Origin of the sequence: Kitasatospora sp. NPDC059648, from assembly GCF_042734825.1 — a bacterium.
GTDB lineage: Bacteria > Actinomycetota > Actinomycetes > Streptomycetales > Streptomycetaceae > Kitasatospora.
The window spans coordinates 1-55,960 of the sequence record NZ_JBHWDU010000054.1; the positions used below are offsets into that span (position 1 = coordinate 1).

Genomic DNA, 55,960 nt, shown 5'->3' on the forward strand with positions numbered 1-55,960 from the left:
GACGCGTCCCCACCGACGACAACGACTGACAGCGAGACCACGACTGGCCCTCAACTGAACCGTTGGAACCGGCCCGTTTTCAGCCGTCGCCGACAACGTGCACACGAGATGTGCCGCCGTTCCGCTTGCGGCACCCGCCAGGTCGGAGCCGCGCGATCGCTCAACACGCATTCCGGTCTCACAGAGCACAGCCATGTGGTCTCAGCTCTGGTCTCATTCACCCCCGTCCAACCAGGTTCAGCAGCTGCCCAGAGACCCGCACCGCCGCAGGTCAGAACCGGTGTGAACCCCGGCGGACAGTGTTCGAGAGAATTGGAAAGCATGTTTGGGCAACCCCTCACAATTCGCCTTCTCGAACGCCTCGCTTGTGGTCTCCGTTGCACTGAACTCGTACGCCTGGACGGGCGCTTGGGACTATGGTCGATCCACTCGACCACTGGAGGGCCAGCATGGCGCAAAACGAGGAGCGAACCTGTGGGCGGCCGACGCGCGCTGGCAAGCCGTGCCGCGTTCGCATATCCGGTTCGGATGTCGCCTGTGGTACGCACGCGACGGACGAAGATCGCGCAGTAGCGAAGGCTCATCGACGGGGCTGGAGCGAGGGGTACAAGGTCGGCTGCGAGTCTGGAGCCAGTTCATCAAAGCTGAAGATCGAGTGGCTGGAGCGGCGGGTTAAGGAACTCGAGCGACGGATCGACGAGGCCACTCGCATCTATGAAGTCGGCGGCGATCAGGTCGTAGATGTCGGTGGGTACGCATACCGGTGGCGAGGTGGCGATCACCTCAAAGTGGGCGACCGAGTACTGCTCCCGGAGAACTACGTGAGCCGCATGAAGAGCGGCCCAGGACCAGTGGTCGGTGTGGTCACGGCGTTGGGCACGACGTATCGGGGCACGCTCTCCTCCATCATCGGGCGGGCGCCGACGGCGGAGACAGAGGCTTAGAACGAACCGGCAGGCCGGAATCGATCTCCTGAAACATGCGCCCCGACCAGCCTCGGTCGGGGCGCACATCACGTTTTGCGCCCTACTCGTCCAGTTCCTGCAGCGGCATCGGCGCGTCGAAGACGTCAACGACGAACTCCGAAGTCCCGCTGCCTTCGAAGCCTTCGTCGCGGTCACTGTGGAGCAGGGTGTGAATCCTGACCCAGTGCCCCTCCGCGCTTGCACCCGCCGCAGCCTTGAGCGCGCTACGAACGGGCCCGAGGCCGGCAAGCGGCTGCTTGCTGGTCCAGGTATTCAGAAGCTTCACCTCTGTGGGAAGCGCCCACGTACGCGGCTCGGCGCTGGCAGGCACGGAGACCTCGTCGCTGAGCAACTGAATCACCCAACCGACGTCGCCGTCCGTACCGCGCTCGTTCGACATGCGGATGCCGAGCCCGATCATGTAGGCGCCCTCAAGGTAGTCCTCGAGTTCTTCGTCGATCCTGCTGAAGTAGACGGCATGGCGGACGATGTCGATCGGCCCGTATGCGGTGAATGTTCCTGCCTCAGGTGCGCACTTGTCCTTGAGGAATTGCTGCACGGCCATACGCACCGGGCTCGGGGCACGGTCCAGCACGGTCTGGAGGGCCGCGTTGTCCCGGTCGGACAGGAAGTCGTTGAGCGCACTGATGAGCTCGTCGCTCAGATGGAGATCGCCGGCCCCCAGCGTGGTGACCACCTCCAACCGGTCATCAGGGTCCTTGACGAGGGCGAATACCCTGCATCGCCCCGGGCTCGTGTGCGCGATGAACGAATGGACCATTTTTGGCTCACTTCACGTCTCAGAGACGGCAGCACAACGCACGTGTGCGTCAGCACCACCGTCGCGGGCAATAGAGGATCCCGCGTACCGACGTGTCGCCCGAGCTACGTGCTCGTTCGCATGGTCGACCAAGCGGGTCGCCGTCACACCCGGCACTTGAGCCCGAGCCTGCATAGCCGTGCGAAGTTACCAAGGTGCGGTCAGAACAGCAACGGGGTTGCCCGTCCCCGTCACGGACTGCGGCCCGTCGTGGTTGCAGTTCTGGTTGCATTCACCCCCGTCCGGGGGCGTTCAGCGCCCGACCGGCGAGTCATTCCGCCGCAGGTCAGGACGCCTGCGACCGCTCCTGGACAGTCGGACGAACATTTGGAAAGCGTGTTGGGGGCAACCCCTCACGAGTTCGAATCTCGTATCCTCCGCCTTCGCCCGCCAGGGCAAACGAAAGGCCCCGACCGGAATCCGGTCGGGGCCTTCGTCGTGTCCCGTCCCGGTCGACCTCCTCGGGCCCTGCGAGTCGTCCCCGTCGGCGTCCTTGACCACCTGCCGGACGAAGCCACTGCGGGGCAGCATCCAGCCGGCCGGGCGGGACCGCTCGCCCACCGGCCAGCTGTCTGGTCTGTTCGGGTGCCATCTGTGGGCCATACCGGTCACCCGGGGCGATGGCCTCTGAGGCGAAGGCCGCAGGCCCGTACAACCTCGTGTGGGGCGCTGGCTTCCCGCCGCTTCCGGGCAGGACGGCCAAGGCCGTGCGGCCACCGCTCCGATTCCGCACGGGTGAGCAGCAGAAGGAGGAGGGGCGTGCCTGCAGCTATGGGCGCCTGGCACCGCTGGATGGCGGCCGCGACGGTGATGGTGACGGCCGGGGCACTCGGCTCGCTCGGGGCAGGCACGTCCGCAGCGTCCGACCTGATGGGATGGGACCGTGCCCAGTGCGCGACCCAGCCCGCCCCGCCGGCGACGAACGTACCGCCACCGATCACCTCCGGCAGCGATGTGTGGAGCTTCGTGTCCGCGCCGAAGCTGCATCCCATGCGGGTCACCGTGACCACGCGACAGCCGGGCACGGCCCCGGGGGACATCTTCGTCGCCCCGTACAACCTCACCCAGCCGGTCGGCCAGACCGGGGCGCTGATGCTCGAAGACTCCGGCGATCCGGTGTGGTTCCGCCCGCTTCCCGTCGCGAACCTCGAGAACGGCGACTTCCGGGTGCAGACGTACCACGATCCCCGGACCGGCACCGCTCAGCCTGTGCTGACCTTCTGGCAGGGAACCATCGCGATTCCCCCGTACTACACCAACCTGCCCGGCGGCGCCCCCGAGCCTGGAGGCTGCTACTACATCTACGACGACCACTACCGCCCGATCAGGACGGTCTTCGCCCGGCACGGCTTCTACCCGGACTTCCACGAGTTCCTCCTGACACGCCGGGGGACCGCGCTGTTCATCGCGTCCAAGCCGGTCCCGATGGACCTCACCCCGTACGGGGGGCCGAAGAACGGAGCCATCGAGGACAGCGAGGTCCAGGAGGTCGATCTCGCGACCGGGAAACTCGTCTTCTCGTGGGACATCCTGGACCACGTGAACCCGGCGGACTCCGAGGTGTCGGCCTCCTCGGCGTCCTCGTCCGGCGGGGTGTGGGACGCCTATCACGTGAACTCGATCGACGAGGGCCCCGACGGCCAGCTGCTGATCTCGGCCCGGAACCTCTGGGCGGTCTACGACGTCGCGCGGCGCACAGGCGACATCCGCTGGCAACTCGGCGGCAAGAGAAGTGACTTCAGCTTCGGCCCGAACGCGGACTTCTACTGGCAGCACCACGCCCGGTTCCGGCCGGGAAACCGAATCAGCATGTTCGACGACGGCTGCTGCAACCAGCCGGACGGCACGCCCGAACAGCAGTCACACGGCCTGATCCTCAACCTCGACCTCCCCAACCACCGCGCGACCGTGGCGCGGACCTACTACCACGCACCGGGTTTGTACGCGGCGTCCCAGGGAGACACCCAGGCGCTCACCAACGGCAACGAGTTCGTCGGGTGGGGGCAGGAGTCGTACTACTCGGAGTACAGGGGCGCCGGGAACACCGAGGGCGACGGCTCGAAGAACCTGCTCTACGACGCCATGATGCCGGGCTCCGACGTCTCGTACCGGGCGTTCCGCCACCGGTGGGTCGGCAAGCCGTGGTATCCGCCCAGTGCGGCGGCGCGCGACGGTGGCGGCGGGCGGAGCATCGTCTACGCCTCCTGGAACGGTTCGACGGAGACCGGAGCGTGGCAGGTGCTCGCCGGACCGGACGCCCGTTCCCTGTCGGTGGTCGTCGGCCACGCCGACCGGACCGGCTTCGAGACGGCCGTCACGACGGACAACCCGGGACCGTACTTCCAGGTGAGGGCGCTGAACGCAAGGGGGAAGGTCATCGGGACGTCCCGCGTCGTGACCCGCTCCGGTTGAGGTGGGGATGTGATCGATACCGGGTCGGACTCTGCGGGAAGGACCGCTCCCCGGTCCGTCATCGGTGGCGGCCTCGCCCGCAACCGTCGAACAGCAGCGCCGGCCTGGTCTCGGTCCCGGTCTCGTTCACCGCCGTCCGAATGGGTTCAGCCGCCACCCCGGCAGCAAGGAGCCTCAGTTCAGAACGCTTGCGAACGGCGCCGGACAGCGCTGAGGAGAATTGGAAAGCGTGTTGGGGGCAACCCCTCACGAGTTCGAATCTCGTATCCTCCGCCTTCGCCGTCTCGCGCCAACCATCGAGGGATAGCCGGTCGCCGGGCAGCCTTGCGCGCCCCTGCCCTGCCGTCTCGAGTACCGGAGCAGGCCGACGGGCCCGGTGCCGTCGATGGACGTCAGCCGGAGTGGCTCCACGTCGCCATCTGTTCCCGGAAGGTCGGGCAGCTGACGATGTCCGTCTCGCCGCACTGGAGGGCATGGGTCAGGAGCTGGTGGGCGTGGTCGAGATCGACCATGTGCTGCTCGATCTCGGCGATCTTGGCGCGGATCATCGCCTGCCTCCGCGGCTGGTCCTGCTGGAACTCCCTGACCTCGGCCAGACTCAGCCCGGCTTGCTGGAACTTGCGAAGCAGCACGATCCGCTCTGCGGCCTGCGGCGGATAGCGTCGCTGCCCACTCTGGCGTTCGGGCGCAGGCAGCAGACCGTGGCGTTCCCAGAACCGGATGGCCGACGCGGGAACGTTGGTGATCTCGGCAAGCTGACCGATCGTCATACGCATGCTCCGTCGATCCTCTTTCTCTCGTCGTCTCGTCCTGCCGGCCTGACGCTTGACTTGAACCTTAGTTCAAGTCGCAGAGTGGCTGGCACGTGCAGCGGCGGCGAACCGGCCACCGCCGACAGGGAATTGGGAGATGAAGAGATGACAGACGCACCAGAAGTGAAGAACCGGGCCCACCAGCTCGTCGAGGCTGCCCGGCAGCTCTTCGCAGCCGGGGTGATGTCACACTCCGGGCACGCCAACCTGAGCGTCCGGCTCGACGCCGACCGCTTCCTGCTGACCCCGGGGTTCGTCCGCGACCTGGAGCCCCACCACCTGGCGACCGTCAGTCTCGACGGGCAGGTCCTCGAAGGAGAACTGCGCTCCGTCAGCGCCGAGATCATCACCATGCACAGCGTCGTCTACCGCGCCCGCCCACACGTGGGCGCGATCATCCACACCCACTCACCCGCCGCGACCGCCTTCGCGGTGGCCCACCGGCCGCTTCCGTGCCGCACCGAACCGATGCTCCGCTTCGGGCAGCCCGAGGACGTACCGGTGGTGCCCTGGGGCCCGCGCGGGTCGGACGTGTCAGTCCGGGGCATCGCCGACGTCCTGGAAGGACGCCCGACGACGTCCGCGGCCCTCCTGGCCAACCACGGGCTGCTGGTCTTCGGCCCGGACGCGGCGGCCGCCGCCCACCTCGTCGTGGCGATCGAGGAAAGCGCCGAGGCCGAGATCGCCGCTGCGGCGATCGGCGGGGCCGTGGACTTCCCCGAGGGCGCCCTGGAGGCTGTCCGGGCCTCGATCGCACGGGTCTCGTCATGACCGACCACACCTTCGCCGAGCGTTCCGAAGTCCTGCGGGCTCGCTACCGCACGACGCTCGGAGCCGTCCCTCGCGCAGTGGAGGACCGTCTGCGGGTGGCCCAGGCCTTCGGCCGGCTCCCCACGGAGGAGGCGTTCACGGCCCTGCGCCACATAGTTCTGGCCGACAGCCCACTCGGCGGTCGAGTGCAACAGTTGGTCCACTTCGGGCAGTTGCTGGCTCTCGGCCGGGCAGAACCGGCCCGGATCCACGCCCGGGGATCACTCCACGCGGGCGCCGGCATCGCCGACCTCATCGGAGTCGCCGAGACCGCGCTCATCACCTCGGGCACGCCGGCCTACGCGCTCGGCATCGAGATCATCGTCGAACTCCTGCAGGACGACGACGGCCAGATCGGCTGACCGCCGAAACACGGCTGACGCAGGACTAGCGAAGTCGCCGTCCTCTGCCCGGGGGCGATCAAGTGACCGGCCGAAGGGTCCGTCGACCAGCCCGTCGAAGCGGCGCTCGACGCCCTCAGGAACGAGATCGCCGCCCTTCGCGGGCAGGTGGGCGAGCTCACCCGGCGAGTCGCCGGATCCGGGCACGACCCGCCGCGGGGAGATCGTTCCAGCGACGATCCGCCGCACTGACCGGAGCGTCCCCCCGGGGGGCACCACCGGACAGTCCTGGCACGGGCGCCGATCACGGACTCCCCGCGTGCCCCGAGCGGTCGCGGCAGCGCCGCCGGTCAGGCCGCCCGCTCGGCCGCCGGACGGACCAGCCGGCTGCGGACCGCCCAGGCCAGCGCCCCGAGTGCGAAGCCGTAGACGGCGACCAGTCCGTGGCCGTTGTCCTGGGCGAGCCACATCGCCAGGCCGAGCACCGGGACGCCGGCCGCCAGGGCGATCTCCTTGGGGAGGCGGGTGCGGGTGAGGAAGGCGAGGGCCAGGGTGGCGCCGAGGAAGTAGGTGGCGCCGGAGCTGCCGGCGAAGTTGCGGGGGTCGGTGCCGGGGCCGTCGCCGAAACCGAGCAGGGCGTCGGTCCGGCCGGGCAGCACGATGCCGGCGAGGAAGAAGACGAGGGTCAGCGTGCCGCCCCAGTACCACTGGGCGAGCGCGGCGACGGCGGCGAGGGTGACGAGGTTCCACAGGCCGCCGAAGAGCCCGCCGTTCTGCATGAACACCGAGGTGAACTCGCGCCACCAGCCGGACCTGGCCGGGTCAGCGTCCAGCGCGTCCATGGCGCCGGACCACACCAGCTGGAGCACCACTCCGCCGACGGCGACGGCGGTCAGGGCGATCGCCGCCCACGGCAGCGGCCGCGAGCGCAGCGTGTCGCGACCGACGACGCCGAGCCCGCAGTTGACCATCATGACCATCAGCGCGGCCGTGGTCACGTTGAAAAGGATCGCCCCCATGGTCCTGCCCCTCCCCGGCTCCGGCGTTTTCCAACGCCGTTCGAAAACTTCTGGAGCAAAGCTAGCACGATTTTCGAACGGTGTTGGAAAACGCTGTACGGTGAACCGCATGAAGCTCACCAAGGACCGCATCGTCGACGCGGGCATGGCCGTCTTCGCCGAGGTCGGCTACCAGAACCTGTCCATGCGCCAAGTCGCCGACCGGCTCGACGCCCACGCGGGCAGCCTCTACTACCACGTGCGCGGCAAGGACGAGCTGCTCGCCCTGATGGCCGACCGGGTCTGCCGCCAGGCGTACGACGCAGGCACCCAAGCCCTGGCCGCCCTCGCCGTCGGCGCCCCCTGGCAGGACCGCGTCGAGGCCCAGGCCACCGCCCTGCGCCGGAGCATCAAGCAGCACCCCGGCGGCGCCCAACTCCTGGCCGAGAGCCCCGGCGTGCTCAGCACCGGCGCCCTCTCCCTCATGGAGCGCCTGCTGGGCACCCTCCTCGACGCCGGGCTGCCCGCCGAGCACTGCGGCATCGCCGCCGACACCCTGCTCAGTCACATCACCGGCTTCGTGCTCCAGGAGCAGAACCAGCCGACCGCCCCACCGACCGTCACTGCCGAGCTCCACGCCGACCTGTGCGGGCGATTCCCGCTGGTCATGGGCGACTTGATCCCCCGGATCAGCCAGGACGAGAAGTTCACACGAAGCCTGCGCCTGCTCTGCACCGGCTTCGCGGCGCTCTGCCAGTAGATCCCGTTCCGCCGCCCGGTGACCCCCTCGGACTCCGCTCGGCCCCTCGGACGGCGGGGACCTCCGTGTCCCAGCCCCGGGGACGCCCCTCACGAGTGATCGCAGGCCCGGACCGGCGCGAAGCGGGCCGAGCCTCCGTCGTTCCGCGGCGGTGGGTTCGGCGGCTCCGCGGCTTCCCCCGGCCGCGATCGTCCGAAGGACAGCGGAGTGCGGAGCGTTCGAGTGGTGTCGGACCGCCGATGGGGCGGGATCGCGGTGTGCCTGGCAACCATCCGGGCTCGCGTGACGCATGAGTGGAGAAGGCGTACCAACGCCTGGCCCCCGTCCCCGATGTGCGGAGTGTCCATGTCGCCGCTGTCCGTGATCCGTCGTCTGCTCGTCGTTCTGCTGCTTCCCCTGCTGGCTCTCGCCACCGTCCTCGGCGGTGCCAAGGAGTCGTCCGCGGTCGTGGTGCCCACCGGGGTCCGCGCCGGGGGGACCGACTGGGACGCCTTGGCCCGCTGCGAGAGCGGAGGGCGCTGGCAGGCCGACACCGGCAACGGCTACTACGGCGGTTTGCAGTTCGACACTGCGACCTGGCGCGCCAACGGCGGCCTCGCCTACGCTCCCCGCCCGGACCGGGCGACCCGCGAACAGCAGATCGCGGTGGCCGAGCACCTCGCCTCGAACCGCGGGCTCGCTCCCTGGCCGTCCTGCGGAGCCCGCGCCGGCCACGGCGGCGACCGCTCCAACAGCTACGCCGGCACCCACGCTCGGGGCCACGGCTCCGCGCAATCACGGCCGCACGCCGCCGCCCCGCCCGCCCCGCGCACCGAGCACACCGCCCCGGTGGACACTCCCGCAGTCACCGACGGGGCCACGGACGCGGACGGAGCCGACATGGACAGCTGGACCGTACGTCCCGGCGACACCCTCGGGAACATCGCCCAGGAAGTCGGCTCCCCCGACGGATGGTCGACCCTCTACGCTCTCAACCGCCAAATCATCGGCGACGACCCGGACCTGATCCTGCCCGGCCAGGTCCTCGCCCTGCGCTGACCCAGGCGAACGTCCGGCCATGTGACCGCGGTCGTCACAACCACGGTCCCCGGTGGGTCCGACGAGTGCGGCGGGACCGGAGGGCGTTCAGGTCGGCCGCGCCCCTGGAGGCCTCGCCGACGTCCAGGCCTGCGGCACAGAACCGGTCAGGATTCGAGAAGCCCCGGCGAGCGGGGGACCTCTAGCGTGAAGGCCATGGCACCGCACGGTTCTGATCCAGTGCCCACCACGAGAGGAAGATCCGTCATGCAGCGCACCGAGTCGCCCGCCGAGGAGTACACCGGGTTCACCGCCGAGGAGCGGGCCGCCATGAAGGAGCACGCCCAGGAGCAGAAGCGGGCGGTGGCAGGGCGGGGGTCGCGGGCGGAGAAGGAGGCGGCGGCGGAGCGGGAGGTGCTGGCGAAGATCGCCGAGATGCCGGAGGCGGACCGGGTGCTCGCCGAGGGGATCCACGCCCTCGTCAAGGCGGTGGCTCCGGACCTCACGGCCAAGCTCTGGTACGGGATGCCGGCCTACGCCAGGGACGGCAGGATCATCTGCCACTTCCAGAGCGCGCAGAAGTTCAAGTCGCGGTACGCCACGCTCGGTTTCAGCGACCAGGCGGCGCTGGACGACGGCGACGTGTGGCCGGTGGCCTACGCCGTGAAGCATCTGACCCCGGCCGAGGAGGAGCACATCGGTGCGCTCGTCCGCAGGGCCGTGGGCTGAGGGCGGTGGAGGGCCCGGGCCACCGGGAAGCGGCCCGGACCCTCGGTGTCCGCGCGTGCGGTGTCTCCGTGCGGTGGGTCAGGAGACGGGGAGGGCGGCCTCGGCGCGGTCGGTGGCTGCGGTGCCGGCCGCGGTGGCGCCCAGGGCGAGGAGGGCGGTGCGGGTGGTGGTGACGGCGGCGCAGTTGTTGGCGGCGTAGGAGAGGGCCATGCGGTGCCGGTCGAGGGAGAAGTCGGCGACGGCGTCGGCGACGAGGAAGGGCTGGACGTCGTGGGAGAAGGCGTCCACGGCGGTCATCAGGACGCCGACGTGGGCGTAGACGCCGCACAGGATGAGCTGGTCGCGGCCGCTGTCGTGGAGCAGTTCCAGCAGGCCGGAGCGGTGCAGGGCGCTGTAGCGCCACTTGGTGAGGACGTGGTCGCGAGGCTGCGGGGTGAGGGCGGAGACGATCCGGCGGTCGCCCGGTTCGGCGCGCATGCCGGGGCCCCAGAAGTCCTTGAGCAGGCCGCGCTGTTCGTCGTCCATGTCGCCGGGCTGGGCGGTGTAGACGACGGGGACGCCGAGGTCGGCGCAACGGGCCCGGAGCAGGCGGCAGTTGTGCAGGAGCTCGGAGGCGGGCGAGCGGTCGGCGGTGAAGGGGCGCAGGAAGTACTCCTGCATGTCGTGGACGAGCAGGACGGCGCGGTCCGGGTCCGGGGCCCAGGGCACCCGGCTCTCCGGCAGGTCGCGTTCGGTGGGCATGGGGTACGGCGGGATGGGGCTGATGCTCAAGGCGGGACCTCGTCAGGGTGTGGTGGCGGGGGCGGTCAGGAGCGGCGGCGGTCAGGGGCGCCAGGCCGCCGCGACGGTGAGGGACTGCTCCGGATTGAGCCGCGGGTCGCAGAGCGTGGTGTACGGGCCGAGTCGGCCGGCGTCGGCGAGGGCCGCGGTGTCGGTGACGCACTCGGCGACCGGGTCGGGCGTCGCCTCCAGGTGGAGGCCGGCGGCGACGCCGCCGCCACGGCGGACGGCCGCCAGGAACTCGCCGACCTCCTGGACCACGGCGGACAGCACCCTGGTCTTGCGGCCGTCGGGTGCGCTGACGGTGTTGCCGTGCATCGGGTCGCACAGCCAGCTCACCGGGTGGCCGGCCCCGCGCACGGCCCGGACCAGGTCCGCCAACCGGTCGGGGGCCCGGCCCGCGCCGAAGCGGGCGATCAGGGTGAGCCGCCCGGGCACCCGGTCCGGGTCCAGGACGCGGCACAGTTCCAGCAGCTCGGCGGGGGTGCAGCCGGGGCCGACCTTGCAGGCGACCGGGTTGACCACGTCGGCCAGCAGCCGCACGTGGGCGCCGTCCGGCTCGCGGGTGCGCTCGCCGATCCACGGCCAGTGGGTGGAGGTGAGCAGCAGCCGGCCGTCGGAGGAGCGGCGCAGCAGCGGCAGTTCGTAGTCCAGCAGCAGGGCCTCGTGGCTGGTCCAGACCAGCGGGTCGGGCAGCGGCGACCAGGTCTCCTCGTGCCGGCGCAGCTGGGCCATGGCCCGGGCGGCGGCGCGGTAGCCGGTGACCAGGCGCAGCGGGTCGGGGCGGCGGGCCATCGGCTGGGCGTCGGGCGCGTTGACGATGAGGCCGCGGAACACCGGCAGTTCGGCGCCGTCGACGACCTCGGTGGGGCGGGAGCGGGGCTTGGCGAACTGGCCGGCGATCCGACCGACCCGCACGACGGGCAGTCCGGTGTTCATCCGCAGCACGCCGGCCAGCGCGTCCAGCAGGCCGGCCTTGCGGGAGATGGCCTCGGGGGTGCAGTCGGCCGGGTCCTCGGCGCAGTCGCCCGCCTGGACGACCAGCAGCCGTCCGGCGGCCGCCTCGGCGAGCAGGGTGCGCAGCTGGCGCACCTCGTCCCAGGCGACCAGCCCGGGCAGGGCGGCCAGGTCGGCGCGCACCTTGTCGACCAGCCAGGCGTCCCCCCAGTCGGGCTGCTGCCCGGCGGGGCGGCCGCGGTAGGGCAGGAGCTCCTCCTCGGCCAGGGGGGCGCGGAAGGAGTCGAGTGCGGTGAGGGTGCTGGTGCGGTCGATCACGGTCGCTCCTCGACGGAAACGGAAGACGGGACGGCGGCAAGCGGCGTACTGGTGACGAGCCCCTCCCGCACGCCGACCGGCTCCCGTACGGCGGCCGGCTCACGCACGGCCGCGGCGACCGCGGCGGCGACGCCCGGGGCGACCCGGGGGTCGAGCACGCTGGGGACCACGCGGTCCGGGGCGAGGTCCTCCGCCGCCAAGGCGACGATGGCGTCGGCGGCGGCCAGCATCATCCGCTCGGTGATCCGGGTGGCCCCCGCGTCCAGAGCGCCGCGGAAGATCCCGGGGCAGGCCAGCAGGTTGCTGATCTGGTTGGGGTGGTCGCTGCGCCCGGTGGCGACCACCGCGGCGTGCCGGGCGGCCACTTCCGGCGCGATCTCGGGGGTGGGGTTGGACAGCGCGAACACCACGGCGCCGGGCGCCATGGCGGCGATCAGCTCCTCGGGCACGGTCGCCGAGGAGACACCGATGAACACGTCGGCTCCCGGCAGTACGTCCGCCAGGCCGCCGCGCAGTCCGCGCGGGTTGGTCAGCTCGGCCAACTGGGCCTTCCCGGTCGACAGTTCGGAGCGGCCGTGGTGGATGACGCCGCGCGAGTCCAGCACGACGACCTCACCCGCCCCGGCGGCGACCAGCATCCGGGCGCAGGCAGTGCCCGCCGCTCCGGCGCCGGAGACCACCACCCGCATCGACGGCAGCGGCTTGCCGAGCAGGTCGGCCGAACTGCGCAGCGCGGCCAGCGCCACGATCGCCGTGCCGTGCTGGTCGTTGTGCATCACCGGGCAGTCCAGCGCCGCGTCCAGGGCGCGCTCCAGTTCGAAGCAGCGCGGCGCGGCGACGTCCTCCAGGTTGATCGCGCCGAACGAGGGGCGCAGCCGCACGAGCGTCTCGACGATCTCGTCCACGTCCCGGGTGTTCAGCACCAGCGGTACGGAGTCCAGCCCGCCCAGCGCCTTGAACAGCGCGGCCTTGCCCTCCATGACGGGCAGCGCGGCAGCCGGGCCCACGTCGCCCAGGCCCAGCACCGCGGTGCCGTCGCTGACGACGGCCACCAGCCGGTGCGCCCAGGTGTAGTCGGCGGCCAGTCGGCCGTCCTCGGCGATCGCCCGGCTGACGCGGGCGACCCCGGGGGTGGAGATGACGGACAGCGCGCGGGCGTCCAGCGGTGTGATGGGGACCTGGGTGCGGAGCTTGCCGCCCCGGTGGGCCCGGAATATCTCGTCCTCGGTGAGCCTTTCGGCACGGTCCTGGTGTGCGACCGACACTGGCGTCCCTTTCTCGGGAGATCTCGGGGGAGCCTCGGGGATCCTCACGGGGCGCAGGGCGCCGGGTGTTCCGTTGCCGGGAGGTCCGTCGCGAAGGTGATCGTGTTCGACGCTAGTCGCGGCGCCGACACGGGCGGAACTACTCGACCGAGTGGGTCCGTCCCACCCGATCACCGCATTCCTCGATCGACCTGCGAATTCGAGTAGTTGTGGGCCTCCCGGCCGTGCGGAAGTGTCGTTGGCATCCCCCCTTCCGCTCGCTCCAGCCGTTCAGGAGGCGCCATGACCGGGCACACCCGGCCGCTGCACGACGAGGCCCCGGGAGGCCTGCTCGGCACGCTGCTCGCACCGGGCGGCGAGCCCGCCGCGTACGCCCTGCTGCACCGGCCGGAGAGCGGCGCCGCCGACCGGGTCGAGGTGGTGGTCGGTGAGGTTGCCGAGCTCGCCTCACTGGCCGAAGTCCCGCTGGAGGACGGTCCCGTACCGCCCGCGGGCCCCCGGCACGAGCTGCTGGTCGTCGTACCGTTCCGGCAGGTCGCGGAGCGGGGCTTCACCGCCCCCGACGACGGCGCCCCGCTGCTCGCGCTGCGGGTCACCGACCAGGAGTCGGTCGGCCTCGCCGATGCGCTCCGTCTGCTGCCGGACGACGAACTCGCCGTCCGCAATTCCCGGTTCGCCCTCGACGACGAGGCTTACGCGGAGCTCGTGCGAACCGTGCTCACCGAGGAGATCGGCCACGGGCGCGGCGCCAACTTCGTCCTGGAGCGGCCGTTCACCGCCGAGATCGACGGCTTCGGGGCGCGGGCGGCGCTGTCCGTCTTCCGCCGGCTGCTGGCCCAGGAGCGCGGCACGTACTGGACGTTCCTGGTCCGCGCGGGCGACCGCTACTTCGTCGGCGCCTCGCCGGAGCGGCACGTCAGCGCGATCGACGGGGAGGTGGTGATGAACCCGGTCAGCGGGACGTACCGCTACCCGGCCGGCGGGCCGTCCGTGGCCGGGCTGCTCGACTTCCTCGCGGACCGCAAGGAGACCGACGAGCTGCTGATGGTGGTCGACGAGGAACTCAAGATGATGGGCCGGATCTGCGAGGGCGGCGGGCGGGTCGTCGGCCCGTTCCTCAAGCCGATGGCGCGGCTGGCCCACACCGAGTACCTGATCGAGGGGTACAGCACCCGGCCGATACCGGACGTCCTGCGCGAGACCCTGTTCGCGCCCACCGTGACGGGCAGCCCGCTGGAGTCCGCCTGCGAGCTGATCAGCCGCTACGAGCCCGGCGGGCGCGGCTACTACAGCGGCGTGCTGGCCCTGGTCGGCCGGGACGCGAGCGGCGGGCGCTGGCTGGACTCGGCGATCCTGATCCGCACCGCCCGGATCGACCGGGCCGGCCGGCTGCGGATGGGCGTCGGCGCGACGCTGGTCCGCCACTCCGACCCGCGGGCCGAGGTCGCCGAGACGTACGCCAAGGCGGCCGGGATGCTCGCGGCCGTCCGGGGGACGCCGGACGCCGCCGGACCGGCCCCGGCCGCCGTCGACACCTCGGCCTGGGCCGGCGATGCCCGGATCCGGGCCGCGCTGGCCGGGCGCAACGCCCAGCTCGCGCCGTTCTGGCTGAGCCGGCCGGACGGGGCCGCGGACGCGGTCGCCCGGGGCCGGGTGCTGCTGGTCGACGCGGAGGACACCTTCACCGCGATGATCGGCCACCAACTCGCAGCGCTCGGACTGGAGCCGGAGATCCGCCGCTGGGACGACCTGGTACGGGCGGCGGACGGCCGGGTCGAACTCCACGGGGCCGACCTGGTGGTGGTCGGCCCGGGGCCGGGCGACCCCCGGGAGGTCGGCGACGCCAAGATCGCCACCCTTCGCGCGCTGACGCGCCAACTGCTGGGCGACGAGAGGCCGTTCCTGTCGATCTGCCTCGGTCACCAGGTGCTCGCGGGCGAGCTCGGCCTGCCCCTGGTCCGCAAGCCGCAGCCGAACCAGGGGCGGCAGCAGGTCGTCGACCTGTTCGGCCGGCAGCGCCGGGTCGGCTTCTACAACAGCTTCGCGGCCGTCGCGGACGGCGACGAGTTCGCGCCCCCCACCCTGGCCGGGAGCGTCGCGGTCAGCCGGGACGCCGGTACCGGCGAGGTGCACGGCCTGCGTGGACCGCACTTCCACTCGCTGCAGTTCCACCCGGAGTCCGTGCTGAGCACCGACGGGTTCGACGTCCTGCGCGAGTGCGTGACCGGGCTGCTCGACGTCCCGGCCACCGCCACCGCCCCGGCCGCCGCCGTCCCGACCGCCGTCGCTGGCGTTCCGACCGCCGTCGCCGCCGTCGCCGTACCGGCAGCGGCCGCCCCGGCCGTCGCCGCCCACACCGTCTGAGCGCCCACCCCCTCCGGAGAGGACCCGTCATGCCGAAACTGATCGTGAGCAACCAGCGGACCGACGAGATGATCGGCGACCTCGGCTCGCTGACCCCCGAATACCGGCGCTACGTGGCCGGCCAGGCCCAGCGGATGGTCTGGCTCGCCGAGGCGGGCGACGTCCTGGTCCTCCCGGTCGAACTGGACGAGGAGTTCCTCTCCTACGTCGCCGCCCTGAAGGGCATCGACCGCGGGTCCTGGGCCGTCGTGGTGCCGCCCGCCGGCAGCCTGGGCGAGGACGTGCTCTCCCGGGACCGGCTGGAGGACCCGGAGTTCGTCGCCCGGCTGAAGGCCGCCGTACGGGACCACGGGGTCCGCACCGTCCTGCCGTTCCACTTCGACCGGGTCAGCGTGCGGCTCGCCCGCACCCTGGGGCTCGACCGGCACACGCCGGGCTTCCCGTTCGCCGCGCAGAGCGGCACCGCCCTGCTCAACAGCAAGGCCTCCTTCCGGGCGCTGGCCGTCGGCCACGGCATCCCGGTGCCGTTCGGCACGGTCACCGATGACCGGCAGGAGGCCGAGGAGTTCCTCTGGGAGACGATCGGCGCCGGGCAGCCCGTCATCGTCAAGCAGGACTTCCACGTCGGCGGCATCGGGAACGAGATCGTCAGCCCCGTGCCCGGGATCCGCCCGATCGGGGCGACCGGCACCGAGCTGATCACCGACCGCGCCGCGCTCACCGCCCACCTGGACCGGCGCTGGGCGCACTACGCCGGCCCGCACCGGGGCCGGGTGGTCCTGGAGCACTACACCCCCGAGGCGCCCGCCATCTATTCCGAACTGCTCGTCACCGACGAGGGCGTACGGCTCGTCGGGCACGGCGAGATGCGGATGAAGCCGGTCATCAACGGGCTGATCGTGCCCGCGCCCTCGGTCCGGCTGCCCGCCTTCGCCGGCTTCCTCGACGACTCCCGCCGGCTGTCCGAGACGCTCCACCGGATGGGCTACCGGGGCAGCCTCAGCGTCGACGCGATCGTCACCCCGGACGACACCGTCCTCGTCAACGAGATCAACGGCCGGGTCGTCGGCTCCGCGCACATCCACCGGATCGGCGAGGAGCTGGTGGGCGGCGACTACGCCCGCGAGCGCGTCCTGATCGAGAAGCGCCGAGTCGCCTTCCCCGACTTCCGCACGACCCTGGACAAGCTCACCACCACCTCGCTGGCCTTCGACCCGGCCCGGCGCACCGGCGTCGTGGTGACCGTCCACGACAACGGCCGCACCGGCGGCTTCGGCGGCTGCTGCCTGATCGCGGAGGACGACGCCGCCGCGCGGGTACTGGAGGAGGAAGTGGACGCCCTGTTCGGGACCGCGGGTGAGTGACCGGGGACGTCCGGCGGGACCGGGGACGTCCGGCGGGACCGGGAACCGGGAACCGCTCCGGAAGGAGAACGCCAGTGAGTGAAGGAGGACGCCGGTGAGTGAGGGCGAGCGGCGCACCGCTGCCGAGGGCAGCGCGCTGGAACAGCAGGACCGGGGAGAGCCCCCGGCCATGGGGTACCGGGAGCTGCTGGGCCGCCCCGGGATACGCCCCTGGCTGCTGGTCACCCTGGCGGCGAAGCTGCCGGTCGCCATGGCGCCGCTCGCCCTGGTGTTCCTGGTGCGCGAGAGCTCCGGCGGGTACACCCTGGGCGCCGTGCTCGGCGGGGCGTACGTGGTCGGAGAGGTCGTCGGCGCGCCGCTGCTCGGCGCCCGGCTGCACGGCACCCGGCTGCGGCGCGAGCTCGCCCTCGGGCTGCTGGGCGGCGCGGGCGCCTTCGCCGGGCTCGCCTTCTGCCACTCGGCACCGCCCGCGCTCTCCGTGCTGCTGGCCTTCCTCGCCGGGGCCGCCCCCGCCGCGCACGCCGGCGGGCTGCGGGCACTGCTGGTCGCCGCCGTACCGGAGCACGGGGTGGCCCGGGCGCTGAGCGTGGAGACCACGCTCACCCAGGGAATCTGGGCCGTCGCCCCGGCCGCGGTGGCGTTCCTGGCGCTCGGCGCGGCGCCCGGCGCGCCGCTCGGCCTCGCCGCCTGCTGCGCCGCACTGGCGGCGGCCGGGGTCCGGATGCTGCCCGCCGCCGGCACCGACGGGGCGCAGGCCGGCCAGGGCACGGGCGAACCGCTCTCGCGGGGGCGGGCGTTGGCGGCCGGCTGGCCGGTCTACCTGACCAGCGCCGCCGCGATGGCGCTGCTGGCCACCGCCGAGCTGGTGCTGCCCGCGCTGCTGGAGTCCCGCGGACTGCCGGTCAGTTGGTCCGGTCCGCTGCTGACGGTGTTCTCGGTCGCCAGCGTGGTCGGCGGCCTGCTGTACGGCGCCCGCCGCTGGCCCGGCGGACCGCGGGCGCAGAGCCTGGTGCTGCTGGCCGCGATGGCGGCGTTCGTCGCCCTGATCGCGGTGCTGCCGGGGCTGGTGGGCATCGCCGTCGGACTGCTCCTGGCCGGCGCGTTCAAGTCCGGGGTGATGGTCACCCGCAACCTGTCGCTGCGCGAGCGGGTGCCGCCCGGGATGCTCGCGGCCGGGTACTCCCTCATGTACGCGGTGCAGGGCGTCGGTTACAGCCTCACCGCCTCGCTCGCCGCCGTCATCCTCGCCCACGCGGAGCCGGGTGCGGCCGTGCTGTGCGGCGCGGCGCTGACCCTGCTGCTCACCCTCGTCAGCACCTCGGCCGAACACCGGTCGCACGGAGCACGGTTGGAGGCGCCCACCGACACGCCCTGAGTCGCGTACGCACGTTCGCCCTCCCCGTGTCGTTTAACGTCGTGTTCACACCAAAAGCGGATCAAGGACCGTAGAATCCGTTGCGTGTCCGTGGCTCCACAGCACCGCGGATGACATGGTGAACCAGCGCGAGACGATCGATCCACGGCCACCACGCGCGCCGCGGACACGGGGAGAGCGGTGTGAACCCATTGTCCTTGTCCTTACCGTCGACCGTGCCCACCGGCGCGGCCGATCCGCTCGTCGGCATCACCGAGAAGCGCGCGGACTCGACCCTCCTGAGTTCCGCCCGGCTGCTCGCCAGCCAGGGCAGCGCCGACCAGGTCGCCGCGCTGCTGCGCGCCCTCGTGACCGACCCGCTGGGCCTGCTGCGGGCGCTGGCCTCGGTCGGTTCCGTGGACCGCGCCGTGGAACTCCTCGGCACGGCCCTGACCCTCGGCCTGCCCGCGGAGCTCAACGCCCGGCTGCGCTGCCTGCTCGTCGAGCTGCGGCTCGCCGGTGGAGAGGTCCGGCTCGCCCTCGCCACCGCGGAGGAGATCCTCGGCCGCGGCGCCCGGGGCACGCCGGAGCTACCGCCCACCGTGCGCAGCGCCGTACTGGCCGGCCGCGCCTTCGGCCGGCACTTCCAGGATCCCGACCGGGGCCGCCGGCACGCCGAGTCCGTGCTGCGCGGCTACGACGACCGGATCGCCCCGGACGCGGAGGTGCTGGCCGCCATGGCCGTCCTCTCCGGCCTGGTGCTGTCCGACGGGCGCCTCACCGAAGGCCTCCGGCTCGCGCGGGCCGCCGTGGACGGCGCCCAGGCGATGCCGTCACCGGTCTGGCGCGCCTACCTGCACCTGGTGCTGGCCGACCGGCTCCTCGACGCCGGGGCGTACGGCGACGCCGAGTCCACCGTCCGGGCCGCCGTCGCCGACCTGATCGGGCTGGGCGGCGGCGGGATGGACTCGGTCGTCGCCCTCCACCGGGCCCGGCTGCTCGGCCACCGGGGCCGGCTCGCCGAGGCCCGCGACGAGGCCCAGCAGGCGCTGGCCGCCGCGATGTGCCGGGGCACCCTGCTGTACGTGCCGCCGCTGCTGGCCACGCTCGGCCAGCTCGCCCTGCGGTTCGGCGACCACGACGGCGCCGAGGCCTTCGTCCGCCGCTACCGCCGGACCCTCGCCGACGGCGTCGGCCGCATGCCCTCACCGGTCTACGACTGGGTCGAGCTGCAGGTCACCGCGGCCCGGCACGGCGCGCACGCCGCGCTGACGCAGATGGACCAGCAGTACTCCCACCCGGCCCCGCGGGCAGCGCTCTTCACCCGTCAGCCGGGGGCCGCCGCCTGGTTCGTCCGTACCGCCCTGGAGGCCGGGGACCCGCACTGGGCCGCGGTCGCCGCCCGCGAAGCCGAGCGGCTCGCCGAGGACAACCCCGGCGTCCCGACCCTCGCGGCCTCCGCCGTCCACGCCGTCAGTCTGCTGCACGGCGACCCGGACGGCCTGGTCCGCGCGGCGACCGAGCACGGCCACCACTGGGCCCGGACCGCCGCGGCCGAGGACCTGGCGGCCCTGCTCGACACCCGCTCCCGCCTACGCACCGCCGGGGCCGGCGCCGACGCCGACGCCATGGCCGGAACTCCGGCCCGGCCCCGGCTGCCCGCTCCACCGGCCACCCCCGCGCTGACCCCGGCACCCGTCCCGCCCGACACGCCCGTCACGCCCGCGTCCGACCCGGCGGCCCGCGCGGCCGAGGAGAACGCCGACGCCCTGAGCGACGTCGAACGCACCGTCGCCCACCTGGTCAGCCAGGGCCTCACCAACCAGCAGGTCGCCTCCCGCATCCACCGCTCCCCCCACACCGTCAACTACCACCTGCGCAACATCTTCCGGAAGGTCGGCCTCAGCTCCCGCGTCGAACTCGCCCGCCACGCCCACCTCTGGACCACCGACCGCCCGGGCATCGACGACCTCGGCATCTTCTGACGCCCGCTCACCGTGTCGCGAACGCCCGGACCTCGGCCGAGCGGGTTCGGGCCCGTCGCACGACCATCACAACTCGACAACGGGCCGTCACAGAACAGACCGGGTCTGGAAGGCCGGCGCCCTCGACGAACCATCGAAGGGCACCCTCCGCATGGGCTTCTCCTCCCGCAAGAGCTTCACGGCGGGCCCGTTCCGCACCACTGCATCAAAGGAGCGGATCGTGACGGCACGCCAGGAGCTCGGCTCGTTCGGCTCGCTCGACGAGGTGTTCGTCTTCGCCCGGATCGAGGACGGCACCGCCGCGCTGATCCGCGAGTACGCCGTCCTGCTGCCGAGGTGGCGGGACGACGAACCCGACGGCCCGGACCGCTCATCCGCGGCCCGGGCCGCGGGTGTTGCGGCGGCGGCCCGGGTGCCTCAGGCCCGGTCGGTGGGCCGGTCGAGGAGGAGTTGGACGCCGTCGAGGATGCGGGCGAGGCCGAAGTCCAGGGGGTCTACCGGGTCGGGGGCGAAGGCGCCGGCGGCGATGGCGCGGGTGAGGGTGGGGAAGCGGTCGGCGTGGCGGTCCAGTAGCTCGCCGGTGAGGCTGTTCCACTCCTGGCTGTGCTGCTCGTCGAAGTCGGCGTCCTGCTGGGCGACGGAGCGCACCAGGCCCGCGACCAGGACGAAGACCCGGTGCTGCTCGGCCGCGGTGAGCCCGCTGGGTTCCAGGGCTGCGAGGGCGGCGTCGAGCCAGCCGAGCTGGTTGGGGCCCATGAGCTGGCGGCGCATGGCGGTGACGGCCAGCAGCCAGGGGTGGGCGCGGTGGACCTCCGCGGAACGGCGGGCCCAGGCGGTGACGCGCTCCCGCCAGTCGGTGCCGGCCGTCGACGGGTCGGGGACGTCCGCGAGCACGGATTCGACCATCAGCTCGACGAGTTCGGCCTTGCCGGGCACGTAGCGGTAGAGCGCCATCGCGGAGACGCCGAACCCGAGGGCGACCTTGTTCATGGAGACGGCGTCCAGCCCCTCGGCGTCGGCGATCTCCACCGCGGCGGCCGCGATGCGCTGGGGGGTGAGGCTGGGCTTGGGCCCCCGGGTCGGCTGGTCCTGCTCGCCCCACAGCAGTGCGATGCCCGCGCGCAGGTCGCGCGCCTTCTCCTTGGCCATCCCGGCCTCCCTCTCGACGGTCCCCGGCTGTTCCCGGGCGCCGCCCGTTGACAGCGCCTCGAACTGTATATACCTTAAACATATCTGCTGACGCGATAAACAGTTTGGGGGACATGCCATGCTCGCCACCATCGCCACCGTCTCAGCCGCCGCCCTCGCCGCTCCCGTCGCCGGCCTGCTGGGCTACCGGCAGCTCAAGCGCGCCGCGTTCGCCGGGAAGCTGCGGATCACCGCCCCGGCGGGCATCGAGGAGTCCGGCTTCGTCCGGATCGGCGGCATCGACCAGTGGGTCTCCATCCGCGGCGAGGACCGCCGCAACCCGGTCGTCCTGGAGATCCTCGGCGGCCCCGGCGCCTCCAACCTGGTCTTCCTCCCCCGCACCCGCGCCTGGGAGAAGCACTTCACCATCGTCCGCTGGGACATGCGCGGCGCCGGATTCACCTTCGCCGCGGGCGGCCCGCAGGGGCAGGGCGAGCTCACCCACCAGCAGCTGTACCGCGACGCCCTGGAGGTCACCGAGCACCTGCGGGCCCGGCTCGGCGTCGACCGGCTGCTGCTGGTCGCCAACTCCTTCGGCACCGTCCTCGGCCTGCGGCTGGCCCGCAACCACCCGGAGCTGTACTCCGGCTACGTCGGCACCGACCAGAACATCATCGACGGCGGCCGGGAGCGCACCGCCTACGACGCCCTGCTCGCCCGGCTGCGCGCGGCCGGCCGGAAGAAGGAGAAGGAGCTGGCCGCCGCCGTGGCGATGGGCGCCGACCGCTCGAAGTGGACCACCAAGGACGTCGCCGAGTACAACAAGCTGGTCCTCACCAGCGACCCGCTCTCCCACGACACCATGAAGACCGTGGTGATGCGCTCGCTCTGGTTCTCACCCCTGCACACCCTGCGCGGCCTGCGGTCCTACCTCAAGGCCATGGAGTTCTCCGAGCGGCTCCAGCTGGAGGCCGCCGCCTTCGACGAGCGGGCGGAGGGGACGGACTTCCGGATCCCGTTCTTCGTCTTCCAGGGCGACAGCGACGTCCTGACCCCGCCCGCGCCGGCCAAGCGGTTCTTCGACGACGTCACCGCTCCGGTCAAGGAGTTCGCGCTGATCCGCGGCGCCAGCCACTTCGCGAGCTTCCGCCACCCCGACCGGTTCCTCGACCTGATGCTCACCCACGTCCGCCCGGCCGTCACCGCGCAGCCGGCCGCCCGCTGACCTCGGCGGTGACCCGTATCTCGTGGACGGCGTTGCGGTCCCCGGTGAGCGGCTGGACCCGCCCGGAGGAGTCGGTGGCCCGGCAGCGGATGCGGTGCGGGCCCGGGGCGAGGTCGTACCGCAGCCGGAACCGCTGCCAGCCGAAGCCGGGGCCGCGCCGGTCCAGCTCGGCGGGCTGCCAGCCGGCGTCGTCCACGGCGACCTCGACGGCCGTCACCTCGGTGGAACTCCAGGCGTAGCCCGCCAGTTCGCAGTCCCCGGCCGGGACGGATTGCCCGTCCCCCGGGGTGAGCAGCTTGCTGCTGACGTCCTTCTCGCGGACCGGCCGCGACTCGCTCTCCCCCGGCAGCACGCGGGTGTACAGGCGGGTGGTGAAGAGGTGCTCGGGCCGCTCGGCGGCCAGCACGATACGCGTCAGCCACTTGACCGAGTTCGTGCCGAACATCCGCGGCGCCACCGCCCGCACCGGGTGGCCGTGGTCGGGGCGCAGCGGTTCGCCGTTCATGGTGTGCGCGAGGACGACCTCGGCGAGCGCCTCCTCCAGGGGCAGGTCCTTGAGGTAGCTCACGTCGCTCTCCCCCGCGAAGTCGCCGCGGTCGGCGCCCTCCAGCCAGACGTGCCGGGCCTCCGGGCGCGGGCCGGCCAGCGCCAGCACCTCGGCGAGCGGAACGCCGGCCCACTCCAGATTGGTGACGGCGCGGGTCGGCACGGTGGGGCGCAGCGGATTGCCGAAGCACTCGTGGACGGCGGTGAAGCCGGTCTGCGGCAGGCGTCGGAGATCCCGGAAGTCCAGCCGCAGCGGGCGCTCCACCAGGCCCTCGACGGTGAGCGTCCAGGCGGCGGGGTCGAGCCGCGGATGCCGGCCGAGGTGGCTGCGGATGAAGACCTCGTCGACCGGCGTACGGAAGACGTCGGGCGTCTCCGGATCCGTCCTGAACATGCGCCACACCCCCGTGCGAAGACCACTGCTGCCGTGATCGACGGTACAAGGAGCGACTGACAACGGGACTCCCGGCCGCCGTCCAGGCCGGGCCTGCCGCGCCCGCGCCAGGAGCTCGGCCATACGGGGCGAGGTGAATCGGTTCGTCGCGGCCGGGGGCGCTGGTCGGCATGCCGGGAGGGTAGCGCGCCCGGGGACGTCCGATTCGTTCAAGACCGCCCGCCCGTGGCCGCCTACCGTGGCGGCATGGACAGCACACCCGCACCCCGGTTCGCCTTCATCGGCCTCGCCGTCGCCGACATGGCCGCCTCGGTCGCCTTCTACCGGCGGCTGGGGCTCGTGTTCCCCGAGGGCTCCGAGCAGGAGCCGCACGTCGAGGCCGAGCTGCCCGGCGGGCTGCTCCTGGTGCTCGACGCCGAGTCGACCGTCCGTTCCTTCCACCCCGGCTGGCGACCGCCGACCGGCGGTGCCCGGGCGGCGCTGGCCTTCCGCTGCCAGAACCCGGCGCACGTGGACGCGGTGTACCGGGAGCTGACCGACGCCGGGTACCACGGGGAGTTGAAGCCGTGGGACGCCTTCTGGGGCCAGCGGTACGCCTCGCTGCGCGATCCGGACGGCAACGGCGTCGACCTGCTCGCGCTGCTGTAGCGCCTCGCGTCACAGCAGCGCCGTCAGCCGCGTCCCGGCCAACTCCCGTACGTCACGGGCCAAGTGCGCCTGGTCCGCGTAGCCGGTCCGGGCCGCCGTCTCGGCGAGCGGGACGCCGGAACGGGCCAGCCCCAGGGCACGCTGCAGCCGCAGAATCCGGGCGAGGGTCTTGGGGCCGTAACCGAAGGCGGCCAGCGAGCGGCGGTGTAGCTGCCGGGCGCCGAGCCCGGCCGCCTCGGCCGTCGCCGCGACGCCGCGCCCGGCCGCGAGCGCAGCGGCCACCGCCCGTACCAGCGGGTCCTCGGGCGGCGCCGCGGCCGCCAGGCGCAGCGCCAGTTCCTCCAGTGCAGCGGCCGGGTCCGGTGCTGCGTCGATCCGCTCGGTCAGCCGCCGCGCCTCGCCGCCGGGCCACAGGTCCGCCAACTCGACCCGGCAGTCCCGCAGTTCGTGCGCCGGCACGCCGAGCAGCGCGGGCCCCGCCCCGGGGCGGAAGCGGACGCCCGCCCACGGCCCGCTCAGCCCCGGCCCGGGCCGGAACGCCCGGGTGTCCGGCCCCGCGATCAGTAGCCGGCCCTCCGTCCACAGCAGGTCCATGCACCCGTCCGGCAGCACCAGCCCACCCGCTGCGCCGTCGGCCGCCGCCCCGCCTCCGCCCTTCGTCCACAGCACCGCCCCCGGCAAACGGGACGGGCGCTCCGCGTAGTGGGTGGACATGCTCCGAAGGCTACGCGGGCCGGACGGGCCGTGCGCCCTGAAAACCCGCGGCCCCCCGGGAAAGCCCGCGGCCCTCGGAAGCCCGCGCCCGGGAAGCCCGCCGGCCCCGGCTGCGCGGGGCAGCCGGGGCCGGGTGGGGGGTTACGGCCGGCGGGGTACCGGCCGCTTCGGAGGAGCTCAGGCCACCGCCTCGACGGCTTCGACGGCTTCGACGGCTTCGACGGGCTCGGCCGGGATCTCCGCGGCCGCCTTGCCCCGCATCAGCGCCAGGGTGAGCGCCGCCGCCACCAGGACGGCGATCCCGCCGACCGTGAAGGTGGTGGAGGTGGCGGTGTTGAAGGCCTCCCGGGCGGCCCGGGCCAGGGCGGTGTCGCCGCTGCCGGCGGAGAGGGCGAGGGCGTCGGTGATGGCGTGCCGGGCCGGGGCGGGGGCGTCGGAGGGCATCGAGCCGGTGTAGGTGCTGGAGAGCACGGTGCCGAGGATGGCCACGCCGAGCGCGGCGCCGGACTGCTGGATGGTGTCGTTGAGCGCGGAGCCGACGCCGGCGTGCTCGCCGGGGATCGCCCCCATCAGGGCGTTGGCGGCGGCCGGCATGCCGAGGCCGGAGCCGATGCCGAGCACCAGCATGGCCAGGGCGACCTTGGTGAAGCCGTCGCCGACCGAGAGCGTGGCCAGCAGGCCGAAGCCGGCCGCGATGATCACCATGCCGACGGCGGTCAGCACCCGGGCCGGGAGCTTCTTGCCGAGCGCGGCGCCGATCACATTGAAGGCGAGCGAGGCGACGGCCAGCGGGATGAAGGCCAGGCCGGTGTCGGTGGGCGTGAACTCCAGGACGAACTGCAGGTACTGGGTGAGTACCAGCATCAGGCCGCCGGTGGCGAAGGTGAGCAGGACGAGGGAGAGGCTCGCCCCGGTGAAGACCCGGTTGCGGAACAGCTTGAGCGGAACCATCGGCGAGTCGGTGCGGACCTGGCGGATGCCGAAGCCGGTGAGCGCGGCGACCGCGACGGCCATCGAGCCGAGGGTGCCGGCATGGGCGAAGCCGTCCCGCGGGAGGACGATGATCGACCAGACCAGGGCGGTCATGCCGACCATCGAGAGCAGCATGCCGGGCAGGTCGGGCTTGCGCCACGGGCCCTTGGACTCCGGCATCAGCACGACCGCCGCGACGATGGCCACCGCCGCGACCGGCACGTTGAGCAGGAACACCGCGCCCCACCAGAAGTGCGCGATCAGCGCGCCGCCCAGCACCGGGCCGCCGACCAGGCCGATCATGGCCACCGCGCTCCAGGCGGCGATCGCCTTGGGCCGCTCCTCGTCGTCGAAGACGGTGATCAGGATGGAGAGGGTGCTCGGCATGACCAGGGCGCCGCCGACGCCCATCAGCACCCGGCCGGCGATCAGTTCACCGGGGCTCGCGGCGACCGCGGCGACCAGTGAGGCGGCGCCGAACAGCGCCAGCCCGATGATCATCACTTTTCGTCGTCCGAACCGGTCGGACAGGCTTCCCGAAGTCAGCAGCAGACCGGCGAAGACCAGGATGTACGAGTCGATGATCCACTGGATGTCCTGCGCCCCGGCCTTGAGGTCCTCCGCGATCGGCGGGACGGACACCGTGAGCACCATGTTGTCGATCACCAGCACCAGGCTGCTGAGGCAGAGCACGACCAGGATGAGCCAGCGACGCGGGTGACGGTCCACCGCGATCCCCCCTTTTGATTCGGCACGTCGGCCGCAGCCCCGCGCACGTCCTCGCGTCGGCGGCAGCCGCGCGGAAGTCACTTTCGGCGCACACCCTTCGCCCGTCCCCGACCGAACGGTGTGCGCCACGCCGAACACTGTACGGAGACCGAACACTGTTCGCAAGGCCGTACGGTGTGCGGAGTGGGGCCTATGCTGGACGGACCGCACCCGACCAGGGGGCACGTGGAATGGAGGGCCTGATGACGGCCAAGTCGGAGGACACCCCGCCGGAGCGACGCACCGGCGCACAGCCGGGCATCCCGTCGCCGTGGAACCGTCCGCAGAAACGGCGGACCCAGCCCGCCCTCAGCCGCGAGCAGATCGTCGCCGAGGCCTTCGCACTGCTGGATTCCGAGGGCATCGACGCGCTGAGCATGCGCAAGCTCGGCGCCCGCCTCAACGCCGGTGCGACCTCGCTCTACACCCACGTCGCCAACAAGGACGAGCTGCTCGCCCTGGTCGTCGACCACGTCTTCGGCGAACTCCCGCTGGCCCGGGCCGAGGGCGCCGAGGACCCGCAGGTCTGGCGCGCGGCCATCGTCGAGTGCACCCAGGCCATGCGCGCGGCCGTCGTGCGCCACCCCTGGATGGTCGCCGTGATGGGCGACGTCGGGATGGTCTACCTCGGCCCCAACTGGATGCGGCTCTCCGAGGCCCTGCTGGCCCTGATGGAGACGGCCGGCTTCGAGATCGGCGAGGCCAACGACGTGATGGGCGTCGTCATGGGCTACACCATCGGCACCGCCAGCGTGGAGGCCGCCTGGCTGAGCGCGCTGACCAGGAGCGGCCAGGGCGAGCAGGAGTTCATGGACCAGCTGCTGCCCGCCGTCGTCGAGGCCACCAGGGCGCACCCGCGACTGCACCGCCTGTACACCACCCAGGTGCCGGACGAGATCGAGGCCGGCCGGGACAGCAACTTCCTCCGCGGCCTCAACCTGATCCTGGACGGGATCGAGGCGAGGCGGTCCGGGCCCTGAGCCCGGACCGCCCCTCGGTCCGCCGGATCCACCTCGGCCTGCCGGACCGCCCCGGCCCTCAGCTCCCGCTGAGCGCCTGGACCTCGGCATAGCCCGGCACCGGAGCGACCGGTCCGCCCGAGGCCACGGCGGCGGCCGTCGCCACCGCCGCCGCCAGCGCCGAGCGGTACAGCAGCGAGCCCAGGCTGACCCTGGCCACCCCGAGCCCGGCCAGCTCGGCGAGGCCCGGACCGGTCGGCGTCCAGAGGATGTTGAGCGGGACGGACAGCCGGCCGACCAGCCGGGCGATCACCGCCGGATCGCCCAGGCCGGGCACGAACACCCCGTCCGCACCCGCCCGTTGGTAGGCGTCCAGCCGCCGTAGGGTCTCCGGCTCGGGCCCGTCTGCGCCGCACCAGTACGCGTCGGTGCGGGCGTTCAGGAACAGCTCCGGCACGGCGGCCTTCACCGCCGCCACCTTCGCCGCGTGGACGGCGGACGGCGCCAGCGTGCCGTCCGGCCGGCCGTCCTCCAGGTTGATGCCGACCGCTCCGGCCTCCGCCAGCTCGACGGCCAGGGCGGCCACTTCGGCCGGGTCGTCGCTGAAGCCGGACTCCACGTCGACGCTCAGCAGGAAGCGGTCGCGGCCCAACCGCCGGGCCAGCCGTACGGTCTCGGCGCGGGTGGCGGCCGCGCCGTCGGGCAGTCCGGCGGCGGCCGCCACCCCCAGGCTGGTGGTGCCGATCGCGGGATGTCCGGCCGCGGCCAGGGCGGCGGCCGAGGCGTGGTCCCAGGCGTTCAGGAGCAGCAGCGGGCGGCCGGGGCGGTGGTGCAGGGCGGCGAACGGGGTCATCGAGGCGGGCGGGGTCGTGGAGGCGGGCGGGGTCGTCGGCACGGGCTCGGCCATCGGGGCGGGCCGGGCCATCGGGGTGGGCCGGGTCATCGCGCCGCCTCCTGCTGCTCGATCGGGCCCACCGAGTCCACGTAGTAGAAGCCCGCCCTGGCGAGGTGGCACACGATGTGCCGGAAGCTCCAGCCCGTCCCCGGCGAGTCGTCCAGCTGCCCTTCCGGCAGCGCCGCGACCCGCAGCGACCAGGTCCGGCCGAGCCGGGTGAGGCGGCTGCGGGCCTCGTCCAGGTCGGCGACGGTGAACGGCACCAGGTCGGCCGGGGTGGTGACGTTGGAGGCGTGCCAGTGGTCGGGGGTGGTCGGCTCGCCGGCCAGCCGGGCCTCCAACTCGGCCCAGTGATCGAGGAGATGGTCGGTGACCCGGCGAATCGCCTTGTGCGGGGTGTAGGTCCGGCCGTCGGCGTTGAGGAGCGGGCGGCCGTCCCAGGCCGTCCAGGTGTCCGCCAGGGCGAGCACGTGGTCGATCATCTCCGGGATCAGCGCGGCGAGTTCGGCCTGGGTGAGGGGTTCCTCGGCGGGCGGCTGGGAGGTGTCCGCCGGATCGGAGGAGCCGTAAAGGATGCCCTCGGCGATCACCAGGGCCTGCGAGCGGCCCGGGCAGAGCCGGGGCGGGGCACCGAAGGCCAGCGGCTCGCGGCCGGGCTCCCGGGCGGCGTCGAGGTCGAGCAGTACGTGCGCCCCGGCGGGGACCGCGACCCCGCCCACCTCGGTCGCCCGGGCGGCGGAGCGCCGCATCGCCCGGATCGGCGGATCGTCCCGCAGGGCGGCGGCCGGCCCGCCGCTGCGCCGGGCGTGCTCGACCAGCGAGGCGGTGGCCTCGCAGGCCTGGACGAGCAGCCCGATCCGGTTGGCGGCCGTCTCCGGGTCGTCGTCGCCCATCGCGGGCAGCAGCCGGGCCACCGCCGCGTCCGCCGCCGGATCGTCCGGCGCCGGCTCGAAGTACGCACGGGCGACCGCCTTCACGTCCCGGGCGACGGCCTCCGGGTCCGCCAGGCCGAGCGCCCGCGCGAGCGTCCGCACCACCCGCAGCCGGAGGTCCGGGTCGAAGCCGCCCGCGGCCAGGGCCCGCAGCTCGCCCGGGTCCAGCCGTTCCAGGTCGGCCACCACCAGCGCCCGGCGCCGGGCGTGCGGCTCGCCCGCGCTGAACCGGGCGACGGTGGCCCGCAGCCAGGCCACCGTGCCGTACGGGCCGGGCGTGGCGGGCGGCGGGACCAGTGCCGGGTCGGCCAGGGCCGCGGTCACGTCCTCGTAGCGGGAGAGGGTAAGTTCACGGCACGTCGGGTCTTGGGGCCTCGGATCGCTCATGCCGCCATCGTGGCCCCGGGTCGTTTCGGCCCCGGCCGAACAGTGCCCGGGGGACCCTGGAGGCATGGCCGACCATGGACGCATGACAGTGGACCCGCGGGGCTCCGCGCTCACCGCCTTCGCCGCGCTGCTCGCCGACCCCACCCGCGCCGCCTTCTGCTGCGCGCTGCTGGACGGCCGCGCCTGGACGGCGGGGGAGCTCGCCCGGTCGGCGGGCGTCGCGCCGTCCACCGCCAGCGAGCACCTGTCCCGGCTGATCGCGGGCGGGCTGCTGGCCGAGGCACGGCAGGGGCGGCACCGGTACGTCCGGCTGGCCTCCACCGCCGTCGCGACCGTGATCGAGGACCTCGCCGTCTTCGCCCAGGCCACGGCCGAGGCCGCCGCACCCGGCCACACCGCTCCCACGGGCAGCACTCCCGCCCGCGCCGGCCGGTCGGAGCCCCGCAACCTCCGCGAGGCCACCCGGCAGAGCGCCGAGGCCCGCGCCCGCACCTGCTACGACCACCTGGCCGGCCGCCTCGGCGTGGCGGTCGCCGACGCCCTGCTCGACCGCGGCCTGGTCGCCGACCGCGCCGGCCTCGCCGTCACCGAACGCGGCCACAGCTGGCTGGCCGCCCAGTCGATCGAACTGCCGCCGCGCGCCGGCCGACCGGGCGGTCGCCCGGTGGTGCGCAGCTGCCTGGACTGGACGGAGCGCCGCAGCCACCTCGGCGGCGCGCTGGGCGCGGCCCTGTGCCGCACCGCGCTGGACCGCGCCTGGGTCGAGCGGATCGGCTCCGGCCGGGCCCTGAAGGTCACGCCGGACGGCTGCCGGGCGCTGCGCGAGCTGCTCGGCGTCGAGGTGTCCTGAGCCCCCTCACCACACCGTCCGAGGCGCCTTGAGCGCCCTCACCACACCGGTCGAGGCGTCCTGAGCACGCCTCGGAACCACCGGCGGCTCAGCCCATCGACTTCGCCCCGTCCAGCGCCTCCCGGATGATGTCCGCGTGCCCGGCGTGCTGCGCGGTCTCCGCGATCAGGTGCAGCAGCACGCGCCGGGCCGACCAGCTCGCCCCCGGCTCGAACCAGGGCGCCTGCGACAGCGGGTGGGCGGCGTGCAGGTCGGGCAGGCTCCGCACCAGTTCGTCCTGTCAGCCCGTCCACGACGCGGCGCACCCGCGCGGAACGGCCCGCGAGGGTGCGCTCCTGCGGCCCGGTGCCCGTCTCAGCCCGCCGGTACGGCGCCGCTCACCGGCGGGCGCAGCGAGGTGGTGCCCAGGCCGGTCGGGCCGAGCGGCACCACGCCCGTCCCCGTTCCGGCCCGGGCTCCGGTCCCGGCCGCTGCCGCCGCCCGGGCCCGGACCGCGCCCGCGAGGTCCCGCTCGGCGCCGAAGTGCCGCTCCAGGTCCTCGATGCGGTACCGGCGGCAGCCCCGGTGCCAGCTGAGGATGCCCGCGAGCCAGTTCTCCAGCTCCTTCACGTACCCGCCGAGCAGCTCGCGGGCCTCCGCGCCGAGCTCGAAGTCCTCGTACATCACCGGGAGTTCCCGCTGAGCGACGTGCTGGAACTGGTCCAGCCGGGAGTGCATCAGGTCGTCGACGATCCGCACCGCCGACGGGTAGTCGCAGTTGAAGAAGTTCTGCACCACCAGCACCGCGTTGTGCAGCTCGCCCTCGTACTCGACCTCCTTCTGGTACGAGAAGAGGTCGTTCATCATGCACGCGTAGTCCATCGCGGAGTTCTCCAGCGCGCGCATCGAGCCGTGCCGGTACACCTCCGCCGGGACGGTCCTCCCGTGGCCGAGCCGGGCGAGCATCGTGGTGAGTTCGGAGCCGAAGGTGGAGCGCCGCATCTCCAGGTAGTCGACCGGGTCCGGGACACGGTTCTGGATCTGGTTGCTCAGCTCCCAGATCCAGCTGGCCGTCATCACCTCGATCGACTCGCGCAGCGCGCCCCGGGCCTCGGCGGTCATCGGGGCCGCGGTCCGATCCCAGAGGTCGGCGAGGGCACGCTCCAGCGCGTTGACCGGTTCCGGCACGGGCTCGCCGTCCAGCGGCATGAACAGCGGCAGCCGCGCGTTGGCGGCCTTGGCGCCGGCCAGGTCGCGAGTGCTGCCGAAGATCCTCGGGTAGTAGTCGTCGGCCCAGGTGCCCCAGGCCAACCAGGCCGAGACGATGTCGAGTTGGTCGGCGGTGGCGTCGGGGTGGATGCCGGCCGCGCACAGCGGCAGGTCGTAGTCGCGCATCGACTCGGCGTCCCAGATGCCCGAGCCGGGGACGCCGGGGTGCTCGGCGAGCAGGCCCACCCGCTCGGCCCACTCGACCACCCGCTCCCGCGCGCCGTCCAGGTGGGGGCTGAGCGACAGCGCGAACGGCAGCTCGAACTCCGGCAGCCGGGAAGGCCCGACGGCCCGGAACGGCACGTGCCCGTGCGAGCGCGCCCGCCGTACGGCCGGAGCCGCCGCGGCCTGCGGCGTCCCGACGCCCTTGCGCAGGACGTCCAGCGCCGAGGTCCCGATCCCGCCGATCGCGTACTGGTCCCACCAGTTGCCGGCCCCCGGCATCCCGGGCAGTTCCCCGCCCGAGCCGGGCGCCACCTCACCCGCCGAACCCGCCGCCGCTCCACCGCCGTTCATGTAGCGGCTGGACCTCATGTGCCACTCGTGGCCGCCGGACTGCCAGTCCTGCAGCCCCTTGACGTACGCCATCACCCGGGCCCGGCCGGCCGGGTCGAGCCCGGTCTCCGCGAACAGGACGGGCAGTTCGGTGAAGACGGTGTTCTCGAACTGCTGCAGCCGCGAGGTGAGCAGGTCGTTGACCGCCTCGGCGGCCTCCTGGGTGGAGCACTCCAGGAACCGCTCCAGGACCAGGATGCCGTTGCTCAGTTCGCCCTCGTCCTCGACCTCGCGCTGGTACGAGAAGATGTCGTTGCGCAGGTGCACGCCGTCGGAGAAGGCGTCCATCAGCACCCGCAGCGCACGCGAACCGGACACCTCCTTCGGCACCTCGGCCCCGGCCGCGTACTCGACCAGCTGCGCCGACCACGGCGCCCCGCCGACCTTGCGGCGCATCTCGATGTACTCGACCGGGTTGGCGATCCGGCCGGCGTCGATGTTGGCTAGTTCCCACAGCGACTCGTTGAGCAGGTTGCGGGTGCTCTCGGCGAACCGGGCCCGCCAGTCCTCTCCCATCACCGGCACGGTGCGCCGCCACAGGTCGGCCAGGCCCGCCTCGACCGGGTTCTCCGGCTCGGGCACCGGGGCCTCCGGATCGGCCGGCATGAACAGCGGCAGCCGGTCGAGGTGCGCCTTGCCGGCCCGCCGGTCGTTGGTGCGCTTGTACATGTCGAGGAAGTGGTCGTCGAAGAAGAACACCCAGACGTACCAGTCGGTGACCAACGACAGCGCCTCGGCGGAGGCGTCGGGATGGGTGTAGGCGCAGAGCAGCCCGTAGTCATGGGCATCCAGGTCGGCCTGCTCCCAGATGCCGGACCCCTCCAGCATCCCCATCTCCCGGGCCCATTCCGATGAGTGGGCCCGGGCCTCGTCCAGGTGGGGATTGAGCCGCGCCGGGTGCGGCACGTAGAAGGACGGCAGTTCGAACGGCTGGGTCACGGCGGGCGAGCCTTTCTGGACGCGTCGATTGGACCAAGAATGGCGCCCTGCCACCTCGACGCACCGCGACAACCGCAACAGTCATATGAAATGACCTTGTTGGCGCCGAACAGGGGCGGGCCCCCGGACGGCGGGCCGCCCCCGCGGCGGGAGGCCGGTCAGGCCGCGAGCCCGAGGGCGAGGGAGGCCGCGGCAGGGGCCAGGTAGATCAGGGGGAAGGGGATGTGGGCGTAGGCGCGGGCGCGGGCGACGGTGATCACGGCGCCGAGGAAGTAGAGGACGATGCCGACGGCGGCCGCGTAGCCGACGGCCGGGACGGCGAGGCCGACCAGCAGGCCGAGGGCGCCGGCGGCCTTGGCGACGCCGAGCCAGGTCCACCAGGCGCGCGGGACGCCGTAGTCGGCGAGCGGCCCCACGACGTAGGCGGCCCCGGCGAAGACGGAGTACGCCGAGAAGCCGACCATGAGGGCACCGAGGACGGTGACGACGATGTGGGCGACGGACATGTGAGTGCTCCCCGTTCGGTGATCGGTCGATCCGAGTCGATCGGATTCGGTCGGACACGGCACTGACCCGGGGCACCCGGCGGATGTGACAGCCGCGGACAAAAATGTTTCCGCGCCACCTCCCGAAAACCGTCAACAACCGCTCCGCCAACGAACAAAGCAGGACTGACAAGGGCGGGAAACACCAAGACTTCCTCAGGTACGGGCGTGTTGACCGCGTCCGTCCACGTCACGTCATCCAGACTGGGCGCCGACCGACGTCAACTCCGAGGAGGCCACACCTCATGAACGTCACCGTCCGGCTCGCCCAGCAGCCCGAGGCCGACGAACTGCTCGGACGGAGTGCGCTCGCCGCGCTCGTCGGCATGCTGCTGGACCAACAGGTGCCGATGGAGTGGGCGTTCACCGGCCCGTTGACCATCGCCCAGCGTCTCGGCCGGGACGACCTCGACGCCCACGAGATCGCCACCTACAGCCCGGAGGAGTTCGTCGCGCTGCTCTCCGCGAAGCCGGCCGTCCACCGCTACCCGGCCGCGATGGCCAAACGGGTGCAGCAGCTGTGCCAGTTCCTCGTCGCGCAGTACGACGGCGACGCCGCCGCGCTGTGGAAGGACACCCGCACCGGCAAGGAACTGCTCAGCCGCCTCAACGCCCTCCCCGGCTTCGGCAAGCAGAAGTCGCAGATCTTCCTGGCGCTGCTCGGCAAGCAGTACGGAGTACGGCCCGAGGGCTGGCGCGAGGCGGCCGGCGTGTACGGCGAGGAGGGCGCGCACCGCTCGGTCGCCGACATCACCGGCCCCGAATCCCTCGCCCTGGTGCGGGAGTTCAAGCAGGAGACGAAACGTGCGGCGAAGGAGGCGAAGGCCGCCGCCGCCAAGCCCCGCACCACCACCCGGACCGCCGCCGCGGCCGTCTCCGGCGCCCGTTGAACCCCCGGCCCGGGGACGGCAGCGACTACCCGCGACCGGGCACCAGCGCGTAGGCGTACCGCCCGCGGACCGACCGGGCGAAGTACCGTCCGTGGCTCTCCGCCGCGAGCAGTTCCCGGTGCACCCGCGCCGGCACGTCCGCGTACCGGTACACCGGCCCGCCGGTGAACTCCAGCTCCAGCACCCGCGCCCGCGGGTCGTACCCGACCGAGCGCAGCACCGAGGAGTCCACCGCCGTACGGTCCATGACCCTCCCAGTGTGCGACGAGGGCCCCGGCCGCGCAGCGCGACCGAGGCCCTCACCCGAAACCGGAAGCCGGAACCGAACCCGGAGCCGGAACCGTCACACCAGGACGGACTCCCGCTGGTCCGCGCCGTCCGGGGCACCGGCCTCGACCGCCGTCCCGCGCTTGCGCGGCAGCGCGAACATCAGCAGGAACACCGCCAGCAGCACCCCCGCGACCCACCACATCGCGTGTACGAACGCCCCGCCGAAGGCCGTCCCCAGCGCGTCCGGCGCGACCACGTCGTCCATCGCCCCGAAGAAGGCCACCGACACCAGTCCGAGCCCGAGCGCGTTGCCCACCTGCTGCACGGTGTTGATCAGCCCCGAGGCCGACCCGGCGTGCCGGCGCGGCACCTCGGACAGGATCGCGTCAGTGATCGGCGCGACGATCAGCCCCATCCCGAGGCCCATCACCACCAGCGGCAGCGCCATCTGCCAGGGCTCGATGCCCGTCCCGTACCGGTGCACCTCCCCGATGTAGGTGAGCACGCCCACGGCCATGACCAGCGCGCCCGCCTGGAGCACCTTGCGTCCGAACCGCGGCACCAGCTTCTGCACCGAGATCCCGGCCGCCGTGGAGACCGCGAGCGAGAACGGGATGCCGGTGGCGCCCGCCTTGAGCGGGCTCCAGCCGAGCCCGACCTGCATGTAGAGCGTCCAGACCAGGAAGAAGATGCCGAGCGCGACGCCGAAGGCCAGCTGGACGCAGATCCCGGCCGCGAAGCTCTTCACCCGGAACAGCGACAGTTCGACCAGCGGCGAGCCGTCCCGCCGCGTCTTGGCCTTCTCGTACACCACGAAGAGCACGAACACCGGCAGACTGCCGGCCATCGACAGGTAGCCCCAGAGCGGCCAGCCGGCCTCCCGGCCGTGGGTCAGCGGGTAGATCAGCATCAGCAGCCCGAGGCTGGCCAGCGCCACGCCGACCAGGTCCAGCTTGAGCGCGTGCTCGGCCCTGGACTCGTCGATGAAGCGGCGCCCGAGCAGCAGTCCGGCGATGCCGACGGGCAGGTTGATCAGGAAGATCGGCCGCCATTCGAGGCCCAGCAGGTCCCACTCGGTGAGCAGCGCGCCGATCATCGGACCGGACACCGCGCCCAGCCCGACCACCGCGCCGAACATCCCGAAGACCTTGCCGCGCTCCTCCGCCGGGAAGGTCGCGTGGACGATCGACAGCACCTGCGGCACCATCAGGGCCGCCGTCCCGCCCTGCAGGATACGCATCGCGACCAGCATCTCCGGGCCGGAGGCCAGCCCGCACAGCGCCGAGGCCAGCGTGAAGCCGCCGATGCCGATCAGGAACAGCCGCTTGCGGCCGTGGATGTCACCGAGCCGCCCGCCGGTGATCAGCCCGATCGCGAAGGCCAGGGCGTAGCCGCCGGTGACCCACTGGATGGCGCCGAAGGAGGCCCCGGTGTCCTGCTGGATGCTCGGGATGGCGATGTTGACGATGGTGACGTCCACCAGGTCCATGAAGGAGGCGACCATCACGATCGCCAGCGCGATCCACCTCCGCCGGTCGGCTCCCGCCGTACTCATTCCGTTCTCCTCACTCGTCCGCTGCTGCACCTCCGGAACGGTACGGGCCATGTAGGTCAGATCCTGTCCCACTTCCTCGGGCATGCTGGAGGGCATGAGCGATACGCCGGCCCGGCTGCTGAACCTGCTGTCCCTGCTGCAGACCCCGCGCGAGTGGCCCGGCAGCGAACTCGCCGAGCGGCTCGGCGTCAGCCCGCGCACCATCCGCCGGGACATCGACCGGCTGCGCGACCTCGGCTACCCGGTGCAGGCCACCATGGGCGCGGTCGGCGGCTACCGGCTCGTCGCGGGCACCGCGATGCCGCCGCTGCTGCTGGACGACGAGGAGGCGGTGGCCATCGCCGTCGGACTGCGGGCGGCCGCCGGGCACGCGGTGGTCGGCATCGAGGAGGCCTCGGTACGGGCGCTCGGCAAGCTGCTCCAGGTGCTGCCGGGCCGGCTGCGGCACCGGGTGGGCACCCTGAACACGGCCACCGTGCCGCTGCTCACCGGGGACGGCCCGACCGTCGACCCGGAGGCCCTGACCCTGCTCGCCGGCGCCGTCACCAACCACGAGCGGCTGCGCTTCGCCTACCGGGCCCGCAACGGCGCCGAGACCCGGCGCAACGTCGAGCCCGAGCGGCTCGTCTCGACCGGCCGCCGCTGGTACCTGATCGGCTACGACCTGGACCGGTGCGACTGGCGGCTCTTCCGGGTCGACCGGATCACCGAACCGTTCGCCACCGGCGCCCGCTTCACCCCGCGCCCGCTCCCGGCCGAGGACGCCGCCGTGTTCGTGGCGAGCCGGCTGCGCCGCCACTCACCGACCCACACGATGGTGGCCACCGTCCACCGCCCCGCGGCCGAGGTCGACGGCTGGATGCCCTGGACCGGCGACTACGAGATCGAACCGATCGACGACCACAGCTGCCGCCTGCGCTCCCGGGCCGACTCCCTGAAGTGGCTGGCGGCCGGACTGCTGATGCTGGACTGCGACTTCGAGGTGCACGAGCCCCCGGAGCTGCGCGAGCAGCTGCGCACGATCGCGGCCAGGGCCGACCGCGCGGCGAACCGGGCGGGTTGAGCCGGGGAAGTCGAGCCGGGGGCCGCCGTGGAGACGGCGGGCCCCGGCGGGAAGGGGGCTCAGACCCCGTACTCGGCCGTCAGCAGCGCCCGCCCGAGGGTGTGGAAGGTGAGGTTGAAGCCGATCTGGGCGGCCGGGGTGCCGGCGTCGACGTCCAGCTTCTCCACGTCCAGCGCGTGCACCGCGAACACGTACCGGTGCGGGGCCCCGGGCGGCGGGGCGGCGCCGTCGTACTTGTTGTCCGGGAAGTCGTTGCGCCCGTGGAAGGAGGCCGCGCCCGGCAGGGCCTCGTCCGAGGAGCCGGCGCCGCGCGGCAGTTCGGCGGTGTCGGCGGGCAGGTTGAGGGCCAGCCAGTGCCACCAGCCGGAGCCGGTCGGCGCGTCCGGGTCGTAGCAGGTGACGGCGATGCTCCGGGTGCCCTCCGGCAGGCCCGACCAGGCCAGGTGCGGCGAGAGGTTGCCGCCGCCGTGGATGAACTCCTGGCCCAGCGTGCCGCCTTCGGTGATGTCCCGGCTGCTCAGCTCGAAGGACGGCACCTGCGGCAGGAACTCGTACGGCAACGGCGGACGAACACTCATGGGTGCACCTCTCACGGTCGGAATGACACGGATCACTGTAATGGGGTGCACGACCGATCCGGCCGCCCCCTACAGTCGAGTCCATGGCCTCGGAACGCACCAGCAGCACGGCGAGCACGCTCGATCCCGCCACGATGATCGCGGACGCCCGTCGGGCGCTCTTCACCATGGTCGGGGTACTGGCCGCGATCTGGCTGATCCAGCTGGTGAACTGGATGGACGACTACGACCTCGGCCGCCGCTTCGGCGTGGTCCCGCAGGACGTGACCAGGCTGCCGAACGTCGTCACCGCGCCCTTCCTGCACTGGAACTGGGCCCACCTGGAGGCCAACTCGGGCCCGCTGTTCGTCTTCGGATTCCTGGCGGCCTACCGCGGGGTGAAGAAGTTCCTCGGCCTGACCGTGCTGCTCGCCCTGACCAGCGAGCTGACGGCCTGGGTCTTCGACCCGCCGAACACCGTCGGCGCGGGCGCCAGCGGCGTGGTGTTCGGCTACTTCGGCTACGTCGTGCTGCGCGGCATCATCGACCGCAACCTGATCGACACCCTGATCGGCGTGGTGCTCGGCGCCTCCTACGCCTACATGGTCACCAGCGCCCTGCCCGGGGTCGCCCCGGGCATCAGCTGGGCGGCCCACCTGGGCGGCCTGATCGGCGGCCTGGCCGGGGCCTGGATCTTCCGCAACCGGGCCCCGCGCCCGGCCCCCGCCAAGGCCGCGACCGGTATCGGAACCGGGACCGGGACCGCCACCTCCACCCCCGGCGGTCCCAACGCCGCCCTGCTCAAGGAGCTGGACGACCTGGGCCTCTGACCCGACCGGGCGCATCAGGTATAGACCATTTCCGCCCCTCCGGCTAGCGTGAACGACGCACCCGCCCCCAGCTCCGGAGCCGCACCGTGGAGTCGTCCGTCCTCGCCTTCGCCACCGACCTGCTCGACGAGGGCGCCGACACCTTCTTCGGCAACCTCACCGAACGGGCCGGCGTCGGCGGCGTCACCCTGGCCGCCGTCTACCACGGGGCCCGCGACGTCTTCCCGCACAACCCCCGCCGGGTGATCCGCTACCTGGAGCCCGGCGCCGCGTACTTCCGCCCCGACCCGGGCCGCTGGGCGGGCCGCCGCCTCGCCCCCGTCCCGTCCAGCGCGATCGGCGAGCGCGACCCGTTCGCCGAGGCCGCTGCCGAGGCCGGCCGCCGCGGCCTCAAGCTGCACGCCTGGACGGTCTTCTGCCACAACGACCGGCTCGGGTTCGCCCACCCCGACTGCGCCCCGGCCAACGCCTTCGGCGACCGCCACCTGACCGAGCTCTGCCCGGCCCACCCCGAGGTCCGCGAGTACGCGCTGACCCTGGTCGACGAACTCGCCCGGTACGGCGTGGACGCGATCCGCGCCGAGTCCCTGCACTTCCACGGCCTGCGCCACGGCTACCACCACGAGCGCTACTTCGAGGAGCTGGGCCCGACCGCCGAGGCCCTGCTCGGCGTCTGCTTCTGCCCGCACTGCCGCGCCGCCGCCACCCGCGCGGGCGTCCCCGCCGAGCGGGTCGCCGAGGCCGTCCGGACCGAACTGCGCCGCCGCCTGGCCGACCAGGAGGCCGCCGCCGAACCCGCCGATCTGAGCGCCCTCGCCGACGGCGCCTTCGCCGCCTACGTGGACGCCTCCGCCGCCACCGTCACCTCGCTCGCCGCCGAACTCGCCGAACGGGCCCGCCACCACGGCATGCGGTTGAGCTTCATGGACGGCGGCGGCCCCGGGAGGGGCTGGCTGTCCGGCATCGACCTGCCCGCCCTCGCCCGGGCCACCGACCGGATCGAGACCCTCGGTTACGCCGGGAGCGCGGAGGCCGTCCGGGAGAAGCTCGCCGCCTTCGCCCTGCACGGAGTCCGCCCGGAGCGGATGGCGGTGATCCTGCGTCCGATGGCCGCGGACTGCGACGGCCCGGAGAACCTCGCCGCCAAGATCGCCGTCCTGCGCGGACTCGGCGTCCCCGAGGTCGAGTTCTACCACTACGGCCTGATGCGGCTGTCCTCCCTCGACCGGATCGGCACCGCCCTCGGGAGCTGACCCACCGCCGCCCCCCGGACGTCCCGGACAGGCTGCGCGAGATCTCCTGCCCGAGCTGCAAGCGATCTCCCGGACGGTCCTCGGGCGGCAGCGGAGGTCATACGCGCTCCTGGACGGGATCGGAGACCGGAAGCACGACCTGAAACCGGCCGCGACCGGGTGATGTTCACGACATTTCCCATCAAACAGCCTCAATCACCCACTCGCAGCTCACAACCGTGCGCGTGGCGCCCCCTCGGCTGCTGGGCCATCCGCCGTCCGAACGGTAGGCTTTCCGTGTGATCTTCAAGCGCATCGGCAATGGGCGGCCGTACCCGGATCACGGCCGGACGAGCACCCGCCAGTGGGCTGACGTCGCCCCGCGTCCGGTGCGGCTCGACCAGCTGGTGACCACCAAGGGCCAACTCGACCTGGAAACCCTGCTGGCCGAGGACTCGACCTTCTACGGGGACCTCTTCGCCCACGTGGTGAAGTGGCACGGCGACCTCTATCTGGAGGACGGGCTGCACCGGGCCGTACGGGCCGCGCTGCAGCAGCGCCAGGTGCTGCACGCCCGTGTCCTCGAAATGGACTGACGGCCGCACGTCGACCTCACCGGACCGCCCCCTCGCCACCCGGCGGTGGGCGGTCCGCGCGTACCCGGGTACCTCCTTTCGGGTACCGGCGGTACTCCAGATGATGATCGTTTAGTACCTTCGCAGCTGTCCGGCACTACGCTGCTGACTACGGCCGCGACCAGGGGATCCGCCCGCACCAGGGGACGCCCCTGCCCGGCCGACCCGTCATCCGACCCCACCCCGGCACGAGGGGGAGACAAACCGTGAGCATGTTGACTCCCCAAGGCCTCAAGGGGAAGCAGTACCGCGTCACCGGCAACGCCTATCCGCGGCTGGGCCGGCCACCGAGGAAGAGTCGCAAGGTGATCGCCATGCTCGCGGCCCTGCTCGCCCTGGCCCTGATCGGCCTCGGCGGCGTGCAGCTGTACGACATCTTCCACGGCAGGTCCGGGAACGCCTCCGCGCAGGCCTGTGCCGACCAGTCCGGCAAGCCGCTGGCCGCCCCGACCCCGGGCGCCACCCCCGGTGCTCCCGCGGCCTCCGGCGGCCCGGCCGCCGCGGTGGACCCGCACGCCGTCCCCGCGCCCACGGCCGTCACGGTGAACGTCTACAACGCCACCACCAAGGCCGGGTTGGCCGGGCGGACCGCCGAGGAGTTCAAGAAGCGCGGCTTCGTCATCGGCAAGGTCGGCAACGCGCCCGCCGAGCTGGACAAGAAGGTGCCCGGCACCGCCCAGGTGATCGCCGGCCCGACCGGCGCCGCCGCAGGCACCCTGGTGAGCTCCCAGATCGCCGGCGCCACCGTCACCGCGGACGCCCGCACCGACGCCAGCGTGGACTTCGTGATCGGCGACAGTTACAACGCCCTGCTGGACGAGAACCAGGCGGCCGCCGCCCTCGCCCTGGCCACCAAGCCCTCCCCCACCCCGAGCGCCACCGGCAGCTGCTGACCGTACGACAGCAGAACGGAGCCCCCGGCCGAAGGGCCGGGGGCTCTCGGACGTTCGGAAGGGTCAGCCGGCCGTGCCGTACAGCCGGTCGCCCGCGTCGCCCAGGCCGGGAACGATGTAGCCGTTCTCGTTCAGCCGCTCGTCCAGCGCGGCGGTGACCACGGTGACCGGCAGGTCGGCCAGCTCGCGCTTCATCACCTCGACGCCCTCCGGCGCGGCCAGCAGCACCACGGCGGTGACGTCGGTGGCCCCGCGCTCGATCAGCATCCTGATCGCCGCGACCAGGGTGCCGCCGGTGGCCAGCATCGGGTCGAGCACGTAGACCTGGCGGCCGGACAGGTCGTCGGGCATTCGGGTGGCGTACGTGGAGGCCTCCAGGGTCTCCTCGTTGCGCACCATGCCGAGGAAGCCGACCTCGGCGGTCGGCAGCAGGCGGGTCATCCCGTCCAGCATGCCGAGACCGGCCCGCAGGATCGGCACGACCAGCGGACGCGGGTAGCTGAGCCGGGTGCCGAGCGTGACCGCCACGGGGGTGGTGATCTCCACCTCGTCGGTGCGGACGTCCCGGGTGGCCTCGTAGGCGAGGAGGGTCACCAGCTCGTCGGTCAGGCGACGGAAGGTCGGCGAGTCGGTGCGCTCGTCGCGCAGGGTGGAGAGCTTGTGGGCGACCAGGGGGTGGTCGACGACGTGGAGACGCATGTACCGAGGTTAGCCCGGTCCTGGACGCCTGTACGACACGCCGTGCCAGGCCGCCCACCGGCCGCGGTCACCTTTCCGTGACACGCCGTGACGCAGGGCGGATGTCCGGACAGAACCGGCTCCTGTGGTATCAACCCGGCCGTTCTGGGAATGTCACGTCTCATGACGAGCAACCCGAAGGCCGGGGACGGCTCGGCGGAGGAGCCCGTCGGCGGGGCGGCGCTTCGCGCCGGCCCTCCGCAGGACCCCCCGGAGACCGAGTCGGAGCGCCGCAGGCGGCGGGCCGTCTTCCTGCGCGAGCTCACCGAGGCCCGTGAGCTGAGGGAGCGGGTCCAGCCCCGGCGGACCAAGGAACGCCGGATGCGCGAAGCGATGCGGATGCGAACCTTCCGTATCTGACCCGGGTCCGGCCCGGCTCCCGCACCCCGCGACCCCGACCCCCGGCCGGCCCGTCGGCGGTCCGACAGGCGTTCGGGCCAAATTTCGACCGCCTTCGGCGGGCGCGGCCCGGCTCCGCCGTCCGTCGCCCGGCCCTTCCGACACGACCTGCAAAGACGCGCTGCCGAACACCCCCCGCAAGGGCGGGCTTTCTGTCACGATTCCGATGGGACGGTCCGAACAAGCGGACCGCCTCTGGCGCGGGGGCGGCCAGTTTTTCGCGTCGCCCGAGCGCGCCGACAGCCGAGACCGATGATCTTGGGAGTGTCCCTGGTGGCGTACTTCGCTGCAGTGCTTGCTCGCACCGAGGACGGGTGGGATGTGAGCGAGACGGAGCTCGACGACGTCGAAACGCTGGCCGATCTGACCGACCTGGCCCGCGAGTCCGCGCAGGACGACGACAGCGTCCTGATCTTCATCGAACAGGAGGACGCCTGGTTCGCCATCGTCCGGGTGGACGGTGAGGACGACCCGCGGATCTTCGTGTCGGACGGCGCCGCCGCCGCCCGCAGCTCCTACGGCTCCGTCCTCACCGACGAGCTGGTCGACCAGGCCGGCGAGAGCGAGTTCGGCGACCTCGACCACCTGCTGGACGAGGAGGCCGAGGCCGAGGAGCAGGACGACGAGGACGCGGACGGCCGTGGCGGCGTCCCGGTCGGCCCGTTGGGCGACGCCCATCTGCTCACCGAGTTCGGTCTGGCCGCCGACGAGCTGCTCGCCCTCAGCGGCGAGGGCGCGGTGCCGGGTGACGCCCTGGAGGAGATCGCCGAGGCCCTGGGCTGCGGCGAGGTACTTGAGGCGGTCCGGTAGCGGCACCGGTCAGGCCGGTGTCCGCCACCGGATGCCCGACACTGGATGCCATGCAGCCCGCATCCACCCCGCTGACCGTCCCGCACGTCCCCCCGCTGCCCGCCCCCGTCCGCCCCGACCCGGTCCGCGACCGCTGGGCGGCGCCGATGCGCCTCGCCATCGCCGAGGCCGCCCTGGCGCCGGCCACCGGGGACGTCCCGGTCGGGGCGCTCGTCCTGGGCCCCGACGGCGAGGTGCTCGGGCGCGGCCACAACGAGCGCGAGGCGGTCGGCGACCCGACCGCGCACGCCGAGGTGGTCGCGATCCGGCAGGCCGCCGAGAAGACCGGGGAGTGGCGGCTCAGCGGCTGCACCCTGGTGGTCACCCTGGAGCCCTGCACGATGTGCGCCGGCGCCATCGTGCTGTCCCGGATCGACCGGGTGGTCTACGGCGCCCTCGACGAGAAGGCCGGCGCGGCCGGCTCGCTCTTCGACGTGATGCGCGACCGCCGGCTCAACCACCGGCCCGAGGTGATCTGGGGCGTCCTCGCCCAGGAGTGCGGCGAGCAGCTGCGCGCCTTCTTCGACACCCACCGCTGACCCCTCCGGGCGCCGCCCTCGGACACGGATTTCGTGACCGCGCCACCCGTCCGGTAGAGTTCCCCTCGGTAGCGTGTCCGAGCGGCCAAAGGAGCACGCCTCGAAAGCGTGTGTGGGGGCAACTCCACCGTGGGTTCGAATCCCACCGCTACCGCTGGAAAGCCCGAGGGCCCGTCCGATCCGGACGGGCCCTCGGCGTTTCCGCGCACCCTCGGACGCGGAAAGGGCCCCGCACTCCGGGCCGGTGACCACCACGGCCCGGCTGGTACGGAGCCTGGAGGGGGGAGCGGCTCGGGGGACTCACCGCTCCCCCGGCGGAGTCCCACAACCGGTGCCGCGTCAGGGGGGCGGAGCCGCGACGACCGGTCCCACAGCGGGGATCTCCGGATCCACGCGCCGGGGGTTCCTGCCAGACCCTCGGCACGCCCTCCATCCTGCCGTCCGGCCGACGGCCGGACACCCGGAGAAGGGCCCCACTCCCGGGGACCTTCGTCCCGCCGGACGAACGCGGCGCACACTTGATAGCCCGTCCGGTGGATAAGCTGCCCTGCAGGGCCGCTCGGGGACCCGGATGACGGCGGCCCACCGCAGGGAGGAAGGTCACGATGGCGCAGGCGAAGAAGATCGGCATGGCCCTCCTGCTCATCTTCGTGCTCTACTCGATCATCACCTCACCGGCCCGGTCCGCCGAACTCGTCCAGCTGGGCTTCGAGGGCATCTCGAACGCGGCCAAGGCGGTCGGCACCTTCATGACCGGTCTGATCAAGTAAGGAGCGGCCATCGTGATCCGCCACCTCGTCCTGTTCAAGCTCAACGAGGGCGTCGCCAGGGACGACCGGCGCGTGCTCGCCGGCGACAAGGCGTTCGCCGAACTCGGCTCGTTGATCCCCGAGCTGCGCGAGTGGGAGTGCGGCTGGAACACCACCGAGCGCGACATCGCGTACGACTACGCGATCAACAGCCTGGTCGAGGACCGCGAGTCCCTCCAGGCCTACCTGACCCACCCCGCCCACCAGGCGGCGGCCGGCCAGTGGCGCGAGTTCGCCACCTGGGTGATCGCCGACATCGAGGTCTGATCCCCGCCCGGCCGTCCCCCGGACGGCCCGCTTCGCCCCGCCCGGTGTCCGGGCGGGGCGTTCTGCTCTGTCCGGGAACGACCCGTGCGGCGCCTCGCCGACGGGCGCCGGTCAGGTCGGGCCCCTCACCAACACACCTCCACCGGGTGCTTGCCCGACCTGCGCCCACCTTGTGATGCTATGACCGGTTTTGCCGGACATGGCGAGGTGTGAACCAGCCCCGACACCCGATCCGCAGGGCCCGCCGTTGTCGACTTTGGGAGGGGTGACGTGTCCGTGGACGAGGTGCTGGCTGCGATCATCAGCCCGGCCGGCGAGCTCCGCCCGGACGGGCTGCGCGGCCCCGGGGGCCGGCCCGCCGTGGACGTCCGGACGCTCACCCGGGTGCTGTTCGAGCGGCTCTCCGAGCTGCCCCCGGACGCCCCCGAGCGGGAGCGGGTCCGGGCCGCGCTGATCGAGGTGAACATCCCGCTGGTCCGCTACGCGGCCACCCGCTTCCGCAGCCGCAGCGAGCCGATGGAGGACGTCGTCCAGGTCGGCACCATCGGCCTGATCAACGCGATCGACCGCTTCGACCCGACCCGGGGCGTCCAGTTCCCCACCTACGCGCTGCCGACCATCCTGGGCGAGATCAAGCGCTACTTCCGGGACAACGTCCGCACCATGCACGTCCCGCGCCGGCTCCAGGAGCTGTGGGTGCAGGTCAGCGGCGCCATGGAGGAGCTGACGGTGCTGCACGGGCGGGCCCCCAAGGTGCCCGAGATCGCCGCCAGCCTGCGGATCCCCGAGGAGGACGTCCGGGCCTGCCTGGACGCCGGGCGCGCCTACAACGCGGCCTCCCTGGAGGCCGCCCAGGAGCACGAGGGCGGCCTCGCCCTGCTGGACCGGCTCGGTTACGAGGACTCCGCGCTGGCCGAGGTCGAGCACCGCGACATGGTCCGCCACCTGCTGGTCCAGCTCCCCGAACGGGAGCGGCGGATCGTGATGCTGCGATTCTTCGCCAACCTCACCCAGTCGCAGATCAGCACCGAGCTGGGGATGTCCCAGATGCACGTGTCCCGACTGCTCTCCCGCATCCTGACGAGGCTTCGGACCGGCAACTCCTGGGAAGAGTGAGATTGCAGCGCGTTACCCCGGCGTGACGTCTTGCGACGTTCGGGTTTGCCGTGGACCGTGTTCCGGTATGGAGGGGGGTGGGCCCCTGCCGGGAACCTCCGCGCGACGGCCCCCGTTCAACTGTCAGTCACAAGGGGGTGGGCGCATGTCCGGAGAGCTGGGCACTGCGGAGATCCACGCTGGTCAGGCCGAGGGCACGACGGTCGCCGAGGACCGGATCCCGCTCCAACGGGCCGGCTCCGGGGCACCGGCCGAGGCACCGCCCGGCTCCGGGCTGGACACCCGGACGCTCTCCCGCTCGCTGTTCCTGCGGCTGGCCGCGCTGGCCCCTGGCAGCGAGGAGCACACCTACGTCCGCGACACCCTGATCGAGCTCAACCTGCCGCTGGTCCGGTACGCCTCGGCGCGCTTCCGCAGCCGCAACGAGCCGATGGAGGACATCGTCCAGGTGGGCACCATCGGCCTGATCAAGGCGATCGACCGCTTCGACCCGGAGCGCGGGGTGGAGTTCCCCACCTTCGCGATGCCGACCGTGGTCGGCGAGATCAAGCGCTTCTTCCGGGACACCAGTTGGTCGGTCCGGGTGCCGCGCCGGCTCCAGGAGCTGCGGCTGGCGCTCACCAAGGCCGGGGACGAGCTGTCCCAGCGGCTGGACCGCTCGCCCACCGTCGCCGAGCTGGCCGCCTGCCTCGGCGTCAGCGAGGAGGACGTGGTCGAGGGCCTCGCGGTGGGCAACGCCTACACCGCCAGCTCGCTGGACTCCAGCCCCGGCGAGGAGGACAGCGAGGGCCCGCTGGCCGACCGGCTCGGCTACGAGGACCTCGCGCTGGAGGGCGTGGAGTACCGGGAGTCGCTCAAGCCGCTGCTGGCCAAGCTGCCGCCGCGCGAGCGCCGGATCATCATGCTGCGGTTCTTCGGCAACCTCACCCAGTCGCAGATCGGCGAGGAGATCGGGATCTCCCAGATGCACGTCTCCCGGCTGCTCACGCGGACGCTCACCCAGCTCCGCGAGGGGCTGATCAGCGAGGGCTGACCGCCGCCGGGCTCACCCCGCGGCGCCGTCCAGCAGGTTGGCGCGCAGCCCGTCCAGCACGTCCTCGTCCAGCCCGAGCCCCTCCCGCCAGAAGGCGTCGAAGCCGCTCCAGCCGGCCTCGACCTCCGCGAAGGCCGCGTCCAGGTAGCCGCGGTCGGCCCGGAACACCGGCAGGAGGAGCTCGGGCTCGCGCATCAGGCCCCGGCTGCCGAAGTCCGCCAGCACCCGTTCGACCACGGCGGCGGAGCGCTCGTTGGTGAGCAGGTAGTCGGCGGACACGGTCTCGCGCTCCACGCCCAGGGCGGTCAGCACCAGCGCGGCCGCCCAGCCGGTGCGGTCCTTGCCGGCCGAGCAGTGGAACAGCAACGGCACGCCGCCCGGAGCGGCCAGCAGCCGCAGCAGGGCGGCGAAGCGCTCGCGGGCCACCGGATCGGTGACGAACCAGCGGTAGAGGCCGGTCATCATGGCGGCCGCCCGGCCGTTGCCGAGCAGGCTGCGCTGCTTGCGCGCGCTGCGGTCGGAGAGGGCGCCGCGCAGCGTCGCGCTGATGTCGAAGTCCACCGCCAGCAAGGGGAGATGGTGGGTCGCGACGCCGTCCGGCAACCGGTCCGGACCGGCTTCACGGATCTCGTCGGAGCTGCGCAGGTCGACCACCGCGCGCAGGCCGAGCGCGCCCAGCGGGTCGAGGTCCTCGGCGGTGACGCGGTTCAGGCCGTCACTGCGCAGGACCACGCCGCCGCGCACCACCCGCCCTCCGGCCGTCCGGTAGCCGCCCAGATCCCGGGCGTTGACCGCACCGCGCAGGCCGAGGCTGCGGCCGACCAGGACCGCCCGCTCCGGCTCCGTGAGCACATTCCGTACGTCCCCGATTCGCTCGGATGCGATCCGACCATCGGTCACCCGCGAGCCTCCATTGCATATTCGGACTGTCACATGGCACAGCGGTGCCCGATATTGCATGAACCTGCCCATTGGAGCGGCAAGATGTGCAAGAGTGTCTGCCGCAACGACGACAGTGTAGGTGCCCCACGGATCCGTGTGAGCAGCACAGTCGGTAACCAGCGGTAGCAGTCGGCTTCCGGTTTTTCATTTTCAATTCATTATTTGCGCGGGCGGTCCGGTTGCGGTCACAATCAGCGCCTCCATGGCTTCACCATGAACGTTGGTAACAGGTTCGCTGCACTCTCGCCCAATTGGTCCCTCGCACCGTCGACCCTCGACCAGGATGGGCGCCGGGCAGCCTGCTGCCCGCGAACAGCTACACGGGCAGGCGAGCGCCGAGCAGCGCGGCGCCTGACCCAAGGGGAGGATCAGACATGGGTCACACGACCCGAAGAGTTGCCGCTTGCGCAGCGGCAGTTCTGCTGGCCAGCGGCCTGCAGACCACCCTGGCCCACGGCGACACCACGCCGCCCAGGATCGACCTCACCGTCCTGGTCATCGACGACGGGGGTCCGTCCGTCGCGGCGATCACCGCCGAGCTGAAGAGCCAGGGCACGCCGTACAAGGTCGTCAGCCTCAATGACCCCAACCGCCCCGTCATCAACTCGGCTTTCCTGAGCGACACGGTGAACGGGCTCCCCCGGGGCAAGTACCAGGGCATCGTGCTGCCCAACGAAAACCCCTTCCCGAACAGCGCCGCCGAGATGACGGCGATCGCCACGTACGAAGCCGCTTTCAACGTCCGGCAGATCGACGCCTACACCTGGGCCAGTCCGGCGGTCGGACTGAACTACGCCCAGAATCCGGGATTCGTCGGGACCCTCGACGGATTCCAGGCGGCCACCACCACGGCCGGGACTTCCGGTCCGTTCGGGTACCTCAAGGGCAACGTCCCGTTCGAGGACAACGACCCGAACGTCAGCGAGAGTTACGGCTACCTGGCGACCCCGCTCGCCAACCTGCCGTCCGGTGCGTCCTTCGTCCCGCTGGTCGACGCGGCGATACCGAACACGACCAGCCGCGGCTCGCTGGTCGGCGAGTACACCCACGACGGCCGCAAGGAGCTGGTCGTCACCTTCGTCTACAACCAGTACCAGCAGCAGTACCGGCTGCTGGCCCGCGGCATGGTCGACTGGATCACCCAGGGCGTCCACCTCGGCTACGACCGCAACTACTTCGCCACGCACGTGGACGACGTTCTGCTGGCCGACGACCGCTGGGACACCGTGCTCAAGTGCACCCCCGGTGACGTCACCTGCCCGCCCGGCACCCCGGACAGCACCAACCCGATCCGGATGACCCAGGCGGACGCGCAGTACCTCAGGCAGTGGCAGACCGCCAACAACTTCACGCTGGACATGGTGTTCAACGGCGGCGGCAGCGAGGACTGGAAGTCCGACCACCAGACCACGGTGGACCCGACCGCCAACCAGCTGATCACCGACCAGAACAGCTACCGCTGGGTCAACCACACCTACACCCACCCCTACCTGGGCTGCGTGCAGGACGTCAGCGTGGTGCCGTGGAAGTGCACCAAGGACGCCGCGGGCAACACCGTCTGGACCGACCAGAACACCATCTCCACCCAGATCAAGCAGAACTTCGACTGGGCCACCGCCAACGGCCTCAAGGTCGACCCGCAGGTGCTCGTCACCGGTGAGCACTCGGGTCTGCTCACCGCCCCGCAGGAGACCAGCGACAACCCGAACCTGGCGCCGGCGCTGGCCGCCAACGGCATCAAGTTCACCGGCAGCGACGCCTCCCGCGAGCCCGCCCAGCGGGCCGTCGGCTCGTCCACGCTGACCGTGCCGCGGTACCCGATGAACGTCTTCTACAACGCCGGTTCGGCGAAGGAGGAGACCGACGAGTACAACTGGATCTACACCAGCAAGGCCAACGGCGGCAGCGGCGTCTGCGAGAACAACGCCAACTCCACCTGCCTGCCCGCGCCGCTGGACACCAGCACCGGCTACCAGTCGTACATCGTGCCGCTGGAGGCCCGGATCGACCTCGGCCACGTGCTGAGCAACGACCCGCGCCCGCACTTCGTGCACCAGTCGAACCTCTCCGAGGACCGGATCCTGTACCCGGTGCTGGAGAAGGTCCTCGGCACCTACCGCTCGCTCTACGCCGACAGCACCCCGATCGTGAACCTCGGCGAGCGCGAGACCGGCCAGGAGTTCCAGAAGCGCGCGGCGTGGAACAACGCCCTCGCCTCGGGCCAGGTCACCGCCTACCGGATCGGCAACACCGTCACCGTCAGCGCGCCGGCCGGTGTTCAGATCCAGGCCACCATGCCGACCGGAACTGCTCAGAAGATGGCCATCGGTACGGCCGCCTTCGGTTCGGCCTACGCCGGTACGCTCTCGGGCTGGGCGTCCCCGGCCGCCCTGCAGAGCAGCGTCACCCTGCAGATCCCGTCCGCCGCCGCGCCGGCCGCCCCGGCCGCCGTCGCGCCGAGCGTCGCGGCCAAGTCCGTGCCGGCACCGGCGCCGGCGGACAAGAAGGTCGTGCCGCAGGGCGTCGCCACCCCCGTCCCGGCGGGCCCTGGCGACACCACCCGCAAGCCCGCCGCCAAGTCCCTCGTGCCCGGCAGCGGAATCGCGGTGCCCGGCAAGGACGCCGTCAAGGGCAACGGCGCCCAGCACTCCGGCAAGCGGTAACCCGTAACACCCCTTGGCGGGGTCGGGCCGGGCGACCGGCCCGGCCCCGCCACGGCTCCCGCTCCGGCCACCCAGGCCGGACAAACGACGCAAGAACAGGAGGGGGGACAGGAGATGCGCGTCACCCTGCTCACCGAGGGGACGTACCCGCACCAGCACGGCGGCGTGAGCGTCTGGTGCGACCAGCTCGTTCAGGGCATGCCGGACGTCGACTTCGACATCATCGCCGTCACCGGGACCGGCCAGGAAGCACTGGCCTGGGAGCTGCCCGCCAACGTGCGGTCGGTCACCACCGCACCGCTGTGGGGCCCCGCCTCGGAGGCCCGACCGCCGCGCGGCAAGGAGATGCGGCGCTTCCTCAACGCGTACGAGCGCTTCCTGCACTCCATCCTCGACCCGGTCTACACCACCCACTTCGGCACCGAGCTGTACGGCTTCGCCGACCTCGCCCGGCGCGGGCTCCTCAGCCCGGCGCTGCGCAGCGAGCGCGCCCTGCGCACCCTCCAGCACGTGTGGACCCGCGACTACCTGCCCACCGCGGTGTCCCGGCCCACCCTGCACGACGCGCTGAACGCCACGGACCTGCTGGAGCACGCGCTGCGGCCGCTCTCGGTCGACCCGCCCACCGACGGCGTCGCCCACGCGGCCAGCGGCGGCCTCGCCACCCTGCCCGGGCTGATCGCCGCCCAGCAGTACGGCGTACCGTTCCTGCTCACCGAGCACGGCATCTACCTGCGCGAGCGCTACCTCGGCTACCGCACCGGGCCGTACCGCTGGCCGGTCAAGGCGCTGCTGCTCGGCTTCTACCGGATGCTCGCCGAGGAGAGCTACCGGCGGGCCGCGCTGGTCACCCCCGGCAACCGGTACAACCGGCGCTGGGAGGAGCGCGGCGGCACCCCCTCCACCCACATCCGCACCGTCTACAACGGCGTTGACCCGGCCGCCTTCCCGCCCGCCGGCCCCGAGCCCGAGACGCCGACCCTCAGCTGGGCCGGCCGGGTCGACCCGATCAAGGACCTGGAGACGCTGATCCGGGCCTTCGCCATCGTCCACCGAGAGATCCCCGAGGCGCGGCTGCGGCTCTTCGGGGGCACCCCCAAGGGCGGCGAGGCGTACCGGGACGGCTGCATAGCCCTGGCCGCCGAGCTCGGCGTAGCCGACTCGGTGGCCTTCGAGGGCCGCGTCGCCGACATCACCGACGCGTACGCGGCGGGCAACGTGGTGATGCTCTCCAGCATCAGCGAAGGCTTCCCGTTCACCCTGATCGAGGCCATGTCCTGCGGCCGCGCGACGGTCTCGACCGACGTCGGCGGCGTGCGCGAGGCGGTCGGCGACACCGGACTGGTCGTCCCTCCGCGCGAGCCCGAGCCGATGGCCGCCGCCGCGATCGAGCTGCTGCGCGACCCCGCGCGGCGCGCCCGGCTCGGCGAGGGGGCCCGGCTGCGGGTCATCGAACAGTTCACGCTCCGCCAGAACATCGACGGCTTCCGGGGCATCTACACCGAGCTCCTGGGCACCTCCCGCTGGATGCCCGGCGGAGTGGTCGCCGTCACCGACCAGGTCCCCAGCCCCGACTGGGAACCGCAGCTGTCCGTCGCCCGCAGCGAGGTGGGTGCGTGAGCGAGCGAAGCGAGCGAGCCCTCAACAGGTGCGCGTCCCGCGAAGCGGCCGCCGAGCGCAGCGAGGTGGGTGCATGAGCGAGCGAAGCGAGCGAGCCCTCAACAGGTGCGCGTCCCGCGAAGCGGCCGCCGAGCGCAGCGAGGTGGGTGCATGAGCGGTCCGATCCGTCTCGTTCCGGACGAGGGCGGCACCGAGCGGACGATGCAGCTGCGCACCCTGCCGATGAAGCGCCGCCGCCCCGCCCCGCCCGTCGAGCCCGACCCCGCGGAGCAGCTCGGCCTCTCCGACGACCCGCTGGACGAGCTCGCCGAGCGCCTGCACGACATCTGCGCCGACGCCGTCCACCCGTACGAGATCGCGGCCTTCCTGGAGTCCGACGGCCTCTCCGACGAGCAGGCCGCCCTGCTGTACGGCCGCCCCGACGCCTTCACCGTCGCCGAGGAGCTGTTCGAGAAGGTCGAGCGCCGCTACCCCGGCCAGAGCTCCGAGTTCGCCAATCCCTGGCGGGCCGACCCCTGGCGCTGCGTGGTGCGCGGCCTGGTGTTCGCCCTGCCCGGGCTCGGCTACCTGCTGGGCGCCAACCTGTTCGCGACCACCCGGATGCGCTTCGGCCTGCCCTCGGGCATGCTCGCGCTGTCCATCGCCACGCTGGTCAGCTGGGGCTTCAACCAGGCGCTGGCGCACCGCGCGTACCGCTGGCTGGGCCGGCTGCGCCGCCGGGAGGCCGCGGTCTGCCTGGCGATCGGCGCGCCGATCGGCGCGCTGCTGGCCTCCGGTGCCGCGTACGTGGTCGGCGGGCCGCTCGGCGCCCTGTGGTTCGCCGCCGGACAGTCCTGCTACCTGGGCGCGGCCACCGCGCTGCTGGTGCTCGGGCGGGAGAAGTTCCTGCTGCTGGCGCTCGCTCCGGCCTCGGTCGGCGCGGGCGTGGTGCTGGCGGTCGACGTCCCGGAGTCGGTCCGTACGGTGGTGCTGCTCGCCTCGGTGGCACTGGCGGTCGGCCTGGCCGTCCGGGAGCTGCTGGTCGCGGCCCGCGGCGGGGAACGGGACGGCGTGGAACTCAAACTGCCGATCCGCCAGGAGGTCCCGCACCTGCTGTTCGGGCTGGCCTGCGGCGCGCTCACGCTGATCGCCGGCCTCGGCGAGACCATCCACCAGGCCGTGCACGCCGCCTCCCACGTGGTGCACGCCCACCCCGGGCACACCCGCCCCGTGGCCGACGTGAAGACCACCCCGACCGGTCCCGCCATGATCGCGCTGACGCTCAGTCTCGGCCTCGCCGAGTGGCTGCTGTTCCGCTACCGGGCGATGGCCGTGGCCGCGCTGCGCACCAGCCACACCACCGGGCAGTTCACCCGCCGCACCGGCGGGATCCTGCTCGGCTGCCTGTTCATCTACCTCACCACCGTGGCCGCGCTGGACGCCGCCGCGACCGTGCTGTGGCCGGGCGCCCCGTCGCTCGGCGTGCCGCAGCTCGGCGCGATGCTGCTCCTGGGCGGCTCGCTCTGGCTGGCGCTGCTGCTGAACGCCTTCGGGTTCAGCTGGAGCACCGCCCTCATCTGTCTGGCCGCCGCGATCGCCGAGAGCGTCGGGCTGCTGACCGGTGCGGACCCGATCGTCCTGCAGCTCATCGGCTGCGGGGCGGCCGCACTCGTCCTCACCGCCACCGCCGGGCCCGCGCTCGGCCGCACCACCCAACACCGCTGACACCTCAGCTCCGCTGAGGGCCAGCCTCCACCGAGAACACCATCGGCCGGTTGTCACGGGACGCCCGGCCGCTCCCGAAATCGAGAAAGCGAATCCGCATGAGCAGCGTCGCGGTTACCGGAGCCGAGGGCTTCATCGGCTCCCACCTCGTCGAGACCCTGGTCGCCGACGGGCACCACGTCCGCGCGATGGTCCAGTACAACTCCTTCTCCTCCTTCGGCTGGCTGGAGACCCTGTCCCCGGAGGTGCTGGACTCGGTCGAGATCGTCCTCGGCGACGTCCGGGACCCGGGCTCGGTCAACGGCCTGGTCAAGGGCACCGAGGCGGTCTACCACCTGGCCGCCCTGATCGCGATCCCGTACTCCTACCGCGCCCCCCACTCGTACGTGGACACCAACGTCACCGGCACCCTGAACGTGCTGGAGGCGGTGCGCCACCTGGAGATCCCGCGCCTGGTGCACACCTCCACCAGCGAGACCTACGGCACCGCGCAGACCGTGCCGATCACCGAGGACCACCCGATCAACACCCAGTCCCCGTACGCCGCCTCCAAGGCCGGCGGGGACCGGCTGGCCGACAGCTACCACGCGAGCTTCGAGACCCCGGTCGTCACCCTGCGTCCGTTCAACACCTTCGGCCCGCGCCAGTCGATGCGCGCCGTCATCCCGACCGTGATCGCCCAGGTGGCGGCCGGCCAGACCGAGATCACCCTCGGCGACCTCCGCCCGACCCGCGACTTCATGTTCGTCAAGGACACCGCCAACGCCTTCCGCACGGTGGGCACCGCCCCCGCCGAGACGGTGGTCGGCCGGACCTTCAACGCCGGCACCGGCGGCGAGATCTCGGTCGGCGACCTGGTCACCCTGGTGGGCAAGCTGATGGGCGTCGACCTGCTGGTGAAGGAGGACGAGCAGCGCATCCGTCCGACCAACTCCGAGGTCATGCGCCTGGTCGCGGACGCCACCCGGCTGCGCGAGGCCACCGGCTGGGCGCCGCTGTTCAGCCTGGAGCAGGGCCTGGAGCAGACCATCGAGTTCTTCCGCGACCCGGCCAACCTGGCTCGCTACAAGACCGACATCTACAACGTCTGACCGTCGTAACGATCGTGCCCGTCCTGGTATCCGGGGTTCGTGTCCTACACATCCTTTCCGTGGGGGAAACACCATGCACGCAGTGATCCTGGCCGGCGGTAAGGGCGTCCGCCTCCGCCCGTACACCACCGCGCTTCCCAAGCCGCTCGTTCCGATCGGCGACCAGCACGCGATCCTGGAGATCGTGATGCGCCAGCTCGCCGCAGCGGGCTTCAAGACCGTCACCCTGGCCATCGGCCACCTCGGCCACATCATCCGCGCCTACGTCGGCAACGGCTCGCAGTGGGGCCTGCGGGTCGGCTACGCCGTCGAGGACAGCCCGCTCGGCACGATGGGCCCGCTGCTCACCATGCAGGACCGGCTGCCGGAGCACTTCCTGGTGATGAACGGCGACATCCTGACCGACCTGGACTTCGCCGGGGTGCTCCGGCACCACGAGGCGTCCGGCGCCCCGCTGACCATCGCGACCTACGCCCGCCAGGTGAAGATCGACTTCGGGGTGCTGACCA

At 72.5% G+C, this 55,960-nt stretch carries 51 protein-coding genes, 1 tRNA gene and 2 pseudogenes (1 of these 54 cut by a window edge); 34 read left to right on the plus strand and 20 right to left on the minus strand.

The features are described from left to right. Positions 1-449: 449 nt before the first annotated feature. Positions 450-944 carry a hypothetical protein gene (locus ACFV1W_RS26630; protein WP_380419766.1) on the plus strand — a complete coding sequence of 165 codons (495 nt, stop codon included), beginning with the start codon at positions 450-452 and terminating at the stop codon, positions 942-944. An 82-nt stretch (positions 945-1,026) separates the two neighbouring features. Here the strand turns inward: ACFV1W_RS26630 and ACFV1W_RS26635 are convergent, their stop codons facing one another. Next, complete coding sequence (locus ACFV1W_RS26635) at positions 1,027-1,746, minus strand: hypothetical protein (RefSeq protein ID WP_380419767.1); 720 nt, start codon at positions 1,744-1,746, stop codon at positions 1,027-1,029. A 798-nt stretch (positions 1,747-2,544) separates the two neighbouring features. Here ACFV1W_RS26635 and ACFV1W_RS26640 point away from each other — a divergent pair. Then, complete coding sequence (locus ACFV1W_RS26640; protein WP_380419768.1) at positions 2,545-4,197, plus strand: arylsulfotransferase family protein; 1,653 nt, start codon at positions 2,545-2,547, stop codon at positions 4,195-4,197. A gap of 392 nt (positions 4,198-4,589) precedes the next feature. Here the strand turns inward: ACFV1W_RS26640 and ACFV1W_RS26645 are convergent, their stop codons facing one another. Next, positions 4,590-4,973, minus strand: a complete 384-nt coding sequence (locus ACFV1W_RS26645; protein WP_380419769.1) for a MerR family transcriptional regulator — start codon at positions 4,971-4,973, stop codon at positions 4,590-4,592. A gap of 141 nt (positions 4,974-5,114) precedes the next feature. On the opposite strand from ACFV1W_RS26645, the gene ACFV1W_RS26650 reads away from it, so the two are divergent. After that, a complete protein-coding gene (locus ACFV1W_RS26650) occupies positions 5,115-5,780 on the plus strand; it encodes a class II aldolase/adducin family protein (RefSeq protein WP_380419770.1) in 666 nt (221 codons plus the stop codon). Beyond that, complete coding sequence (locus tag ACFV1W_RS26655; protein ID WP_380419771.1) at positions 5,777-6,181, plus strand: carboxymuconolactone decarboxylase family protein; 405 nt, start codon at positions 5,777-5,779, stop codon at positions 6,179-6,181. Before ACFV1W_RS26650 ends, ACFV1W_RS26655 begins: the two co-directional genes overlap by 4 nt. 329 nt (positions 6,182-6,510) lie before the next feature. Here ACFV1W_RS26655 and ACFV1W_RS26660 read toward each other — a convergent pair whose 3' ends face one another. Further along, positions 6,511-7,179, minus strand: a complete 669-nt coding sequence (locus ACFV1W_RS26660) for a hypothetical protein (protein ID WP_380419772.1) — start codon at positions 7,177-7,179, stop codon at positions 6,511-6,513. Between the two features lie 109 nt (positions 7,180-7,288). On the opposite strand from ACFV1W_RS26660, the gene ACFV1W_RS26665 reads away from it, so the two are divergent. From ACFV1W_RS26665 to ACFV1W_RS26675, 3 genes are all read left to right on the plus strand, one after another. Further along, complete coding sequence (locus ACFV1W_RS26665) at positions 7,289-7,918, plus strand: TetR/AcrR family transcriptional regulator (protein ID WP_380419773.1); 630 nt, start codon at positions 7,289-7,291, stop codon at positions 7,916-7,918. 345 nt (positions 7,919-8,263) lie between these two features. Continuing rightward, the gene (locus ACFV1W_RS26670; protein WP_380419774.1) at positions 8,264-8,956 is read left to right on the plus strand and encodes a transglycosylase family protein; all 693 of its coding nucleotides are present in this window, start codon (positions 8,264-8,266) and stop codon (positions 8,954-8,956) included. A gap of 246 nt (positions 8,957-9,202) precedes the next feature. Next, the gene (locus ACFV1W_RS26675; protein ID WP_380419775.1) at positions 9,203-9,664 is read left to right on the plus strand and encodes an iron chaperone; all 462 of its coding nucleotides are present in this window, start codon (positions 9,203-9,205) and stop codon (positions 9,662-9,664) included. A 78-nt stretch (positions 9,665-9,742) separates the two neighbouring features. Here the strand turns inward: ACFV1W_RS26675 and ACFV1W_RS26680 are convergent, their stop codons facing one another. The 3 genes from ACFV1W_RS26680 to ACFV1W_RS26690 are packed head-to-tail and all read right to left on the minus strand — an operon-like array spanning position 9,743 to position 12,984. Then, positions 9,743-10,435, minus strand: a complete 693-nt coding sequence (locus ACFV1W_RS26680) for an isochorismatase family protein (RefSeq protein ID WP_380419776.1) — start codon at positions 10,433-10,435, stop codon at positions 9,743-9,745. A 51-nt stretch (positions 10,436-10,486) separates the two neighbouring features. Then, positions 10,487-11,668: a 3-deoxy-7-phosphoheptulonate synthase gene (locus tag ACFV1W_RS26685; RefSeq protein ID WP_380419813.1), complete on the minus strand. Its 1,182-nt coding sequence runs from the start codon at positions 11,666-11,668 to the stop codon at positions 10,487-10,489. 47 nt (positions 11,669-11,715) lie between these two features. Next, positions 11,716-12,984, minus strand: coding sequence for an NADP-dependent malic enzyme (locus tag ACFV1W_RS26690; protein ID WP_380419777.1), 1,269 nt, complete (start codon positions 12,982-12,984; stop codon positions 11,716-11,718). A 282-nt stretch (positions 12,985-13,266) separates the two neighbouring features. Here ACFV1W_RS26690 and ACFV1W_RS26695 point away from each other — a divergent pair, with 282 nt between their 5' ends. From ACFV1W_RS26695 to ACFV1W_RS26710, 4 genes are all read left to right on the plus strand, one after another. After that, positions 13,267-15,348 carry an anthranilate synthase family protein gene (locus ACFV1W_RS26695; protein WP_380419778.1) on the plus strand — a complete coding sequence of 694 codons (2,082 nt, stop codon included), beginning with the start codon at positions 13,267-13,269 and terminating at the stop codon, positions 15,346-15,348. A 29-nt stretch (positions 15,349-15,377) separates the two neighbouring features. Next, the gene (locus tag ACFV1W_RS26700) at positions 15,378-16,712 is read left to right on the plus strand and encodes a peptide ligase PGM1-related protein (RefSeq protein ID WP_380419779.1); all 1,335 of its coding nucleotides are present in this window, start codon (positions 15,378-15,380) and stop codon (positions 16,710-16,712) included. Between the two features lie 94 nt (positions 16,713-16,806). Continuing rightward, positions 16,807-18,087 carry an MFS transporter gene (locus ACFV1W_RS26705; RefSeq protein ID WP_380419780.1) on the plus strand — a complete coding sequence of 427 codons (1,281 nt, stop codon included), beginning with the start codon at positions 16,807-16,809 and terminating at the stop codon, positions 18,085-18,087. A 215-nt stretch (positions 18,088-18,302) separates the two neighbouring features. Next, the gene (locus tag ACFV1W_RS26710; protein WP_380419781.1) at positions 18,303-20,051 is read left to right on the plus strand and encodes a LuxR C-terminal-related transcriptional regulator; all 1,749 of its coding nucleotides are present in this window, start codon (positions 18,303-18,305) and stop codon (positions 20,049-20,051) included. Positions 20,052-20,468: 417 nt separating this feature from the next. Here the strand turns inward: ACFV1W_RS26710 and ACFV1W_RS26715 are convergent, their stop codons facing one another. Beyond that, entirely contained in the window at positions 20,469-21,200 is a 732-nt protein-coding gene (locus ACFV1W_RS26715) for a TetR/AcrR family transcriptional regulator (RefSeq protein ID WP_380419782.1), read from the minus strand. Between the two features lie 118 nt (positions 21,201-21,318). On the opposite strand from ACFV1W_RS26715, the gene ACFV1W_RS26720 reads away from it, so the two are divergent. Beyond that, entirely contained in the window at positions 21,319-22,404 is a 1,086-nt protein-coding gene (locus ACFV1W_RS26720) for an alpha/beta fold hydrolase (protein ID WP_380419783.1), read from the plus strand. Here the strand turns inward: ACFV1W_RS26720 and ACFV1W_RS26725 are convergent. Beyond that, positions 22,379-23,344, minus strand: coding sequence for a molybdopterin-dependent oxidoreductase (locus ACFV1W_RS26725; protein ID WP_380419784.1), 966 nt, complete (start codon positions 23,342-23,344; stop codon positions 22,379-22,381). The two genes, ACFV1W_RS26720 and ACFV1W_RS26725, sit on opposite strands and share 26 nt — an antisense overlap. Positions 23,345-23,590: 246 nt before the next feature. Between ACFV1W_RS26725 and ACFV1W_RS26730 the strand changes: the two genes are divergently transcribed. Next, the gene (locus tag ACFV1W_RS26730) at positions 23,591-23,992 is read left to right on the plus strand and encodes a VOC family protein (RefSeq protein ID WP_380419785.1); all 402 of its coding nucleotides are present in this window, start codon (positions 23,591-23,593) and stop codon (positions 23,990-23,992) included. A 9-nt stretch (positions 23,993-24,001) separates the two neighbouring features. On the opposite strand, the gene ACFV1W_RS26735 is transcribed toward ACFV1W_RS26730, so the two are convergent. After that, a complete protein-coding gene (locus ACFV1W_RS26735; RefSeq protein ID WP_380419786.1) occupies positions 24,002-24,706 on the minus strand; it encodes a helix-turn-helix domain-containing protein in 705 nt (234 codons plus the stop codon). Between the two features lie 177 nt (positions 24,707-24,883). Beyond that, on the minus strand, positions 24,884-26,407 hold the full coding sequence (locus ACFV1W_RS26740) for an MFS transporter (protein WP_380419787.1): 1,524 nt from the start codon (positions 26,405-26,407) through the stop codon (positions 24,884-24,886). A 242-nt stretch (positions 26,408-26,649) separates the two neighbouring features. On the opposite strand from ACFV1W_RS26740, the gene ACFV1W_RS26745 reads away from it, so the two are divergent. Further along, the gene (locus tag ACFV1W_RS26745) at positions 26,650-27,426 is read left to right on the plus strand and encodes a TetR/AcrR family transcriptional regulator (RefSeq protein ID WP_380419788.1); all 777 of its coding nucleotides are present in this window, start codon (positions 26,650-26,652) and stop codon (positions 27,424-27,426) included. Between the two features lie 58 nt (positions 27,427-27,484). Here the strand turns inward: ACFV1W_RS26745 and ACFV1W_RS26750 are convergent, their stop codons facing one another. Both ACFV1W_RS26750 and ACFV1W_RS26755 read right to left on the minus strand, forming a co-directional pair. After that, entirely contained in the window at positions 27,485-28,348 is an 864-nt protein-coding gene (locus ACFV1W_RS26750) for an isocitrate lyase/phosphoenolpyruvate mutase family protein (RefSeq protein ID WP_380419789.1), read from the minus strand. Then, complete coding sequence (locus ACFV1W_RS26755) at positions 28,345-29,619, minus strand: hypothetical protein (protein WP_380419790.1); 1,275 nt, start codon at positions 29,617-29,619, stop codon at positions 28,345-28,347. The genes ACFV1W_RS26750 and ACFV1W_RS26755 overlap by 4 nt, the downstream gene beginning before the upstream one ends. A gap of 82 nt (positions 29,620-29,701) precedes the next feature. Here ACFV1W_RS26755 and ACFV1W_RS26760 point away from each other — a divergent pair, with 82 nt between their 5' ends. Next, positions 29,702-30,469, plus strand: a complete 768-nt coding sequence (locus ACFV1W_RS26760) for an ArsR/SmtB family transcription factor (protein WP_380419791.1) — start codon at positions 29,702-29,704, stop codon at positions 30,467-30,469. An 88-nt stretch (positions 30,470-30,557) separates the two neighbouring features. Here the strand turns inward: ACFV1W_RS26760 and ACFV1W_RS26765 are convergent. From ACFV1W_RS26765 to ACFV1W_RS26775, 3 genes and pseudogenes are all read right to left on the minus strand, one after another. Then, positions 30,558-30,746, minus strand: a pseudogene (locus tag ACFV1W_RS26765) (DUF664 domain-containing protein); the annotation flags it as partial. A gap of 77 nt (positions 30,747-30,823) precedes the next feature. Continuing rightward, complete coding sequence (locus ACFV1W_RS26770; RefSeq protein ID WP_380419792.1) at positions 30,824-33,211, minus strand: germacradienol/geosmin synthase; 2,388 nt, start codon at positions 33,209-33,211, stop codon at positions 30,824-30,826. Between the two features lie 158 nt (positions 33,212-33,369). Then, complete coding sequence (locus tag ACFV1W_RS26775) at positions 33,370-33,717, minus strand: DoxX family protein (RefSeq protein WP_380419793.1); 348 nt, start codon at positions 33,715-33,717, stop codon at positions 33,370-33,372. A 284-nt stretch (positions 33,718-34,001) separates the two neighbouring features. Between ACFV1W_RS26775 and ACFV1W_RS26780 the strand changes: the two genes are divergently transcribed. After that, positions 34,002-34,646, plus strand: coding sequence for an HhH-GPD-type base excision DNA repair protein (locus tag ACFV1W_RS26780; RefSeq protein WP_380419794.1), 645 nt, complete (start codon positions 34,002-34,004; stop codon positions 34,644-34,646). A 25-nt stretch (positions 34,647-34,671) separates the two neighbouring features. Here the strand turns inward: ACFV1W_RS26780 and ACFV1W_RS26785 are convergent, their stop codons facing one another. Continuing rightward, entirely contained in the window at positions 34,672-34,893 is a 222-nt protein-coding gene (locus ACFV1W_RS26785) for a KTSC domain-containing protein (RefSeq protein WP_380419795.1), read from the minus strand. A gap of 96 nt (positions 34,894-34,989) precedes the next feature. After that, entirely contained in the window at positions 34,990-36,471 is a 1,482-nt protein-coding gene (locus ACFV1W_RS26790; RefSeq protein WP_380419796.1) for an MFS transporter, read from the minus strand. A 94-nt stretch (positions 36,472-36,565) separates the two neighbouring features. Here ACFV1W_RS26790 and ACFV1W_RS26795 point away from each other — a divergent pair, with 94 nt between their 5' ends. Beyond that, positions 36,566-37,534: a helix-turn-helix transcriptional regulator gene (locus ACFV1W_RS26795; protein ID WP_380419797.1), complete on the plus strand. Its 969-nt coding sequence runs from the start codon at positions 36,566-36,568 to the stop codon at positions 37,532-37,534. A gap of 59 nt (positions 37,535-37,593) precedes the next feature. On the opposite strand, the gene ACFV1W_RS26800 is transcribed toward ACFV1W_RS26795, so the two are convergent. Next, entirely contained in the window at positions 37,594-38,112 is a 519-nt protein-coding gene (locus ACFV1W_RS26800; protein WP_380419798.1) for a YbhB/YbcL family Raf kinase inhibitor-like protein, read from the minus strand. Positions 38,113-38,195: 83 nt separating this feature from the next. On the opposite strand from ACFV1W_RS26800, the gene ACFV1W_RS26805 reads away from it, so the two are divergent. From ACFV1W_RS26805 to ACFV1W_RS26820, 4 genes are all read left to right on the plus strand, one after another. Continuing rightward, on the plus strand, positions 38,196-38,921 hold the full coding sequence (locus ACFV1W_RS26805) for a rhomboid family intramembrane serine protease (protein WP_380419799.1): 726 nt from the start codon (positions 38,196-38,198) through the stop codon (positions 38,919-38,921). An 86-nt stretch (positions 38,922-39,007) separates the two neighbouring features. After that, positions 39,008-40,174 carry a hypothetical protein gene (locus tag ACFV1W_RS26810; protein ID WP_380419800.1) on the plus strand — a complete coding sequence of 389 codons (1,167 nt, stop codon included), beginning with the start codon at positions 39,008-39,010 and terminating at the stop codon, positions 40,172-40,174. A gap of 278 nt (positions 40,175-40,452) precedes the next feature. Further along, complete coding sequence (locus ACFV1W_RS26815) at positions 40,453-40,749, plus strand: type II toxin-antitoxin system VapB family antitoxin (RefSeq protein ID WP_030273186.1); 297 nt, start codon at positions 40,453-40,455, stop codon at positions 40,747-40,749. Between the two features lie 251 nt (positions 40,750-41,000). Then, positions 41,001-41,681, plus strand: a complete 681-nt coding sequence (locus ACFV1W_RS26820; protein WP_380419814.1) for a LytR C-terminal domain-containing protein — start codon at positions 41,001-41,003, stop codon at positions 41,679-41,681. 63 nt (positions 41,682-41,744) lie between these two features. Here ACFV1W_RS26820 and upp read toward each other — a convergent pair whose 3' ends face one another. After that, positions 41,745-42,380, minus strand: coding sequence for a uracil phosphoribosyltransferase (upp, locus tag ACFV1W_RS26825; RefSeq protein ID WP_030278500.1), 636 nt, complete (start codon positions 42,378-42,380; stop codon positions 41,745-41,747). A gap of 162 nt (positions 42,381-42,542) precedes the next feature. Here upp and ACFV1W_RS26830 point away from each other — a divergent pair, with 162 nt between their 5' ends. The 8 genes from ACFV1W_RS26830 (at position 42,543) to ACFV1W_RS26865 (ending at position 47,431) form a co-directional block, all read left to right on the plus strand. Beyond that, positions 42,543-42,779, plus strand: coding sequence for a hypothetical protein (locus ACFV1W_RS26830; protein ID WP_380419801.1), 237 nt, complete (start codon positions 42,543-42,545; stop codon positions 42,777-42,779). Positions 42,780-43,070: 291 nt separating this feature from the next. Continuing rightward, positions 43,071-43,628: a tRNA adenosine deaminase-associated protein gene (locus ACFV1W_RS26835; RefSeq protein WP_380419802.1), complete on the plus strand. Its 558-nt coding sequence runs from the start codon at positions 43,071-43,073 to the stop codon at positions 43,626-43,628. A gap of 50 nt (positions 43,629-43,678) precedes the next feature. Beyond that, on the plus strand, positions 43,679-44,206 hold the full coding sequence (gene tadA / locus ACFV1W_RS26840; RefSeq protein WP_380419803.1) for a tRNA adenosine(34) deaminase TadA: 528 nt from the start codon (positions 43,679-43,681) through the stop codon (positions 44,204-44,206). A 67-nt stretch (positions 44,207-44,273) separates the two neighbouring features. Further along, a tRNA-Ser gene (locus ACFV1W_RS26845) sits at positions 44,274-44,360 on the plus strand. Positions 44,361-44,811: 451 nt separating this feature from the next. Then, positions 44,812-44,976: a hypothetical protein gene (locus ACFV1W_RS26850; protein WP_188304848.1), complete on the plus strand. Its 165-nt coding sequence runs from the start codon at positions 44,812-44,814 to the stop codon at positions 44,974-44,976. Positions 44,977-44,988: 12 nt separating this feature from the next. After that, positions 44,989-45,282, plus strand: coding sequence for a Dabb family protein (locus ACFV1W_RS26855; RefSeq protein WP_380419804.1), 294 nt, complete (start codon positions 44,989-44,991; stop codon positions 45,280-45,282). A gap of 276 nt (positions 45,283-45,558) precedes the next feature. Further along, positions 45,559-46,398 (plus strand): RNA polymerase sigma factor SigF, encoded by an 840-nt coding sequence (locus ACFV1W_RS26860; RefSeq protein WP_030278490.1) that lies wholly within the window; start codon positions 45,559-45,561, stop codon positions 46,396-46,398. Positions 46,399-46,543: 145 nt separating this feature from the next. Continuing rightward, a complete protein-coding gene (locus ACFV1W_RS26865; RefSeq protein WP_380419805.1) occupies positions 46,544-47,431 on the plus strand; it encodes an RNA polymerase sigma factor SigF in 888 nt (295 codons plus the stop codon). Positions 47,432-47,443: 12 nt separating this feature from the next. Here the strand turns inward: ACFV1W_RS26865 and ACFV1W_RS26870 are convergent, their stop codons facing one another. Then, complete coding sequence (locus tag ACFV1W_RS26870; RefSeq protein WP_380419806.1) at positions 47,444-48,283, minus strand: tyrosine-protein phosphatase; 840 nt, start codon at positions 48,281-48,283, stop codon at positions 47,444-47,446. Positions 48,284-48,747: 464 nt separating this feature from the next. Between ACFV1W_RS26870 and ACFV1W_RS26875 the strand changes: the two genes are divergently transcribed. The 5 genes and pseudogenes from ACFV1W_RS26875 to ACFV1W_RS26895 form a co-directional block, all read left to right on the plus strand. Beyond that, the gene (locus tag ACFV1W_RS26875) at positions 48,748-51,036 is read left to right on the plus strand and encodes a hypothetical protein (RefSeq protein WP_380419807.1); all 2,289 of its coding nucleotides are present in this window, start codon (positions 48,748-48,750) and stop codon (positions 51,034-51,036) included. A 114-nt stretch (positions 51,037-51,150) separates the two neighbouring features. After that, positions 51,151-52,656: a GT4 family glycosyltransferase PelF gene (pelF, locus tag ACFV1W_RS26880; RefSeq protein ID WP_380419808.1), complete on the plus strand. Its 1,506-nt coding sequence runs from the start codon at positions 51,151-51,153 to the stop codon at positions 52,654-52,656. A gap of 150 nt (positions 52,657-52,806) precedes the next feature. Continuing rightward, positions 52,807-54,360 (plus strand): hypothetical protein, encoded by a 1,554-nt coding sequence (locus ACFV1W_RS26885; RefSeq protein ID WP_380419809.1) that lies wholly within the window; start codon positions 52,807-52,809, stop codon positions 54,358-54,360. 98 nt (positions 54,361-54,458) lie between these two features. Beyond that, a complete protein-coding gene (locus ACFV1W_RS26890; RefSeq protein WP_030278478.1) occupies positions 54,459-55,451 on the plus strand; it encodes an SDR family NAD(P)-dependent oxidoreductase in 993 nt (330 codons plus the stop codon). 73 nt (positions 55,452-55,524) lie between these two features. Next, positions 55,525-55,960: pseudogene (locus ACFV1W_RS26895) on the plus strand (NDP-sugar synthase) (its annotated part continues 266 nt past the right edge of the window); the annotation flags it as partial.

Excerpts from the sequence above, each read along its gene's own strand:
- ACFV1W_RS26835 (WP_380419802.1), top strand. The coding sequence starts at position 43,071 with ATGATCTTGGGAGTGTCCCTGGTGGCGTACTTCGCTGCAGTGCTTGCT.
- ACFV1W_RS26650 (WP_380419770.1), top strand. The coding sequence starts at position 5,115 with ATGACAGACGCACCAGAAGTGAAGAACCGGGCCCACCAGCTCGTCGAG.
- ACFV1W_RS26660 (WP_380419772.1), bottom strand. The coding sequence starts at position 7,179 with ATGGGGGCGATCCTTTTCAACGTGACCACGGCCGCGCTGATGGTCATG.
- ACFV1W_RS26885 (WP_380419809.1), top strand. The coding sequence starts at position 52,807 with ATGAGCGGTCCGATCCGTCTCGTTCCGGACGAGGGCGGCACCGAGCGG.
- pelF (WP_380419808.1), top strand. The coding sequence starts at position 51,151 with ATGCGCGTCACCCTGCTCACCGAGGGGACGTACCCGCACCAGCACGGC.
- ACFV1W_RS26780 (WP_380419794.1), top strand. The coding sequence starts at position 34,002 with ATGAACGTCACCGTCCGGCTCGCCCAGCAGCCCGAGGCCGACGAACTG.
- ACFV1W_RS26665 (WP_380419773.1), top strand. The coding sequence starts at position 7,289 with ATGAAGCTCACCAAGGACCGCATCGTCGACGCGGGCATGGCCGTCTTC.
- ACFV1W_RS26750 (WP_380419789.1), bottom strand. The coding sequence starts at position 28,348 with ATGACCCGGCCCACCCCGATGGCCCGGCCCGCCCCGATGGCCGAGCCC.
- ACFV1W_RS26700 (WP_380419779.1), top strand. The coding sequence starts at position 15,378 with ATGCCGAAACTGATCGTGAGCAACCAGCGGACCGACGAGATGATCGGC.
- ACFV1W_RS26775 (WP_380419793.1), bottom strand. The coding sequence starts at position 33,717 with ATGTCCGTCGCCCACATCGTCGTCACCGTCCTCGGTGCCCTCATGGTC.
- ACFV1W_RS26795 (WP_380419797.1), top strand. The coding sequence starts at position 36,566 with ATGAGCGATACGCCGGCCCGGCTGCTGAACCTGCTGTCCCTGCTGCAG.
- ACFV1W_RS26805 (WP_380419799.1), top strand. The coding sequence starts at position 38,196 with ATGGCCTCGGAACGCACCAGCAGCACGGCGAGCACGCTCGATCCCGCC.
- ACFV1W_RS26630 (WP_380419766.1), top strand. The coding sequence starts at position 450 with ATGGCGCAAAACGAGGAGCGAACCTGTGGGCGGCCGACGCGCGCTGGC.
- upp (WP_030278500.1), bottom strand. The coding sequence starts at position 42,380 with ATGCGTCTCCACGTCGTCGACCACCCCCTGGTCGCCCACAAGCTCTCC.
- ACFV1W_RS26675 (WP_380419775.1), top strand. The coding sequence starts at position 9,203 with ATGCAGCGCACCGAGTCGCCCGCCGAGGAGTACACCGGGTTCACCGCC.
- ACFV1W_RS26800 (WP_380419798.1), bottom strand. The coding sequence starts at position 38,112 with ATGAGTGTTCGTCCGCCGTTGCCGTACGAGTTCCTGCCGCAGGTGCCG.
- ACFV1W_RS26850 (WP_188304848.1), top strand. The coding sequence starts at position 44,812 with ATGGCGCAGGCGAAGAAGATCGGCATGGCCCTCCTGCTCATCTTCGTG.
- ACFV1W_RS26735 (WP_380419786.1), bottom strand. The coding sequence starts at position 24,706 with ATGTCCACCCACTACGCGGAGCGCCCGTCCCGTTTGCCGGGGGCGGTG.
- ACFV1W_RS26720 (WP_380419783.1), top strand. The coding sequence starts at position 21,319 with ATGCTCGCCACCATCGCCACCGTCTCAGCCGCCGCCCTCGCCGCTCCC.
- ACFV1W_RS26830 (WP_380419801.1), top strand. The coding sequence starts at position 42,543 with ATGACGAGCAACCCGAAGGCCGGGGACGGCTCGGCGGAGGAGCCCGTC.
- ACFV1W_RS26670 (WP_380419774.1), top strand. The coding sequence starts at position 8,264 with ATGTCGCCGCTGTCCGTGATCCGTCGTCTGCTCGTCGTTCTGCTGCTT.
- ACFV1W_RS26745 (WP_380419788.1), top strand. The coding sequence starts at position 26,650 with ATGACGGCCAAGTCGGAGGACACCCCGCCGGAGCGACGCACCGGCGCA.
- ACFV1W_RS26820 (WP_380419814.1), top strand. The coding sequence starts at position 41,001 with ATGTTGACTCCCCAAGGCCTCAAGGGGAAGCAGTACCGCGTCACCGGC.
- ACFV1W_RS26760 (WP_380419791.1), top strand. The coding sequence starts at position 29,702 with ATGACAGTGGACCCGCGGGGCTCCGCGCTCACCGCCTTCGCCGCGCTG.
- ACFV1W_RS26695 (WP_380419778.1), top strand. The coding sequence starts at position 13,267 with ATGACCGGGCACACCCGGCCGCTGCACGACGAGGCCCCGGGAGGCCTG.
- ACFV1W_RS26655 (WP_380419771.1), top strand. The coding sequence starts at position 5,777 with ATGACCGACCACACCTTCGCCGAGCGTTCCGAAGTCCTGCGGGCTCGC.
- ACFV1W_RS26645 (WP_380419769.1), bottom strand. The coding sequence starts at position 4,973 with ATGCGTATGACGATCGGTCAGCTTGCCGAGATCACCAACGTTCCCGCG.
- ACFV1W_RS26785 (WP_380419795.1), bottom strand. The coding sequence starts at position 34,893 with ATGGACCGTACGGCGGTGGACTCCTCGGTGCTGCGCTCGGTCGGGTAC.
- ACFV1W_RS26875 (WP_380419807.1), top strand. The coding sequence starts at position 48,748 with ATGGGTCACACGACCCGAAGAGTTGCCGCTTGCGCAGCGGCAGTTCTG.
- ACFV1W_RS26790 (WP_380419796.1), bottom strand. The coding sequence starts at position 36,471 with ATGAGTACGGCGGGAGCCGACCGGCGGAGGTGGATCGCGCTGGCGATC.
- ACFV1W_RS26890 (WP_030278478.1), top strand. The coding sequence starts at position 54,459 with ATGAGCAGCGTCGCGGTTACCGGAGCCGAGGGCTTCATCGGCTCCCAC.
- ACFV1W_RS26715 (WP_380419782.1), bottom strand. The coding sequence starts at position 21,200 with ATGGCCAAGGAGAAGGCGCGCGACCTGCGCGCGGGCATCGCACTGCTG.
- ACFV1W_RS26730 (WP_380419785.1), top strand. The coding sequence starts at position 23,591 with ATGGACAGCACACCCGCACCCCGGTTCGCCTTCATCGGCCTCGCCGTC.
- ACFV1W_RS26865 (WP_380419805.1), top strand. The coding sequence starts at position 46,544 with ATGTCCGGAGAGCTGGGCACTGCGGAGATCCACGCTGGTCAGGCCGAG.
- tadA (WP_380419803.1), top strand. The coding sequence starts at position 43,679 with ATGCAGCCCGCATCCACCCCGCTGACCGTCCCGCACGTCCCCCCGCTG.
- ACFV1W_RS26755 (WP_380419790.1), bottom strand. The coding sequence starts at position 29,619 with ATGAGCGATCCGAGGCCCCAAGACCCGACGTGCCGTGAACTTACCCTC.
- ACFV1W_RS26725 (WP_380419784.1), bottom strand. The coding sequence starts at position 23,344 with ATGTTCAGGACGGATCCGGAGACGCCCGACGTCTTCCGTACGCCGGTC.
- ACFV1W_RS26635 (WP_380419767.1), bottom strand. The coding sequence starts at position 1,746 with ATGGTCCATTCGTTCATCGCGCACACGAGCCCGGGGCGATGCAGGGTA.